Origin of the sequence: Streptomyces deccanensis (assembly GCF_022385335.1) — a bacterium.
GTDB classification, from domain to species: domain Bacteria; phylum Actinomycetota; class Actinomycetes; order Streptomycetales; family Streptomycetaceae; genus Streptomyces; species Streptomyces deccanensis.
This window is the reverse complement of the sequence record NZ_CP092431.1, coordinates 744409-799925: the sequence shown is the minus strand read 5'-3', so window position 1 is coordinate 799925 and position 55517 is coordinate 744409. Positions and strand designations below refer to the sequence as shown.

Annotated in this window: 58 protein-coding genes and 6 pseudogenes (2 of these 64 only partly in view); 35 read left to right on the top strand and 29 right to left on the bottom strand. The window is 69.0% G+C overall.

What is annotated here, in order from left to right; translation table 11 throughout:
- The 5 genes from L3078_RS03710 to L3078_RS03690 all read left to right on the top strand — a co-directional run.
- On the top strand, positions 1–1147 hold the 3' portion of the coding sequence (locus tag L3078_RS03710) for an MFS transporter (RefSeq protein WP_239750642.1). It extends 89 nt beyond the left edge of the window; only the last 1147 of its 1236 coding nucleotides appear in the window; its start codon lies off the left edge, out of view; the stop codon is at positions 1145–1147.
- A gap of 184 nt (positions 1148–1331) precedes the next feature.
- Positions 1332–2585, top strand: coding sequence for an ATP-grasp domain-containing protein (locus L3078_RS03705; protein ID WP_239750640.1), 1254 nt, complete (start codon positions 1332–1334; stop codon positions 2583–2585).
- Entirely contained in the window at positions 2582–3733 is a 1152-nt protein-coding gene (locus tag L3078_RS03700; RefSeq protein WP_239750638.1) for an MFS transporter, read from the top strand. Before L3078_RS03705 ends, L3078_RS03700 begins: the two co-directional genes overlap by 4 nt.
- On the top strand, positions 3730–4383 hold the full coding sequence (locus L3078_RS03695; RefSeq protein WP_239750637.1) for an HAD family hydrolase: 654 nt from the start codon (positions 3730–3732) through the stop codon (positions 4381–4383). Before L3078_RS03700 ends, L3078_RS03695 begins: the two co-directional genes overlap by 4 nt.
- Positions 4384–4431: 48 nt before the next feature.
- Entirely contained in the window at positions 4432–4671 is a 240-nt protein-coding gene (locus L3078_RS03690) for a hypothetical protein (RefSeq protein ID WP_239750636.1), read from the top strand.
- Here the strand turns inward: L3078_RS03690 and L3078_RS03685 are convergent.
- Complete coding sequence (locus tag L3078_RS03685; protein WP_420864036.1) at positions 4646–4753, bottom strand: SPDY domain-containing protein; 108 nt, start codon at positions 4751–4753, stop codon at positions 4646–4648. The genes L3078_RS03690 and L3078_RS03685 overlap by 26 nt on opposite strands.
- Here L3078_RS03685 and L3078_RS03680 point away from each other — a divergent pair.
- The 3 genes from L3078_RS03680 to L3078_RS03670 are packed head-to-tail and all read left to right on the top strand — an operon-like array spanning position 4726 to position 6249.
- Positions 4726–5292, top strand: coding sequence for an SPDY domain-containing protein (locus L3078_RS03680; protein ID WP_420864035.1), 567 nt, complete (start codon positions 4726–4728; stop codon positions 5290–5292). The genes L3078_RS03685 and L3078_RS03680 overlap by 28 nt on opposite strands.
- A 34-nt stretch (positions 5293–5326) precedes the next feature.
- Positions 5327–5815, top strand: a complete 489-nt coding sequence (locus L3078_RS03675; RefSeq protein WP_239750635.1) for a hypothetical protein — start codon at positions 5327–5329, stop codon at positions 5813–5815.
- On the top strand, positions 5812–6249 hold the full coding sequence (locus L3078_RS03670) for an Lrp/AsnC family transcriptional regulator (protein WP_239760193.1): 438 nt from the start codon (positions 5812–5814) through the stop codon (positions 6247–6249). The genes L3078_RS03675 and L3078_RS03670 overlap by 4 nt, the downstream gene beginning before the upstream one ends.
- 601 nt (positions 6250–6850) lie before the next feature.
- Here L3078_RS03670 and L3078_RS03665 read toward each other — a convergent pair.
- A complete protein-coding gene (locus L3078_RS03665; protein WP_239750634.1) occupies positions 6851–7537 on the bottom strand; it encodes a GAF and ANTAR domain-containing protein in 687 nt (228 codons plus the stop codon).
- 173 nt (positions 7538–7710) lie between these two features.
- Here L3078_RS03665 and L3078_RS03660 point away from each other — a divergent pair, with 173 nt between their 5' ends.
- Complete coding sequence (locus tag L3078_RS03660) at positions 7711–8187, top strand: nuclear transport factor 2 family protein (RefSeq protein ID WP_239750633.1); 477 nt, start codon at positions 7711–7713, stop codon at positions 8185–8187.
- 725 nt (positions 8188–8912) lie between these two features.
- On the opposite strand, the gene L3078_RS03655 is transcribed toward L3078_RS03660, so the two are convergent.
- The 3 genes and pseudogenes from L3078_RS03655 to L3078_RS03645 all read right to left on the bottom strand — a co-directional run bounded on the left by L3078_RS03655 (position 8913) and on the right by L3078_RS03645 (position 9916).
- Complete coding sequence (locus L3078_RS03655) at positions 8913–9446, bottom strand: WD40 repeat domain-containing protein (RefSeq protein ID WP_338059456.1); 534 nt, start codon at positions 9444–9446, stop codon at positions 8913–8915.
- Positions 9335–9586 (bottom strand): annotated as a pseudogene (locus tag L3078_RS03650) (flavodoxin domain-containing protein); the annotation flags it as partial. The gene L3078_RS03655 and the pseudogene L3078_RS03650, both read right to left, overlap by 112 nt.
- A 48-nt stretch (positions 9587–9634) precedes the next feature.
- Complete coding sequence (locus L3078_RS03645) at positions 9635–9916, bottom strand: nuclear transport factor 2 family protein (protein WP_239760751.1); 282 nt, start codon at positions 9914–9916, stop codon at positions 9635–9637.
- On the opposite strand from L3078_RS03645, the gene L3078_RS03640 reads away from it, so the two are divergent.
- Positions 9894–10262, top strand: coding sequence for an MDR/zinc-dependent alcohol dehydrogenase-like family protein (locus L3078_RS03640; protein WP_239760749.1), 369 nt, complete (start codon positions 9894–9896; stop codon positions 10260–10262). The two genes, L3078_RS03645 and L3078_RS03640, sit on opposite strands and share 23 nt — an antisense overlap.
- Positions 10263–10285: 23 nt before the next feature.
- Here the strand turns inward: L3078_RS03640 and L3078_RS44885 are convergent.
- Positions 10286–10441, bottom strand: a pseudogene (locus L3078_RS44885) (IS630 family transposase); the annotation flags it as partial.
- 260 nt (positions 10442–10701) lie between these two features.
- Here L3078_RS44885 and L3078_RS03630 point away from each other — a divergent pair.
- A complete protein-coding gene (locus L3078_RS03630) occupies positions 10702–11232 on the top strand; it encodes a hypothetical protein (protein ID WP_239750632.1) in 531 nt (176 codons plus the stop codon).
- Here L3078_RS03630 and L3078_RS03625 read toward each other — a convergent pair whose 3' ends face one another.
- A complete protein-coding gene (locus L3078_RS03625; protein ID WP_239750631.1) occupies positions 11233–11703 on the bottom strand; it encodes a hypothetical protein in 471 nt (156 codons plus the stop codon).
- 346 nt (positions 11704–12049) lie between these two features.
- Positions 12050–12703, bottom strand: coding sequence for a TnsA-like heteromeric transposase endonuclease subunit (locus L3078_RS44880; protein WP_420864159.1), 654 nt, complete (start codon positions 12701–12703; stop codon positions 12050–12052).
- Between the two features lie 715 nt (positions 12704–13418).
- On the opposite strand from L3078_RS44880, the gene L3078_RS03620 reads away from it, so the two are divergent.
- Both L3078_RS03620 and L3078_RS03615 read left to right on the top strand, forming a co-directional pair.
- Positions 13419–13709, top strand: coding sequence for a hypothetical protein (locus tag L3078_RS03620; protein WP_239750629.1), 291 nt, complete (start codon positions 13419–13421; stop codon positions 13707–13709).
- Between the two features lie 15 nt (positions 13710–13724).
- Positions 13725–14546: an SPDY domain-containing protein gene (locus tag L3078_RS03615; protein WP_239750628.1), complete on the top strand. Its 822-nt coding sequence runs from the start codon at positions 13725–13727 to the stop codon at positions 14544–14546.
- 993 nt (positions 14547–15539) lie between these two features.
- Here the strand turns inward: L3078_RS03615 and L3078_RS03605 are convergent.
- Positions 15540–16079 carry a hypothetical protein gene (locus L3078_RS03605; protein WP_239750627.1) on the bottom strand — a complete coding sequence of 180 codons (540 nt, stop codon included), beginning with the start codon at positions 16077–16079 and terminating at the stop codon, positions 15540–15542.
- Positions 16076–18847, bottom strand: a complete 2772-nt coding sequence (locus L3078_RS03600; RefSeq protein WP_239750626.1) for an ATP-binding protein — start codon at positions 18845–18847, stop codon at positions 16076–16078. The genes L3078_RS03605 and L3078_RS03600 overlap by 4 nt, the downstream gene beginning before the upstream one ends.
- A 545-nt stretch (positions 18848–19392) precedes the next feature.
- Here L3078_RS03600 and L3078_RS03595 point away from each other — a divergent pair.
- Entirely contained in the window at positions 19393–20232 is an 840-nt protein-coding gene (locus L3078_RS03595; protein ID WP_239750625.1) for an enoyl-CoA hydratase/isomerase family protein, read from the top strand.
- 48 nt (positions 20233–20280) lie between these two features.
- On the opposite strand, the gene L3078_RS44515 is transcribed toward L3078_RS03595, so the two are convergent.
- Complete coding sequence (locus L3078_RS44515) at positions 20281–20409, bottom strand: hypothetical protein (protein ID WP_275593120.1); 129 nt, start codon at positions 20407–20409, stop codon at positions 20281–20283.
- A 991-nt stretch (positions 20410–21400) separates the two neighbouring features.
- Here L3078_RS44515 and L3078_RS03590 point away from each other — a divergent pair.
- The 3 genes from L3078_RS03590 to L3078_RS03580 all read left to right on the top strand — a co-directional run bounded on the left by L3078_RS03590 (position 21401) and on the right by L3078_RS03580 (position 23569).
- Positions 21401–21568, top strand: a complete 168-nt coding sequence (locus L3078_RS03590; protein ID WP_239750624.1) for a hypothetical protein — start codon at positions 21401–21403, stop codon at positions 21566–21568.
- A gap of 294 nt (positions 21569–21862) precedes the next feature.
- Complete coding sequence (locus tag L3078_RS03585; RefSeq protein WP_239750623.1) at positions 21863–22729, top strand: alpha/beta fold hydrolase; 867 nt, start codon at positions 21863–21865, stop codon at positions 22727–22729.
- A 33-nt stretch (positions 22730–22762) separates the two neighbouring features.
- Positions 22763–23569 (top strand): strictosidine synthase, encoded by an 807-nt coding sequence (locus tag L3078_RS03580; RefSeq protein WP_239750621.1) that lies wholly within the window; start codon positions 22763–22765, stop codon positions 23567–23569.
- Positions 23570–23718: 149 nt separating this feature from the next.
- On the opposite strand, the pseudogene L3078_RS03575 reads toward L3078_RS03580, so the two are convergent.
- A pseudogene (locus L3078_RS03575) lies at positions 23719–23847 on the bottom strand (transposase); the annotation flags it as partial.
- 534 nt (positions 23848–24381) lie between these two features.
- Here L3078_RS03575 and L3078_RS03570 point away from each other — a divergent pair.
- Positions 24382–25212 carry an enoyl-CoA hydratase/isomerase family protein gene (locus L3078_RS03570; RefSeq protein ID WP_239750620.1) on the top strand — a complete coding sequence of 277 codons (831 nt, stop codon included), beginning with the start codon at positions 24382–24384 and terminating at the stop codon, positions 25210–25212.
- A 681-nt stretch (positions 25213–25893) separates the two neighbouring features.
- Here the strand turns inward: L3078_RS03570 and L3078_RS03565 are convergent.
- A pseudogene (locus tag L3078_RS03565) lies at positions 25894–25953 on the bottom strand (hypothetical protein); the annotation flags it as partial.
- 141 nt (positions 25954–26094) lie between these two features.
- Here L3078_RS03565 and L3078_RS03560 point away from each other — a divergent pair.
- On the top strand, positions 26095–26934 hold the full coding sequence (locus L3078_RS03560; RefSeq protein ID WP_239750619.1) for an alpha/beta fold hydrolase: 840 nt from the start codon (positions 26095–26097) through the stop codon (positions 26932–26934).
- Between the two features lie 196 nt (positions 26935–27130).
- Positions 27131–27859, top strand: a complete 729-nt coding sequence (locus L3078_RS03555) for an SDR family oxidoreductase (protein ID WP_239750618.1) — start codon at positions 27131–27133, stop codon at positions 27857–27859.
- A 263-nt stretch (positions 27860–28122) separates the two neighbouring features.
- On the opposite strand, the gene L3078_RS03550 is transcribed toward L3078_RS03555, so the two are convergent.
- Together L3078_RS03550 and L3078_RS03545 are read right to left on the bottom strand one after the other, a co-directional pair.
- Positions 28123–28416 (bottom strand): hypothetical protein, encoded by a 294-nt coding sequence (locus L3078_RS03550; RefSeq protein ID WP_239760747.1) that lies wholly within the window; start codon positions 28414–28416, stop codon positions 28123–28125.
- A gap of 63 nt (positions 28417–28479) precedes the next feature.
- On the bottom strand, positions 28480–29064 hold the full coding sequence (locus L3078_RS03545) for a GtrA domain-containing protein (RefSeq protein WP_420864034.1): 585 nt from the start codon (positions 29062–29064) through the stop codon (positions 28480–28482).
- A gap of 162 nt (positions 29065–29226) precedes the next feature.
- On the opposite strand from L3078_RS03545, the gene L3078_RS03540 reads away from it, so the two are divergent.
- The 5 genes from L3078_RS03540 (at position 29227) to L3078_RS03520 (ending at position 34683) form a co-directional block, all read left to right on the top strand.
- Positions 29227–29568: a hypothetical protein gene (locus L3078_RS03540; protein WP_239750617.1), complete on the top strand. Its 342-nt coding sequence runs from the start codon at positions 29227–29229 to the stop codon at positions 29566–29568.
- 158 nt (positions 29569–29726) lie between these two features.
- Positions 29727–31106, top strand: coding sequence for an enoyl-CoA hydratase-related protein (locus L3078_RS03535; protein WP_275593119.1), 1380 nt, complete (start codon positions 29727–29729; stop codon positions 31104–31106).
- A 653-nt stretch (positions 31107–31759) separates the two neighbouring features.
- Entirely contained in the window at positions 31760–32095 is a 336-nt protein-coding gene (locus L3078_RS03530; protein ID WP_239750615.1) for an MDR/zinc-dependent alcohol dehydrogenase-like family protein, read from the top strand.
- A 305-nt stretch (positions 32096–32400) separates the two neighbouring features.
- Positions 32401–33096, top strand: a complete 696-nt coding sequence (locus L3078_RS03525; protein ID WP_239750614.1) for an SDR family oxidoreductase — start codon at positions 32401–32403, stop codon at positions 33094–33096.
- A gap of 135 nt (positions 33097–33231) precedes the next feature.
- Positions 33232–34683, top strand: a complete 1452-nt coding sequence (locus tag L3078_RS03520) for a DHA2 family efflux MFS transporter permease subunit (RefSeq protein ID WP_239750613.1) — start codon at positions 33232–33234, stop codon at positions 34681–34683.
- Between the two features lie 174 nt (positions 34684–34857).
- Here L3078_RS03520 and L3078_RS03515 read toward each other — a convergent pair whose 3' ends face one another.
- The 4 genes from L3078_RS03515 to L3078_RS03500 all read right to left on the bottom strand — a co-directional run bounded on the left by L3078_RS03515 (position 34858) and on the right by L3078_RS03500 (position 37933).
- Positions 34858–35049 carry an alpha/beta fold hydrolase gene (locus L3078_RS03515; RefSeq protein ID WP_239750611.1) on the bottom strand — a complete coding sequence of 64 codons (192 nt, stop codon included), beginning with the start codon at positions 35047–35049 and terminating at the stop codon, positions 34858–34860.
- Positions 35050–35051: 2 nt separating this feature from the next.
- A complete protein-coding gene (locus tag L3078_RS03510) occupies positions 35052–35534 on the bottom strand; it encodes an alpha/beta fold hydrolase (RefSeq protein WP_239760191.1) in 483 nt (160 codons plus the stop codon).
- Between the two features lie 421 nt (positions 35535–35955).
- Positions 35956–36642 (bottom strand): hemerythrin domain-containing protein, encoded by a 687-nt coding sequence (locus tag L3078_RS03505; RefSeq protein WP_239750610.1) that lies wholly within the window; start codon positions 36640–36642, stop codon positions 35956–35958.
- A gap of 379 nt (positions 36643–37021) precedes the next feature.
- The gene (locus tag L3078_RS03500) at positions 37022–37933 is read right to left on the bottom strand and encodes an alpha/beta hydrolase (RefSeq protein ID WP_239750609.1); all 912 of its coding nucleotides are present in this window, start codon (positions 37931–37933) and stop codon (positions 37022–37024) included.
- Between the two features lie 457 nt (positions 37934–38390).
- On the opposite strand from L3078_RS03500, the pseudogene L3078_RS03495 reads away from it, so the two are divergent.
- The 7 genes and pseudogenes from L3078_RS03495 to L3078_RS03465 form a co-directional block, all read left to right on the top strand.
- A pseudogene (locus tag L3078_RS03495) lies at positions 38391–38925 on the top strand (ISAzo13-like element transposase-related protein); the annotation flags it as partial.
- Complete coding sequence (locus L3078_RS03490; protein ID WP_239760746.1) at positions 38900–39325, top strand: hypothetical protein; 426 nt, start codon at positions 38900–38902, stop codon at positions 39323–39325. The pseudogene L3078_RS03495 and the gene L3078_RS03490, both read left to right, overlap by 26 nt.
- Positions 39322–39906, top strand: coding sequence for a hypothetical protein (locus tag L3078_RS03485; RefSeq protein WP_239750607.1), 585 nt, complete (start codon positions 39322–39324; stop codon positions 39904–39906). The genes L3078_RS03490 and L3078_RS03485 overlap by 4 nt, the downstream gene beginning before the upstream one ends.
- 46 nt (positions 39907–39952) lie before the next feature.
- Positions 39953–40277: pseudogene (locus L3078_RS03480) on the top strand (ISAzo13-like element transposase-related protein); the annotation flags it as partial.
- 35 nt (positions 40278–40312) lie between these two features.
- Positions 40313–41128, top strand: coding sequence for an oxidoreductase (locus L3078_RS03475; RefSeq protein ID WP_239750606.1), 816 nt, complete (start codon positions 40313–40315; stop codon positions 41126–41128).
- 118 nt (positions 41129–41246) lie between these two features.
- A complete protein-coding gene (locus tag L3078_RS03470; protein ID WP_239750605.1) occupies positions 41247–42323 on the top strand; it encodes an SMP-30/gluconolactonase/LRE family protein in 1077 nt (358 codons plus the stop codon).
- A gap of 54 nt (positions 42324–42377) precedes the next feature.
- Entirely contained in the window at positions 42378–42962 is a 585-nt protein-coding gene (locus L3078_RS03465; RefSeq protein ID WP_239750604.1) for a TetR/AcrR family transcriptional regulator, read from the top strand.
- Between the two features lie 700 nt (positions 42963–43662).
- Here the strand turns inward: L3078_RS03465 and L3078_RS03460 are convergent.
- The 10 genes from L3078_RS03460 to L3078_RS03415 all read right to left on the bottom strand — a co-directional run bounded on the left by L3078_RS03460 (position 43663) and on the right by L3078_RS03415 (position 53506).
- Positions 43663–44103: a hypothetical protein gene (locus tag L3078_RS03460; protein ID WP_239750603.1), complete on the bottom strand. Its 441-nt coding sequence runs from the start codon at positions 44101–44103 to the stop codon at positions 43663–43665.
- Positions 44104–44270: 167 nt separating this feature from the next.
- Positions 44271–46157 carry a pentapeptide repeat-containing protein gene (locus L3078_RS03455; RefSeq protein WP_239750601.1) on the bottom strand — a complete coding sequence of 629 codons (1887 nt, stop codon included), beginning with the start codon at positions 46155–46157 and terminating at the stop codon, positions 44271–44273.
- 457 nt (positions 46158–46614) lie between these two features.
- On the bottom strand, positions 46615–48345 hold the full coding sequence (locus L3078_RS03450; RefSeq protein WP_239750598.1) for a relaxase/mobilization nuclease domain-containing protein: 1731 nt from the start codon (positions 48343–48345) through the stop codon (positions 46615–46617).
- Positions 48342–48968 (bottom strand): hypothetical protein, encoded by a 627-nt coding sequence (locus tag L3078_RS03445; protein ID WP_239750597.1) that lies wholly within the window; start codon positions 48966–48968, stop codon positions 48342–48344. Before L3078_RS03445 ends, L3078_RS03450 begins: the two co-directional genes overlap by 4 nt.
- Positions 48965–49201, bottom strand: coding sequence for a hypothetical protein (locus tag L3078_RS03440; RefSeq protein ID WP_239750595.1), 237 nt, complete (start codon positions 49199–49201; stop codon positions 48965–48967). The genes L3078_RS03445 and L3078_RS03440 overlap by 4 nt, the downstream gene beginning before the upstream one ends.
- Positions 49202–49288: 87 nt before the next feature.
- A complete protein-coding gene (locus tag L3078_RS03435) occupies positions 49289–49480 on the bottom strand; it encodes a hypothetical protein (protein WP_239750594.1) in 192 nt (63 codons plus the stop codon).
- Positions 49477–51117: a hypothetical protein gene (locus L3078_RS03430; RefSeq protein ID WP_239750593.1), complete on the bottom strand. Its 1641-nt coding sequence runs from the start codon at positions 51115–51117 to the stop codon at positions 49477–49479. Before L3078_RS03430 ends, L3078_RS03435 begins: the two co-directional genes overlap by 4 nt.
- Complete coding sequence (locus L3078_RS03425) at positions 51114–51758, bottom strand: WhiB family transcriptional regulator (RefSeq protein WP_239750592.1); 645 nt, start codon at positions 51756–51758, stop codon at positions 51114–51116. The genes L3078_RS03430 and L3078_RS03425 overlap by 4 nt, the downstream gene beginning before the upstream one ends.
- 159 nt (positions 51759–51917) lie before the next feature.
- Positions 51918–52616, bottom strand: a complete 699-nt coding sequence (locus tag L3078_RS03420; protein ID WP_239750591.1) for a zinc finger domain-containing protein — start codon at positions 52614–52616, stop codon at positions 51918–51920.
- Between the two features lie 2 nt (positions 52617–52618).
- Positions 52619–53506, bottom strand: coding sequence for a helix-turn-helix domain-containing protein (locus L3078_RS03415; RefSeq protein ID WP_239750590.1), 888 nt, complete (start codon positions 53504–53506; stop codon positions 52619–52621).
- 881 nt (positions 53507–54387) lie between these two features.
- Between L3078_RS03415 and L3078_RS03410 the strand changes: the two genes are divergently transcribed.
- From L3078_RS03410 to L3078_RS03400, 3 genes are all read left to right on the top strand, one after another.
- Positions 54388–54825, top strand: a complete 438-nt coding sequence (locus L3078_RS03410; RefSeq protein WP_045563629.1) for a helix-turn-helix domain-containing protein — start codon at positions 54388–54390, stop codon at positions 54823–54825.
- 131 nt (positions 54826–54956) lie between these two features.
- Complete coding sequence (locus L3078_RS03405; protein WP_239750589.1) at positions 54957–55385, top strand: secondary metabolite protein; 429 nt, start codon at positions 54957–54959, stop codon at positions 55383–55385.
- A protein-coding gene (locus L3078_RS03400) for an MAB_1171c family putative transporter (protein ID WP_239750587.1) crosses the window boundary here: on the top strand, positions 55382–55517 show its 5' end (the start). Its footprint extends 1061 nt past the window's final position; the window shows 136 of its 1197 coding nt (coding positions 1–136); the start codon lies at positions 55382–55384; its stop codon lies beyond the right edge, outside the window. Before L3078_RS03405 ends, L3078_RS03400 begins: the two co-directional genes overlap by 4 nt.

The following is a 55517-nucleotide window of genomic DNA, read 5'->3' as shown; positions in this document are numbered from 1 at the left end:
GTTCGCGATGTGCACCTACGGCATCCCGCTGCTGGTCCTGGCGACCACGCGCTCCGCAGTACTGACGGGAGCGGCGTTCGCTCTGGAGTGGATTCCGAGGCTGGCGGCGTTCGCGTGGGCCGGATCGGTCGTGGACCGGCGCGGGGCGGCCGTCGTCTTCCACCTCGCCTCCCTGGGACGCGCGCTGGTCCTCACCGCTGGCGCGGTCCTGCTCCACCTCCACCCGTCCGGCATCACGGCGAGCGTCACTGTGATGGCGCTCGCGGCGACGACCGGCGTGCTCACCGAGTTCAGCTACATCGCGGCCGAGACGGCGGGCGCCGCCGCCGGCCGCCGAGCAGCTGCGCGGGCCCACCGCGTGCAGGCCGTCCTGCTCGGCATCGACCAGACCGCGACCCTGGCCGGCCCAGCCCTCGCAGGAGTGCTCCTGCTCGCCGGACCACCGCCCATGCTCGCGGCGATCACGATGATCTCGCTTCTCGCCGCTGTGCTAGCCCTACGCACACCGCCCTCGTCCGACGCCCCGGCCCGCGTGCAGAAGGAGCGATCAGGCGCCGGACTCCTCACCGGTTGGCGCACAATTCGCTCACTTCCCGCGCTCGGTTGGCTCGTGACCGGGCTGACGTTGTCCAATCTGGCCACCGGGTTCCTTCAAGCGGCCGGTCCCGTGATCGTCGTCGAGCGCTTCGGGCAGTCCGTCACCGCCGTCGGCCTGGTCTGGTCCGCAGCCGCCGGAGCGACGCTCCTCAGCGTCGCACTCTGCCGGTTCGCGCTCGATCGCCTGGGCCTGTGGCCGGTCGGCGCCGCCTGTGCCGCCGTCGCCTCGCTAGCCTGTCTCGCCGCAGCCCAAGCCCCCGACTACCCGTCCTACCTGGTCCTGGTCGCGCTCCTCATGGCGGCCGAAGGCGGCATGACGGTCGTCCTGCGAACCTTGCGCTCCCGGCTGATTCCCCCGGAGAAGTTCGGTAGCGCCCTGTCGGCGACCATCCTCATCCTCCTGCTGCCCTTCCCTGCTGCCGGTGTGCTTACCGCGCTCACCCCGCCCGCTGCGCTGGACCACGTCATCACCGCCTGCGCTGCCTTGCAGGCTCTCGGGCTGTTCGGGACCTTCGCCCGCCTGCGCGTCGATCCCACGCTGCGCACCTGACCCTGGCGCGCCCCAATTCCCGTACGGCGTCGCCGGGCTGAACCACCGCTTCGCCGTCCTCTGCGCCCGCCCCGATCGACGATCACCTCATCGGGGCGCGAGTGTTCGAGCCGCGCCGCCCACGCGCCTGAGACACCCCTTCTCTCCCCACGTCCTGCCGCCTACCGACTCGGAGACCCCTCTCTTGCCCGCTCGCCCTCTCGTGCTCGTCGTCTCTCCGGGCGATGAGGCGGATCGCGGCTACTGCCTTGAGCAGGTGGCCGCCGCCTACGACGTCGTCCTGCTCACCGGCGCCGAACCGTCGTGGGAGAAGCCGTACATCCTCGACCATGCCGTCGTCGATCTGACCGACGCCGCTGCGCTTGTCGCCGCAGGGCGAGCGCTGGCGGAACGACACGACTTCGCCGGCGTGGTCACCTGGGACGAGTGGCAACTCGTCCCCACCGCTCGCCTGGCTCGCGCGCTCGGTCTGTCCTCGCCCTCCGTCGAGGTGATGCGCGGCTGCCGCAACAAGGCCACCGCCCGTACGCTGTTCGCCCGCCACGGGGTGCCGTCGCCAGCGTCGATGAAGGCGCGGACCCTGCTGGAGGCAGGACAGGCGACGAGGGCGCTGGGCTACCCGGCCGTCATCAAGCCTGCGGCAGCCGCTGGCAGCATCGGCGTGATCCGTGTCGACCGGCCCGAAGAGCTGTCCGGAGCCTTCGCGTTCGCTTCGGCCGGCGCGAGCCGCAGCCGCGAGGATACCGGCGTCCTGGTCGAGGAGTACCTCGACGGGCCGGAAGTCTCCGTCGAGTGCGTCACCTACCACGGCCAGACCACTGCGGTCGCTGTGACCCGCAAGCACCTGGGCCCCGCCCCGTACTTCGACGAGACCGGCCACACCGTCGATGCCGCCGATCCGCTCCTGGCCCAAGTCGCCCCGGCAGCCGCTGGTGCGGTCAAGGCCCTGGGGATCACCGACGGCGTGCAGCACGTCGAAATGCGCCTAGTGGACGGCCGGCCCCGGCTGATCGAGGTCAACGCCAGGATCGGCGGCGACATGATCGGCCACCTTGTCCGCCTCGCCACCGGCATCGACCTGGCCCGTGCCGCCGCCGACACGGCCTGCGGCCGTGCTCCGGACCTGACGCCCACCCGCGACCAGGCAGCGGCGATCCGCATCATCTACCCCGCCTACTCCGGCACCCTCACCGACTGCCGCGTCACTGCCCCCGCCCCGGGAGTGGAACGCGTGCGTTTCCAGCGGCATTCTGGAGACCAGGTCGTGCTGCCCCAGGACGGCGGCGACCTGTACACCGCCCGTATCGGCTTTCTGATCACCACCGGGCCGAGTGCCACCGTCGCCGAAGCCCGGGCCCAGGAGGCGTACCGCCACCTGAACATCAGGGTGTCCCCGGTCGCGAAGACGACTCCGGCCACGGGGGAGCGCGGCGCGTGAACCCGACCGCGACACCCGAACTGACGCGCAACCGCCGACTGCTGACCGGGTACTTCGCCGGCCTTGGTGTGGTGATGGCCGTCTGGGGCGCACGTATGCCAGCCGTCCAGAACACAGCCGATGTGAGCACCGGTGGGCTCGCCCTCGTCCTGCTGGCCGCCGCCCTCGGCATGGTCGCCGGGCTCCAGGCGGGCGGACGGCTCGCCCACCCGGCCCGCCTGCCCGCTTTGCTGACCGGCGGAGCCATCGCTCTCGCCGCCTGCCTCGCCGCACTCGGGGTCTGCCGCAGTCTGGAGAGCCTCCTCGCAGTGGCGTTCGTCTTCGGTGTCGCGCACGGCGTCCTCGATGTCGCCGCCAACGCCGCGGCGGTCCGCTGCCAGGACGCCCACGGCCGCCCGATCATGGCCCGGCTGCACGCGAGTTACAGCCTCGGCGCCCTCACCGGCGCCGCACTGGCCGCGGCAACTGCCCACACCGCGCACACCGTGTTGTTCACCGGCGTCGCGATCTGCGCGGCCGCAGCGGCAGGAGCCACGATGGCTCTCGCCGGCCCTGTACTTGAGCCCGTTCACCACCTCGCTGCACAGGGTCTGAGTGAACGCCAGGGGTTGCCCCGGTCCCGGTTGTGGCTGCTGGGCCTGCTGGCGGCGGCAACGCTGCTGGGCGAGGGAGCCGCGGCCGACTGGGCCGCCGTCCACCTGCACGACCTCGGCGCGACCGCCGCGACCGGGGCTGCCGCGTACGGCCTCTACAGCGCCGCCATGGCCGCAGGTCGCCTTGCCGGAGACCGGCTCACTGCCCGCTTCGGCGCTCCCACCGTCGTCCGCACGGGCGCGGTCCTGGCCGCACTCGGCCTCACCACCGGACTTGCGGGCTCCACCATCGCCTTCGCACTCGCCGGCTGGACGGCCTTCGGCCTCGGCCTGTCCGTCACCATCCCCAGCCTGATCACCGCCGCAGGCGTCGGCGGACCCCGCACGGTCGCCACCGTCGCGGTCACCGGCTACGTCGGCCTGCTCGCCGGCCCCGCCCTCATCGGTGCCCTCGCCACCGTCACCACCCTCCCGCACGCGCTGCTGCTGCCCGCCCTCCTCGCCGCAGCCGTCGCCACCCTCGCCCCCAAAGCCCTGGAGAAGCCCACCCCGTGACCCGCACTTCCGCCTCCCCGACCGGGGTGGACGCCGTGATCCTCGACTACAACGGGGTCCTCGGATTGCAGCCCGGTACTGCCATGTGGACCCGGCTCGCCGACCTTGCCGAATGGCCCGCTGGACAGCTCACCTCCTTCCAGGACGCCTTCTGGAGTGCCCGTGAGAGGTACGACGCGGGCGAACTGAGCGACCTCGCGTACTGGGCCAACGTGCTCGGACACCACCCTGGCCCGCGGTGGCTGCGCACCCTGCGCGATGCCGACGCCGCCATGTGGACCCGCACTGACCCACACGTCCTCGACCTCTTGTACCGCGCCCGCGCCGCCAGGCTGCCGATGGTGCTGCTCTCCAACGCGCCCGCCCACCTCAGCAACGTCCTGGACGCCACCGACTGGCGGCGCGACCTGATGACCGACGCCCTGTACTCGGCCCGTCTGAGCCTGTGCAAGCCGCATCCGGCCGCGTACGAACACGCCCTAACCGCCACCGGCGTCACCGACCCCGGCCGGGTGCTGTTCGTCGACGACCGCGAGGACAACTGCCTTGCCGCAGCCGAGCTGGGCCTACGCACCCTGCACTACACCGGCCGACCCGCGGCCCTGGCTGAGCAGTTGCGGCCCACCCTCGCCGAGCGCACCGGTTCCTGATCCCGCACCGCGCCGCTCACCGCCCAGCCCGACACCCTCTGGACTCTCGTGCCCGACTCCGAAGAGATCGACGGCGACGTCTACGTCTCCCCCCGCTACCTCGCCGACAGCACCGCAGTGGGAGACCCCGCGCTGGAGCCGCTGCTCACGCTCGGCTTCGACCTGCGCCATGACGACCTCGGTAGCGCCTACGTCACCGCTCCCGACCGCCGCGTGCGGCTCGGCTTCTTGCCCGAGGGAGACGACGACGGACTGTGGCGGATTAACGCCTACCGAGGGCGGTGGTGAAGGCGGTGACGAACTCGGTCGGGGTGGTGTCGTTGAAGGAGACGCCCCAGGCGGGTGGTCCGAATCGGTCGCGCCCAGGCATACGCCGCAGGCCCCGACGTCTACCTCGCCGAGCCCGACCTCAAGGACCCCGAACTCGGCGCCTTCGACGCCGTCGTCCCACTGATCAAGAACGGCTGGAAATTCCAACCCCCGCGCCGGGACGTCGTGGAGCTGCAGCCCCCGGACGGGATGGCAGCCTGCGCATACACCACCGGCCACCTCGATCCCGAGAAGGAACTCACCACCCTTCAGGCCCGATGGCACCTGTGGGGCGGACCGAAGAGCGGCTACGCCCGCTGGTACGCCACCGCCACCACCCACACCCCCATACCGTTGGTGAAGGCCATCACCGAGAGCGTGTGTGACCCGGCGCCCCTGCCACGCTGGAGGGATTCAATGCTCCCTGGACTACGCGAGGCCGCACAGCTGACCCTCGTCACGCCGCCCGCGCCCCCGGCCCCGACTCCGCTCGACGTACGGCGAGCCGTGGCCTCCCGCCGGACGGCAGTGCTCCCCGCCACCAGCGTGCCGCGCTGGAGCACAACGACCCGGCCTGCCTCGCCCGGCCCACGCCGATAGCTCAAGCATGGCCCCCTACCGGAGACCTCCCTTCGTGTCCCTCCAAGCCTCTGAGTTCTTCGCCGAACTGTGCCTCCCGTTCAGAGTCCACACCGTCGTGGGCAACACGTACTTCGCCACCCCGATCCCGGGTATGCCCCTGCGACTGCGGGTCGACTTCAGCGGCACCATCCACGCGGACACCTATGGCGGCCTGCGCCTGGCGGTCCTCCACCCGGACCGGGGCGAGATCGACGCGGTCACCCTCGGCTTCGTGGAGCACGGCACCTTCCACCGCCGTGACGAAGCGACCAATACGCGGCCCAACACCAAGCGGTACGGCACCTTCGACACGTACTGCCGCCCCGGGCGGCCCCCGTGGGAGGGAGCCGTCACCACCGGGTTGCGCGACGCCATCGAGCGGTACACCGCCGTCTGGTTCCCCGGCGCCGAGGTGACCTTCACGCCCAAGCGCACGGTCAGCCATGCCCCACGCACCACTCCCGCCCCGCTAGCCAACCCCACCGGGGCCCGGACCCGCTGAGCCAGGACCGACTCCTGCGTTCCGGTTTGCAAGAAGACGCCACACAGGCATACGCCGCGCTGGGCAAGACGGTAGGGCTCTCCGCTGGCGCCACCCATGAGCGGGTGCGCAAGCTGTGTGAGCCGGGGGTGATCCGCATCACGGCAGTCGAAGTGGACCCGGCTGCGGTCGGCAGCGGGGTCCTGGCCTTCGTCATGGTCGACTCGTCGGCCTGGACGGGCGACTCCGGCGAGCGCCTCGTCGCGATCCGGGAGCTACAGGAGGCGCGCATCATCGCGGGCAGCGCATCGGTCCTGGGCAAGGTCAGGACCAGGACGACCGAGCAACTCCGGGACATACTGCTCCGGTTGTACGAGATCAAGGGCGTCAGCGGCCCCCAGGCGACTGTGGCTGTGGAGACGTTGTTCGAGAGGCTGGCGTCGACAGGAGCCTGAGGCCCGGCCGTCCGGAGAGGCAGCCAGACCTCAGCAGCCAGGGCACTGTCACCGACATCGTCGACAACGACAACGAAGAGTAGGAGAGGGTGACGGCCACCCTGTTCGCAGACGCCTGGAAGCCGCGGTGCAAGGCGTTCATACGTCCGGCGCCCAAGAGCGCGGGTGCGCAGATGCTGCGCAACTGCCAGCGCACCGTCGAACGGTCCATGAACCACCAGCTGGAAAAGGCCCGCCCCGACCCGCGGCAAGGTTATCGACACCCGCACCTGCCTCGGCTACACCGCGCTGAGGCTCGCCGAGTTCCTCCGGCAGTTCGCCGAACAGCCCTCAGCCGCGGCGGCGGGTGGCGGAGGCGCTGACCGCGGCGTCCTGCGCGGCCCCGGCCTCCGAGGTCAAGGTCGTTGCCGACCAAGCATTTCGGTTTGCTGGCCCAACCTGGCAGCAGAGCAGGCTCAGACAAAATGGGGCGCCGGCATCGGCTCCGGCGTCCACATCACGCGCCATGGTTCCCATCGGGTCATCGACCGGCCGGGTGACTTGCCACGGCGGGGCCGGTTTTGCGTCAGGCCCGTGAGGAAACGCAGCTCACGGACGCGGGTCAGAGAGCGCCTCGTTCGCGGACGAGGCCGGCGACGTCGCGGAGTTTGATGTTGTTTTCCTGGGAGTACCGGCGCAGGACGTCGAAGGCTTGTTCTTCGGTGAGGTGGCGGGCACCCATGAGGATGCCCATGGCTTCGCCGATGGTGTGGCGGGTGGTGATGGCATGTTGCATCTGAGCGTGGGTGCGGGCGGCGGAGAAGGCGACCGCGGCGTGGGAGGCCAGCAGCAGCCCGGCCGTCTCGCTGACCGCGGTGAACGCGCCGGGGGTGCGGGAGTAGAGGTTCAGGGTGCCGAGGTCTTCGTCGTCGGTGTAGAGCAGGAAGCCCATCATGCTGCCGACCCCGAGATTGTGGGCCTGGGGGGCGTAGGTGGGCCAGCGCTGCTGTTCCGCGGTGAGGTCGTGGATCCGGAAGACCCGCTCGCCGTGGGAGCTGTGGGCGGCATCGAAGCAGGGACCCTCCCCCAACCAATCCTGAAGCCGGTCGCTGTCGATGACCAACTGGTCGCTGGGGGCGAGAGTTTCCAAGCGGCGGTCGTGCAGCACCAGGATGCCGGCCGCGTCGCAGCCCTCGACCAGCTCGGTCGCCGAGGCGGTGATCCGCTCCAGCGTGGTGGCCACCGAATCCTGCGCCAGCAGATCACGCGCCATCGATGCCATCTGCTGCGCGAACCGATCCCACTCCACTTTCCGCCTCCCTCGACTCATCCCGCCTCGCACCACCGCATACCCAGCCTTCCACTGAAGCGCGCCACGCCTCGGGAGGCGGTTCGGGCCAGGAAGCCATTCACGGAGCTGGCGACCGTTCGGACCAGGTAAAGGTGTCGTGGACGCGCAGGTAGGACTGGTAGGAAATGGAGATGACTACCGGTGATCTTGACCCGATGGAGCGTCTCCTCGCGGAACGAGCCTGTGAACGTTTGATCTTGGAACTGGTCCGTCGGCTCGACCTCGGTGAGCCGAGCACGGTCTCCGACCTCTTCACGCCCGACGGAGTATGGGAATGGCCGTATGACCAGCGGCGGATCGAAGGCAGGGAAGCTCTGCGCGAGTACTTCGGCTCTCGACCAGTGGACCGGTTGTCCCGGCGCATGTGCACGAACATCCTGGTCACGGTCGACTCGCCGGACACTGCCGCAGCGACCACCTACTTCGCGACCTACCGAGTCGACGGTTATACCGAGGGAGCACTGGTGGCGCCCCGGCTGCCGGCGAACATCGGTCACTACCAGGACACCTTCCGCAAGATCGACGGCTCTTGGCTCCTGGCGACACGGACCCTCGTCCTGCCTTTCGGCGGGCCGACGGAACGCCTGGACAGTCCCAGCCAGTCCTGATCGATAAGCCAGCCTCAGCCCGTGGCGGTCTCCCGCGTTCGGGCCGCCTTGTGCCGGCGAGCCCGTAGCGACCTGCTCGCCGACGAGCACGGGGCGGAGGTGGTGAACGGCCTCGCCGCCCAGTAGGCCAAGGCTGCAGACGCATCCATGGCCAGGACCGTCCGGAACGCGATGACCCGCGGCCGCTCCGCGACTGAAGCCGCGCCCCGTCCTCGATCCGCAACAGCACAGCTCGGTGGCTGTCGACTTTCGGCTCTCCGGCAAAGCCCGGCGGCAGATCGGGCCTGGGAACTGGCGGGGTCAGCATCGGCTCCGGCAGCGTCCATGTCACGTCCCATCCCTTCCACCTGGCCTGTCCGCTACCCGAGTGGCTCACTGCAGGCCATGACCTTCCCGCTCGGCACCCGTGTGTACGTGATGACCGTCGCGTTGCTGGTGTGCATGCTGAGTAGCGGGGGCTGCTTCGGCCTTGTCCTGGACGGTTGAATAGGCGCCGTGGTGGGCGCGACCGCCACTCGCGTGGGCGCGGGATTCGGCATGCTTGCCCGCCCCCGGCCTGCAGTGACCGTCGTCCAGGCCGTCAGCGGCGACGGCTATGCGGAAGAGATGTTCGACGGTCCTGTTGAGGATCGTGATGTGCGAGGCGGTCTGACAAGGAGAGGTAGTCATGCCAACTCCGAAGGCCGCTACCCCAGCACCAGGGACTGTCTTCAGTTGTGATCACACTAGTCGCACGCCCTTCTGTACGGCGCGTCCGGTACGTACGTGTCCCACTCGCTCCTCGTCAGGTTTTCGTTCCCGGCACGGGCGCAGACGTGGGCGATGGCGCGGGTGGGGTCGACGGGGTGGCGGTGAAGAGGGACGTGGCCGCCGCCGGCGTAGAGGGTGGTGTTGTCGGGGCTGAAGGCGAGGGAGTCGATGGGCTCGCCGGGGGTGGGGAGCGGGCCGCCGAGGGGCTGTTGGGTGGTGGTGTCCCAGAGCTGGATGGTGCCGGCGTCGCCGCCGACGGCGAGGGTGTGGCCGTCGGGGCTGAGGGCGAGGGCGCTGACCGCCTCCGGTGTGGCGCCGAGGGGGGCCGGGAAGACGTTGCGCAGGACACCGGCGCGGCGGCGCAGGTCGCCGTCCCACAGGGCGACCCATACTGGTTGAACCAGCGCTTGGAGCTGGCCTCGGCGAAGGCGTGGAAGACGGCGGAGGCGGTGCCCGTGTAGGTGGGCGAGCCGAAGATGATCGCGTCCGAGACGTCGAGCAGGGTCCACTGCTCCTCGGAGATCTCCTCGACGTTGATCAGGTGGGCGGTGGCGCCGGTGGTGGTCACCCCATCGCGGACGGCCTCGGCGAGGCCGGAGGTGCGGCCGAAGCCGGAGTGGTAGGCGATGGAAACGACGGGGGTGGTCACGTTACTTGCTCCTTCGGATTTGCATGTCCGACCGCGCGGGAGCCGCTCTCAGCCGGCGTTGAACGCCTCGGCGACGGTCAGGGTGTCCTCGTACAGGTGCATGCGAACGATCCGGCCGTACTCGACCGCCAGGTGCAAGGCCGTGAGTGTGCTGAACTCCGTGCCGTTGGCCGCGACGGTGTGCGTGAAGACCGCCAGCAGCACCACGTCACCGCCATCGACGATGACGCGCTCCGGCACGGCCTCGCTCTTGCCGGGCGCGAAGTTGCGACCGCATCGTGGTGAAGTACGGCGCAACCAGTTCTCGATGCTGGGCAGCAATCCGCCCACGGCCGGTCTGATCCTGAGCGAGTACGCCGACCTGAGGCCCGGGGACTGGATCGTGCAGAACGCCGCGAACTCCGGCGACGGACGTTCCCTGATCGCCCTGGCGAAGGCCTGCGGATTCCGGACGATCAACTTCGTCCGGGAGGAGTCCGTGTTCGCCGAACTGAGCGAGGCCGGCGCGGACATGGTCCGCCTCGACGGCGCGACGGCGGTCGAAGAGGTTCGCAAGGCGATCGGCGATGCCCGGGCCGGGCTCGCCGTCGACTCGGTGGGCGGCCACGCTCCCGCCCGCCTGAACTGCCGCAGTGGTCCGCAGTGGGCCTCGATTGGGGTTGCCCAGGATGCGTAGGTGGGCGTGAAGCACAGCTCGACCCGGTTCCTCCTGGGCCAGCGCCGGATCGTCTCGCCCTTGTGGGCGGACAGATTGTCCAAGATGGCGTAGATCGGCGCGCCGTCCGGGCGGGCCGCGCGGAGCGACCTCAGCGCGGCCAAGGCGTTCGCGGCGCCCGGACTTGCCCTCGACGACACGGTGCTCCTGCCGACACATCGACCGGGGGCACACCCACAACGTTTTCGCTCCAATGAGGTACAGCCGCGACCAGCGTGTCCTGTCGCATTGAGCCTGTCTGTGGATCTTGGAGCGGCGGGGTTGCCCGTCGAGTGAGAACGCTCGGCTCAGGATTCTCAGTGCATCTGGCTTCTGCGGAATCCGGGGGATGTGAGCCGAGTCCTCACAGGACCGTCAGGAGGAACCGGCCTGGTAGTGAAGCAACGTAGGCTCACGGGCTGTGAGTCAACTGGATGAGATCGGGAAGACGCGCTATCTGGTCCTTCATGACTATGGCATGGGAGGTCTGTGGTGGTGGGTGTGGGCGGGCTCTGCCGAGGAGATTGTCAGTGCCTGCGCCGAAGTTGAGGTGATCACGAACCCGGGCGCCGTGAGACGTGCCGAGACGTGGGACTTGGAGGAAGTCCACCTTGACGCTCCGGATCCAAATCCGCTGTCCAGCCTCCGCGCGCAGAGGGATGCCCAGCGTGGTCAGCCCGGATTCGCCGTCCTGGTGGGACGGGACCGGGTCTACTTGCGCTGGCCGGAGACCGAGGAGGGAGAGGTCTTCTTGATGGAGCTCGGGCCGGACGGGCGGCGGTTGCGCCAGGTTGAGATCGGTCCCGACGGGGGTGCGGTCAAGTCGAGTGTCGAGGACTGGCCGTTCAACCCGCCGTTCGATCTTCATGATCCGCAGTATTTGGCCATGGAGATCAGCCGTGATGACTTCGAGGCGGCATGGCAGCGAGCTCATCGCAAACCCGAAGGTTGATCAGTCGGGCGCCTGGGCTGCGCGAGGTCGGCAGAATCGTTGTAGAGCGGGTCCTGGGCACCAATGGTGGTGTAGATCCGGGCGAATCGTCGGCTCAACTCGGTCGTTGTGCCAGGTGAAGCTCTTTTGCTGGGCCTGCAACATGAGCCGCTTGCGGTCGCCCGTCACAAGGTCCGTCTGCCCGGCCAGTGCCTCGGTGACAGCCTTGACGACGCGCTCGTCCGTCCTCCCGGTGTCGGGGAGCCGGCGGCTTCCGGTACCGGTCGTCCACCAGTCCCCTAACCCCGCGGCCTCATAGCGCTGCAGCATCCGCAGAAAGGTCCGCTTGCTGATCTGCTGCCCGCCCGCGGCCAGCTCAGCGACCTTCGCAGCTTCCCGCTTCATCAGCGTCCGCCAAGTCGGGTCGTACTCGGTCGAGGAGCCGTGCCCTCCACCGCGTCCGGGGGGCAGCCCGGTGATGACTTCCACCACGTGCTGTTCTCAGAGCGGGCCTGCTCGACGGCCGACGGCGGCAACGCATCAACCAGCGCGAACGGGGGCAGGACTCTTTCCGGGACCGCCTCCGGTCCCCGGTCCAGCACCTCGAAGTCAGCGGCCGCCATCACGTAGCCAGCAGCCATGACGCTGGTCTCGCCCCTGTCGCCGAGCAGCCGCGAGGCCGTTCCCCCCAGCCCGATGACCTGCTGATTCCGGCCCTCGAACCGGATCCGGTCCCCGACCCGCAGAACCCCACGTGGTGCCGGCTCACCCATGACTCACCGCCGCGCAGCCGACCAAAGATCCGTCTCCCAGCGGCACCGCCAGGTCAAGACGCAGGTCACCGCGCCACAGCAGGTGGTAAAGCGTCGGCAGGACGGACAGGGGCCCCCACCGCCGCGGCCCCGTCCATGAGCAACCGCGCATCCCCGCAAGTGTCCATGAGCCGCTTCGGGACGTCACCGATCGGTTGCGCGGATGCCGATAGCCAGACAGCCAGGGGACGTTGGCCATCTCCACCGGATCGGGCTCGTGCACCAGCACGTAGGACCAGCAGCCCATCTCCTGGCACATCTCCTCGGTCACCGAAGCCTTGACCGAATCTTCCGGGCCGACCCGGTCCGGCCGGCCGGACATCGACGACCAGACCCGAACCGTCCTCCAGCCGCGCAAAGTAGTCCGGCGTATGCGAGACCTGGCGCGTCGTACCCTGCCACGTGACCCGGAACGGCTGCGAGGCCAGCCCAACCACCCGTCGGTCGTGGTCGAAGAGTATGGCCCGGTCCCGCTCCAGCCACGACTCGAACCCCACCAGCGACGCTGTCGTCGCGGCCCAGTAGCAGCCCGCGAAGTGCCGCTGCGCGCGTACGACGTGAACCTCCGCACCCGGGAGCACCGACCCGAGTGGAACCTGGGACACCGCCTCCAGTACGGACTTCCTCAGCCCGCCGCCTTCGCCATCAGCCCACTCGACATCGACCGGACTCAGATGCATCGCCACCCCCGGCTCCGCGTACCTGCCCAAGACGACCGTGACAGATACAACGAGAACCGGACCAGAGAAATGGGATCAAACCCGACTTAGATCCGATACCAGGAGTGAGATTCCGACACGGAATCTGAGATCCCACACGTCGTCAAGGACACGAGTTCGTCGGGGCAAGTTCGCCGCGGGCAGACAGGAAAGACTGGCCAAGGTGTGCGAGAGCATGTCAACGTGGACGACCTTGGAAGAAGTCCCAGGTCAGATAGGTAATGATCCGTAACGTCTGTAGGCCCTTGCTTCTCCACTACCGTCCTAGCCTCGCGACTGCGCGAGTGGCAGCTCGGCCTCGGCCGCCCGCTGCTGGTCATGGACAAGATCTTGCGGAGGACGTCCTTCTGATCGTCGATGAGCGTGCGGACTTGCACGTCAGCTTGAACGGCGGCAGGTTGTGCCTCGGCTGATCCCGCTCGGCCACGCCGGCGCGGACGGTGAGGGTTGGAAGATCGTCGTCACCGACACTGCCAACACACCGTGGCTGCCACCTCCTTTGACACCGAGACGCGGCCGCGATCCCCGCAGCCTAATGCGCGTGCTGGAGAACTTCCGAGCCTCTGACACGCGGACACCTACAGGAAGTGTCTGCCATCCGCTCGGCTGGCCGTGCCAAGCGCCGGCCCGTACCGCCGCTCCCCATTCTTTCCTCGCGCGCTACAGGAGGCTTTTCGTGACGTTCTCGGAGATGACCGTCGGCGATCTCATCGACTTGCTGTCCGGCTGCGACTGCAGGGCTCCGGTCCGCCAGGCCATGAACCCCTTCGCCCCGATGGCACACCGCTTGGCGCAGGTTCTGGAGTCGGTGGACGAGACCGGCCGGACCGTCGTCTACCTCGCCGAAGGCCCGGCCCCGGACGCACAGCTCGGCCATCTGCCGCCCGAGGTCGCCATCGCCCTGACGTGGCAGGGCCCGGTCCAGGCGCCCCCGATCCGCCCTCGCCGCCATGCCGGCGGCAGCTAGACCCGCACCGAGCCCTTGGAGGCGCCCCTGTATCCCGACCTTCCGCCCGACTCGTCCGCTTCTTACGGCGGACCACCCGCGTTCTGGGTCGGTCCCCGGTATCTGGCCGGTGACGACGGGCGCCTCTACGACACCGTCGCCGACACACTGGCCGGCCTGGGCTGGGCGGGCCTGACGATCGTCCGCGGACGGCAGGTGCCGGACGAGGCGCCGGAGGACCGGCAAGTCCTGCGCAGCACCGTTCTGCATGTCAGCCCTGACGCCCTGCGCTGGGCCCAGTGGTGCCTGGCGGACGAGCCGTTCCATCTGGGCGAGTTGCCGATCGCTTGGCAGATTTCCGCTCGCGGCGAGGCGGACAGTCCGCTCGCTCAGTGGTCGGCCTACTTCACCCGCGATGTTCCTGGCGAGGCGCTGGCGGAATTCCTGATCGCGCTCGACGCCCATGAGCAGCCTGCCGTGCCGCTCGGCGGATCCGAGCTGGTCCTCGACGCTGTCGCGGCCCATGGATGGTTTCGCGACGTCGACCAGCCCCAGACGGCGGCGACGGATCCGACGTTCACCTCGCACATCAGCCTCGGCGAGGTTCCGCCCCTCATTCAGGACGCCGACCCACACGCCTTGACGGCCGAGGCCGACGAAGCGGGACCGGCCGGGTGGCAGGCGTGGTCCGAGCCTGCGCTCGGTGCACCATGTCTGTGGGCGGCTTCCTTCGCCGCCAGCGTTCCGCACGATCTCGTCGCCGCCTTCGCCGCGTCCCTCAGCTCGACCGCCCCGGTTCTGCGGCGAGTGCTGCCCGCAGCCACCCGGGAACGCCTCCTGCGCGCACCGGCCAACTGACACCCGCCCGCACCACTTGGTGATCGCGGTCCGGCACCCTCCCACTCGGGGATGCCGGGCCTTCTTGTTTCTCCGGGCCGCTGGCCTTCGGTGCCGAGGCGGTTTGCCGTGAGGGAACGATGCAGGATTCGGCAATGCACCTCAGGTCCGGCGTGCTTATGACCTTCGCTTTCATCGGCGCCATGGCGATCGCGATTACGGTCCGTTCCCGCCGGTAGCGCATGGCTGCCTTCGCGGCACAATTGGAGGCATTCCAGCAGCACCGACGTTCCCGTCAGGGGCAGCTTCTTCAGGTCACGCGGGTCCACCAGCGTGTACGGCGTGTCAAAAGTCGTCGTGACCTGGTGCGACACCGGTCGGCTACAGGACGCCTTTAGAACTCCCGCAGTGTCAGCGGAATTCACGCACTGATGACCGGTAACAAGCCGCCCGGGGAGGAGAGTCCAGAGGCCTCTGTCCCAACAGTCGGTGAATGCGGCTGGATGACCGGCTGATCGAGCGTTGGTGGTCCGCGCTCAGGCCAAGGACTGCAACCGATCGGCGCGGGAAGTCCGTGGCAGCAGCTCACGAAACGACGTCTCGACTGGGCCCTCGAGGGTGAGGCCACCGATCGCCTTGGCATGATCCGGCAGGCAGGAGCGGCGGTGAGTATGTAGGCGATGTACGCGCATCGGCCCTTCCACTTGGCCTCCTCGGCATGTTGGCCGGGACACTGCAGCTCTCCCGGGCCCTGGCCGACCGGCGGCTCGCCGACGGACTCCTCGGACAGGGCATCCGCAACGCCCTGGCAATGCTGGATGCCGGGCAGAACTGATCGTCGCTTCAATCGGTGACCTGTTGCCCCTGTCAGGGAAGGCGTCATCGATGATCCAGCCCCCACCCGGGGGCCCTCTCCAGCGCGTCGCGGTCGACCACCGTGTGTTCGGTGAACCTCTCGACGGCTTTGCTGCGCGCGATCGCCAGGAAGTCCTCGCCCGGCTGCCGCTGGTCGGGTCAGTGTGCCGCGTGGGCGAGGAGAGCGGGGAAGTTGATCCTGGCGGTCTGCAGTTTCGCGTCGTGGGGCTCGGGGACCCCGCCGTCGGTGATGTACAGCCGGTCGCCGCGGACCGCGGTCGCGGAGGGAGAGGCCAGACCGTCCGCGCTGGTCAGAATGGCCTTGTAGTTGCCGTCCGGGTAGATCGCCACGACCCTGTCCGGACCGTTGTTCGAGGAGGAGCCGTTCTGCGCCGCGAACACCACATCGGAGAAGGGGGTCAGGAAGCTGAGGTCGTCGATGTTGGGCAGGCCGCCCGCGACCACCCGGATGGGACCGGCCGCGCCGGTGGGGGTGATCGGTACCCGCAGCAGTGTTCCCTTGTTGAAGTTGCTGATCCACAGGGCGCCGTTGTGGAACCTGAGCCCGTTGGCGCCGATCGGCAGGGCTTCGGTGGGTACCGGTGCGAGAGCGGCGTCGGTCAGCCACCGGGTGGCCTCTCCGCCCGAGACCGGAACGGACCAGATGGTGCCCTTCAGTCCCCGAAGGCGTCCGGTCAATTGATCAGACGCAGCCCGTCCCCGAAGTCGATGCGCGCGAGGTCGGCGCGCGCGACGATGCCGAGCTTGGGGAACACGTTGGCCAGGTGATGGGCCACCGTGCGGGGACTGATCAACAGCTGTGCCCCGATCTCCCGGTTGGTGAGCCCCATCGCGGCCAGCCGTGCGACTCTAGACTCCTGCGGGGTGAGGACGGCCGCGGTGTCCCGGGCCGGTGCCGAGTCGCGGCGCGGGTGCTGCCCGGCCAGTTCCTGTTCGGCCCGCGCGCGGGCGAGCAGGGGCGCGGCGTCCAGCCGCCGGAAGGCCTCCGCGGCTTCGGCCAGCTGGGTCCGGGCGTCGCTGCGGCGGCCGGCCCGGCGCAGCCACTCGCCGTACAGCAGGCGCGTGCGGGCGTAGTTGAAGGGCCGCGACCGGGCTCCGGGGACATCCAGCGCGAGCCGGAACTCCTTGTCCGCATCCGTTCCCGACGCCAGCAGGGCTTGGACCAGGTGCGTCGCGGAGATCGCCCACGCCGCGTCGGTCCGCCGGGCCCACGACTGCAGCAGCCGCGCCTGTTCCTCCGCCGTGGCCCGCTGTCCTGCCTGGAGGGCGGCCTCGGTGGTGTCCGGCGCGGCGAGCACCGCGAAGGTGGGGTGCGCCGCGTGGTGTCCGTCCTCGGTCAGGCGGACCAGGTAGTCCAAGGCCTCCTCGGCCCGGCCGGCGAACAGCGCCGACATGCCGAGGGTCCACTGCGCGGCGGCGCAGAGCACGCGCACACTGCGCGGGACGGAAGCCTCGAAGGCCCGGGCGGCGTGATCCGCGACGGCCTGCTCATCGCCCCGGGCGGCTGCAAGGTATCCGAGACAGTTGTGGCACCGCGACGCCAGGTCGTCGTCACCGATCTCCCTGGCCACCCGCAGCCCCTCCAGGGCGTCGGCCGCGGTCGAGGTCCAGGAGCCCTGCGCGGTGCCCAGCGCAGCCGTCTGGGCCAGCGAATGGGCCAGGGCGACCATCTCGTCCGTGGTCCGTAGCCGGTCGATCTCCCAGCGCAGAGTCTCCTCCAGGGCCGACTCGATCCCCCAGGCCAGCGCCAACGGGGCCGGCGGCTTCAGGAGCCAGGAACTGCCGCTGAGCCGGTTGAGGACCTCGGCGCCGGGCGTCACGGCCTGGTCGCGGTCATCGGCCGAGCCTCCCAGGTCCTGCGTCCACCATTGGCGCAGCAACGGCAGCAGGTCGGCATTCGGGAAGTTCCCCTGCGGAAGCCGCCGCACCAGTCGCTCCAGCGCCTCGCGCTGCAACTCGTCGTGCCCGGCCACCCACGCCGCCCGCAGCGCCATGCTGCCGAGGGTGAATGCCTGCCCCGCGTCGGCCACCCGCTCCATGTCCTGGATCAGGCGACGGCAGGCGACTGCCAGATCGCCGTGCGCGAACTCGATCAGACCGCGCAGCCCTTCGCTGAACTCCCCGACCACAGCTTCGGACGACAACCCTTCCGCACGTTCCAGCATGCCCCGCGCCACATCGACCTGTCCGGCCTCCCAGGCCGCCCTCGCTCCGCAGGACAGCCGCCGGGCCGCGTCGCCCGCCGCGGGTGACAGCCTCGCCGCACGCCGCAGGGCCCGGGCGGCCGTGACACAGGCGCCGCGCGCCCAGGATCGGCGGGCCGACTCCTCCAGCAGGCGGGCCACCTCCTCGTCGGTTCCGCCCGTGGCTTCCACCGCTGCGGCGAGATGCCAGGGGCGCAGCTCGTCGGCATGCTCACCGCTCAGCACGGAGGCGAGCGCGTGATGCACAGCCTGCCGGTCCACGGGCGGCGCCACGTCGTAGACGACCGCCCCCATGAGCGGGTGACGGAAGCGGATCCGCCCGCCCGATCCCGTGGTGAGCAGGCCCGAGTGCAGGGCCTCCTCCCACGCGGCCGCGCCGAGGCCCAGCACGCCGCCGGCCTGGCGCAGGGTGTCCCGGTCACTGCGGTCATCGGCGGCGGCGAGGAGAAGCGCGGTGCGGGCGGGCGCCGACAACCTCTCGATCCGGGCGTGGAAGGAACGACGCAGGCGGGGCCCCACAGCGAACTGGTCATCGCCGAGCGGGTACGCCGAGAGGTCGCCGGCCACTTCGGCCGTGGGCAGCTCGCGCAGTGCGAGCGGATTGCCGGCCGCCGCACGGACCGTGCGGCGGATCACCGCCTCGTCCGCGTGCGGAGCGGCGGCACGGGCCAGGAGAGTCGCGTTGCCCACGTCCAGCCCGCCCACCTCCATCGCCGCCAGTTTCTCCCAGGGGCCCTCGACGGGATCGTCATGACCGGTGAGAAGCATGACCACGGGTTGATCCCGCAACCGGCGTGCGACGAAGGCCAGGCACTGAGCTGACGGCTCGTCCAGCCACTGGGCGTCGTCGGCGACGATCAGGACCGGCCGCTTCTTGGCCAGTTCTCCCACGAGGGTCAGTACGGCCACGCCGATCAGGAACCGGTCCGCCGCGTCGTCGCTCAGCCCGAGCGCCCCGTTCAGGGCCTTGGCCTGTGGCCGCGGAAGCGTACCGATCCGCTCCGTCACCGGCCACAGCAGTTCGTGCAGCGCGGCGAAGGCGAGCCCGGACTCAAGGCGCGTACCGCGACATCGCAGGACGGTGAAGTCCGCGGCGGCTGACTGGGCCGCGTATTCGAGCAGCGCGGTCTTACCGATGCCGGGTTCACCCCACAACATCGTGGTGGCTCCGGATCCCTGACGGGCGCCGTCAAGGCTCCGGTCAAGGGCTGCCTGCTCAAGGCGCCGTCCGTACAAGTCCATTTGCTTGAAAGCTTAAAGGGCTGCGGTCGCCCGTAGCCACTTTGGGCCACCGCCTTCAACAACATCTGGCGATGTCTTGACGGACACGATGCCGGACACGATGGCGGATCCGCTTCCCCCACCTCCGGCCTACCGTCGGGCGTGATCATCACACCCGCGCCCCACCGCAGGAGAAAGCATGACGACGGCGCCCCGGAGCCGGAGAACGTCGGCAGGACAGTGGCTCAGCCCGCCGCGCCGAACACCACGAGTGCCGCGGGCGGCCACCAGCTCGAAACCGGGACCGCGCCGCACTGCCGTCCCGATCTCCTTCCGCGTCGGCACGTCGCCGCGCCCGCCCTCGACGAACAGCCCCGCGCACCCGGTCGGTCGGCGCCACGCCTACCCCGCTCGCCGTCGGGCCGATCGGGTGGAAGCAACAGCATGGAGCGGCACGACATGACCACGCGGGCCAGACCTGACTCCGGGCGCCGCCTCTGCCGGCTCAGGGGCCCCGGCAAATACGTCTTGCTGACAAACCATCACAGTCACCCTTGGAGCACACGATGACGCAACCCAGCACGATCGGTGTGGAGCGGCTGACACCGGCCATCCGCAGGATCACCTTCTCGAATCCACCGGTGAACCTCATCGTCGGGGAGACCGCGTCCCGACTGGTCGAGATCGTCACGGAGCTGAGCGAGGACCCGCAGGTTCACGTAGTCCTCTTCACCAGCAGCACGCCCGGCTACTTCTTCAACCACTTCGACCTCGGCCGGGTCACTGACTTCCTGCCGTCGCCGTCCGATCCGGAGGCCACGCCGGCGTGGACCGATGTCGTGCTACGGCTGGCCACGGCTCCGTTCATCAGCATCGCGTCCATCCGCGGCCGGACCAGGGGCGGCGGAAACGAACTGGCCCTGGCCTGCGACCTGCGCTACGCCAGCCGCGAGCACGCGGTGTTCGGCCACCCCGAGGTCGGCGGCGGGATCGTTCCCGGCGGCGGGGGTACGGAGCGCCTGCCCCGGCTCATAGGACGGGATCGGGCGCTTGAAGCCATCCTCAGCAGCGCCGACTACGACGCCGACACGGCGGAACGGTACGGATGGGTGACCCGCACCGTCGCCGACGCCGAACTGGACGGCTTCGTGGACGGCATCGCCAGCCGACTGGCGTCCTTCGACAAGACGGCGCTGGCGACCGCCAAGGCACAGGTCAACCGGGCGACGCTCCCGCCCGACGCCGACCTGCTGACGGCCTACTCCGAGTTCCTGGGCTCCCTGACCTGGCCAGGGGTCCAGGCGAGCGCGCCCCTGTTCGAGAAGATACTCGCCGAGAAAGGTGTCGAAGAGGTGGAGTCCCGTCTGGGCGAATACCTCGGCATCGCACGTCAGCAGAGCGACTGAGCAGCGCCCTGCGAGCACCCGTGCACGACCAGCGGACGACGCCTACGCCTAAGGGATCACCTCCAGCGCCACGATCACCACGGCCGCCCGCCGGTTCGACATCCACGACGGGCGGGCGGCCCCGGGCAGAAGCTCGTCGACCCGACCGTCCAGCCGCTCATCATGACCCGAAGCCACGTACGGACCGTGTCCGCCGGAAATGCGCGGGTACCTGGCGGCCTCGACGACGGGTGGAACGTCGAGGCGCAGGTCCGCACTCGCCGGCGCGCTGCGTGCCCGCGCCCCCAGCGCCCGAACGCGGCTCACCAGCCGCAACCGGCGCTCCAGCACAACACGCCCGCCCCACACACCGCCCGTGACCAGCGGTTTCCGGCTTCGGCCCGCGAACCCGCACGAGCACCCGGCAGAAGAACTCATACCGGGCCCCACAACGCCTCTCCGCGCAGGACACCGGAAGGAGTTGAACCATGAGAGGCACCGTCACCATCATCGAGAAGGGCGACGTGCGGGTGCACAGTTACATGGCTCCCGACGACAACATCAACGTCACCACCCAGCTGATCGAGACCCCGGGCCGGTTTGTCGCGGTGGACGGCCAGATCTCGACCGCGGGCGCCGACGAGGTCGTCGCATATGCCAAGGAGTTCGGCAAACCGCCGGACCGGCCCATCATCACCCATGAACACCCGGACCACTTCCAGGGCTCGGTCCGCTTCAGCGCACCCATTCACGCGCCGGCTGTCACACGTGATCAGATGGCGGCGCGCGGCGATCTCATGGACCCGACCGGCATCCCGGTCCCCGCGGCGGATGCGGCCCCACCGTCCTGGTCACCCCGGATACCGAGGTCATCGACAGCGTTCCGTTCGTCTTCGAAACCCTCCTGGGCGGTGAGACCTCCGACCAGCGGCAGAGGGCAGTTCGTGGGTGCTGTCCGTTTCTCGCCAGCGCTGAGGCAGAACCGCTGGTCGCGGGTTTCGCGGCGGCCACTGCTGCCTGGTGCAGTTGTCGGCGTCGACCCGGTGAGGACATCGAGTCTGACGATGCGTTTCAGCTTGGCCCGGGTGCCTTCGATGTTCTTCGGGGTATTTCGTGGTCGAGCGCTTCGCACACACCACGGGCCCGGAGGGGGGCCGGCGACCTCGTTGAAGACGGCGAGGATGCGGGGGTGGTCCGGGTACTCGGGCAGGCCGGGCGCGGCGGTCTGGGCCGGGAGACGGTCAGCAAGAGCAGTGACGGTCTTCCGGCTGATCCTCCGGTGTTCGTCATCGCCGACGCGGCGCGCTCCCCGCCGCACACGCTGCGCCCCGTTCTCCGCCGGGACGCGCGCGGCTGACGGCGTGCGCCGGTGCTGGACCGGTAGGCCGCCACACGATCCCACTCGCCTCGGAACGCTTGCGGTCTCTCGGCCACACCGATAACATTACGATCGTAAGTCAATTAGGGGTCGCCCTCCCGGTGATGGCGCTCGTGACGTGCGGGTCCCCGGCTCGGAAGGGGTAGTCGCACAGTCCCTCTCCCATGGTCCGTCCGCGGCAAAGCAGGACATCACCGGCAATTACTGATCCCGCCGCGACCGCGACGGACGGTCCAGACCGCACCGGCACAGAACAAGCAAGGAGAAACCACCATGAGCACCAAGGCCACCCCGAACGAACCCGTCATCACCTCCTACGCGAAGGCCCCGGCCCGCACCATCGCCACCGGCGGTGTCACCTACGCCTACCGTGAGCTGGGGCCCGAGGGCGGCATCCCCGTCGTCTTCTTCGTCCACCTCGCCGGGACCCTGGACAACTGGGACCCGCGCATCATCGACCCCATCGCCAGAGGCCGCCATGTCATCGCCTTCGACAACCGCGGTGTCGGAGCCTCCACCGGCCAGGTGCCGGACAGTGTCGAGGCGATGGCCGACGACGCCTACACCTTCGTCAAGGCCCTCGGGTACGACAAGATCGACGTCTTCTCCTTCTCCCTCGGCGGCATGGTCGCCCAGGCCCTGGCGGTGAAGCACCCCGAGCTCATCCGCAAGCTCGTCCTCACCGGCACCGGGCCCAAGGGCGGCAAGGACATCGACAAGGTCGTCGCCACCACTTACTGGGACACGCTGCGGGCCACCCTGACTCGTTCGGACCCCAAGGAGTTCCTGTTCTTCAACCGCAACGCCGCCGGCAAGACCGCCGCGCGCGCCTTCGTCAACCGGCTCAAGGAACGCACCGTCGACCGCGACGCGGACATCAAGTTCAAGGCCTTCCAGACGCAGCTGAAGGCGATCAAGAAGTGGGGGCTCTCCACCCCCGACGACCTGTCGAAGATCACCCAGCCCACGCTGATCGCCAACGGCGACAACGACCGCATGGTCCCCTCGGTCCTCTCCGGCGACCTGCACCGGCGCATCAAGGGCAGCGAGCTGATCATCTACCCCGACTCCGGTCACGGCGGCATCTTCCAGTACCACGAGGAGTTCGCCCCGGTCGCCGCCGAGTTCCTCGCCGGATGACCACCGCCTGACCAGGAAGAGAAGGGCAACACCGTGAGCGTGCAACCGGCCGCCGTGCAACTGGACGTGAAGAAGCACTTCACCTCCTCGATCCTGTTGTGGGTGCGCACCGACCAGCCCCGCCAGACTGGTATGGACCACTGGAAGGGCCCGCACTCAAGGATCATCTCCGCCACCCCCGGCCTGGAGGAGTACCGCCAGATCCACCTCGCCGAGCGCAACCCCGGCCGGTGGCCGGCGACCGGCGGAGTGGAGACCTCGATCCCCGTCGACCGGAAGATCGACGGCGTCGCGGAAGTCACCTTCCAGTCGCCGCTTGCGCCCTCACAGGGGCGCAAGCAGACGAAGCTGGCCTACGCCGACGAGATCAACGTCTTCCGGCGCACCCTGCTCTACACCGGCACGCCGAACTCCTCCCGTTGGTACGACGTCGCAGGCCCGGGCGAGAAGGTCGGGACCCGCGTCCTGGTCTACCTGCGCCGCAGAGACGAGGCCGGTGCGGCCGAGTTCCGGAAGTTGATCAAGAAGCAGCTCGTCCCCGTACTTGCCGGCACCGGAATGCTGAAGGAGCTGCGCACGCAGACGTTCCTGCCCTGGATCGAAAAGCTCTGGGACACCCCGAACGTCGCCCACGACAACCCCCACGACCAGCGCTTCCACGCCTCCCTCATCCTCGGGTTCACCGACACCGCAGCACGGGATGCCTTCTTCACCGGCAAGGTGATCCAGGACCTGTCCGACCAGCTGGCACCGCTGGTCTCCGCGATCCACGCCTACGACGTCACCGCCGCCCTCACCTACGTCAAGAACGGAAAGGTCCTCCCGCACTACCAGGAGTGAGCGGCAACGGCCGGGAGCCGAACCGCCGGACCTGCTCGGCAACCCGTCTCCCGTCCCACCGGCGTCCCGTCGCCGTCCGATTTCCTTCACGCATCCGGAGCCGGACCAGGAGCGAGCAAAGCGCCCTCCACTATGAGCGCACCTCACCCCAGCTCATGAATGACCTGGTCGGTCCCGTCGCCCCGCCAGGCCGCGAAGTAGTACGCGGTGATCACCGGCTCGATCAGCAACCACTGCTCGTCCGACAAGTCACTCGGATGCGGCTTGCGTTCACTCACCCGGTCACCTCACCAGATCACCAACCGCGGACCGGCAGAATTTCGCTCCTCCGCGCACCATCAGGCGGCAGCAGACCCGCTCAAGGACCCATGAACCACCCACTCGCGGAGACGGCCGAGTACCTGAAGGTTGCCGACGAGCTCCTCGGCGACGACGGCCAGGCCTACAAGCAGGCCATGGTCGAGTGCTTCCCCACCTGTGCGGCTCCTCTCGTGATCGACATCAGCAACTTCTATTCGGCACCCCGATCGTCATTCCGTCCGCCTGACCTTTCCCGCTCGTTCGTACGCTGCCGGACGGTCTCGACGGCTGCGGTTCGTCGGCCGGTGGGGAACGAGCGCCGGCTCGCCATGAGCTCGAACGAACGGAGCCCGCACCATGCCGCACAGGTGCAGGCGGGACTGGCACAGCCGATGCCGCTCCGACGGGCAAGTCGGCGACACCCGCACCCCACCAAGCCCAACAACTCCGTGGTCGCCGCACGCGATCACGGCCACGCAAGCCCAAGCCCCCTACGAAACGGAAACCACGCCATGAGCCAGCCCAGCACGATCCGCCTGGAGCGGACGACCCCGCGGACCGCGAGGATCACGTTCTCGAATCCTCCTGTGAACCTGGTGGTTCCCGAGTCCGTCGTAGCGCTGCACAAGATCGTTTCGGAGCTGGAGAACGATCCGGACATCCAGGTCGTCGTCTTCAGCAGTGAAGTCCCCGACTTCTTCATCAACCACTTCGACGCCGCCCAGGCCGGCGGCATCCCCGTGCCCGAGCACGAGGACGACAACCCGGTCTGGACCGACACGGTCCTGCGGCTGAGCAAGGCTCCGTTCGTCAGCATCGCGGCCATCCGGGGCCGTACCCGCGGCGGCGGAAACGAGCTGGCCCTGGCCTGCGACCTGCGCTACGCCAGCCGCGAGAAGGCGTTCTTCGGCCAGCCCGAGGTCGGCATCGGCCTCGTCCCCGGCGGAGGCGGCGGCGAGCGGCTGCCGCGCTTCATCGGCCGCGACCGCGCACTGGAGGCGATCCTGACCAGCGCCGACTACGACGCCGACCTGGCCGAGCGCTGGGGATGGGTCACCCGGACCCTGCCCGACGCCGAACTCGACGCTTTCGTCGACGCGACGGTCGCCCGTCTCGCCTCCTTCGACCGGCAGGCACTGGCGACCGCGAAGTCCCAGGTCAATCGGGCGACGCTGCCGCCGGACGCCCACCTGGTCGCGGCTTTCGGCGAATTCGCGGGCACGCTGACCCAGCCGGGATTCGCCGCGCGTGCGGTCGGGATCGGCGCACTGGCCGCCGAAAAGGGCCTCGACGTCGAGTACCAGCTGGGCGAGTACATCGGCCGGGTCAACGAAGCCCTCTGAGCTCCTCCCCCCGGCCACGCCCACGACCGACCCCAGCGCCCCACAGGGCGCCCGCGGGCACCGCGACACCCCAGGCGGGTTCCATCCCCGACCCACCGGGGTCCCCCTGGCGGCCGGACACGCCTCAACGGCAGCCCGGCCGTCGGCTCCCGGCCGGAGAGCCCCGCCACTCGCCTCGGTCGGCTGCGGGCAGGCTTTGGTCCTCCGAGCCGCTGGCTGGTCGCTGCTGCTGTGCGTCAGCGAGGCGAGAATCTCCTTGCGGCAGGCATCGAGGATTTCGTCCGCCAGCGGAGAATCGTCGGGGCATGCCCGCGACAGCAGGATCGCGCCGATCGAATGGGCGAGCATGTCGATCACCATGGCGCGGGTCGCGCGCTGATCCTGGTCCGCGTCCCCCGGTGTGTCGCTCGGGGCCTGAAGGGCCGTCACCAGGTTCTCGATCCCCGCTTCGAACTCGGTCTTGATGTCCGCCGGCTGACGGGCGGCGTCGCCGCCGAGGGCCGCGATGGTGCAGCCGTCGCCGCGCCCGTCGCGATGCTCCCGGGAGGCGTAGCTCTCGACGAACTCGGCGGGGCCCAGCCCTTCTGCCCGTGCCGCGGTCTGCGAGAGCCCGTTCGTAGACGCTTCGGCCATCAGGTCGGCCTTGGAGCGGAAGTGCTTGTAGAACCCGCCATGGGTGCGCCCGGCAGCCGCCATCAGCTCCGCCGCACCGACACCTTCATAACCGCGCTCACGGAACAGCCGGGCGGCCGTCGCGACGATGTGCGCACGGTTCTGCGATCGACAGCCAAGCAGATTTAGATGTCATTCGACATCTAAAAGCTTGACTTTTAGATTACGACCAGCATCCTATTATTCATCCCCTCCAGAAAGGCTCGGACCATGAGTGACACGCATGTGACCGCCCCGACCCAGTACGTCGAGGTCGACGGCGACCGATTCGCCTACCGCCGCTGGGGCAAGCCCTCCGGCGTGCCGATCTTCCTCGTCCAGCACTTCCTCGGGGGGATGGACCACTGGGACCCCCTGCTCACCGACGGCCTGGCCGAAGGCCGTGAGGTCATCCTGTTCAACGGGCGCGGCGTCGCCTCGTCGTCCGGCACGCCGCGCAACCGGATGGAGGACATGGCCGACGACATCGCCGCGGTCATCCGGGCGCTGGGGCTGGAGCAGGTCGACCTGCTCGGTTTCTCGATCGGCGGTCACCAGGCGCAGGAGGTCGCGCTGCGCCACCCGCAGCTGGTGCGCAAGCTCCTCCTGCTCGCCACCAGCCCGCGGGGCGGGGACCCGACGAGTGACCCCAAGGTGCCCGAGGTGGCAGCGAATCCGGTCCCCACCGTGGAGGACTTCGTCTTCCTGTTCTTCGGCCGCTCCGAGGCCGCGGTCGAAGCGGGCCGGGCCTTCTGGGAGCGACGCCACCAGCGGGTCGACCAGGACCCGCCGAGCTCGCCCGCAGTCGCACAGGCGCAGTTCGAAGCGGCCATCGCCTACGGGGAACCGCTGCCCGGCGAGAACCCCTACGCCTACCTGAACGCGATCACCCAGCCGACGCTGGTCCTCAACGGCGAGAACGACATAATGATCGCCTCGATCAACTCCTGGCACCTCGCCCAGAACATCCCCGACGCCCAGCTGTTGATCTACCCCGACGCCGGGCACGGATCGCAGTTCCAGTACCCCGAGCGGTTCCTGAAGCACGCCCTTCAGTTCCTCGACGAGTAAACAGCCGCGCGCGAAAGGCGAACGGCACGTCTCGGCCGACAGTTTCGCGGCCATCGACCGTCGGCGGCACGGAAGTCATGCGCCGGGGCAGCAGTCGCGCTCGTCGAGGCCGGCCTGACCAGCCCTCCCGGGGGCACGCCCCATTACCTGGGCGTGCCCCCACCCCCGAAGAACCATCTGAGGAGAAGAGGCAGACATGAAGATCGAAGGTTCGGTCGCTTTGGTGACCGGTGCCAATCGTGGCATCGGCAAGGCCTTCGCGGACGAGCTCCTCGCCCGCGGTGCGACCAAGGTGTACGCGGCTGTCCGTGATGTCGCCTCCATCACGGACCCGCGGCTCACGCCCGTCGCGCTGGACGTCACGGACCCGGCAGCCGTCGCCGCGGCCGCCGCCCAGTTCGCCGACGTCTCGATCGTCGTGAACAACGCCGGTGTCGCCAGCAGCAACTTCCCCCTCTCCGCGTCGCTCGACGTGGCGCGCAGCGAGCTCGAGGTGAACTACTTCGGGCTCATCTCCATGACGCAGGCCTTCGCGCCGGTCGTGGCCGCCAACGGCGGCGGTGCCTTCGTCAACATGCTCTCGGTCGCCTCGTGGGCGGCCTACCCCGTAGCCGCGACGTACGGCGCGTCGAAGGCAGCCGCGTGGAGCTACACCAACGCCGCCAGGCAGCAGCTCAAGACACAGGGGACCGAGGTCGTCGCCGTCCACGTCGGGCCCGTCGACACCGACATGCAGGCCGGCTTCGACGTCGCCAAGACACCTCCTGCCGACGTGGCCCGCAGTGCCCTGGACGCGCTTGAGGCAGGTCGGCCCGAAGCCATCGTCGATGAGCTCAGCCGCAACGTGAAGTCCACGCTGCACGACGACCAGGCCCTGCTGTACCCGGCCATCATGGCGCAGTTCACCGGGCAACTGGGCGACTGACCCACGGGAGTGCCGGCGGCAAAGCCGAGCCGCGGTACTCAGGTCGAGAGCAGCCGCGTGTCGGTATCGCGCCCGGCGAGATGTCGGCGCGGCCCGGCCCGGGCATGTAGCGGAGCAGGTTCATGCATTCTGCGTGGCGGATCGGGCGGGCTCGCCGTCCGCGTGCCGGGGCCCCGCAACAGTCGCCGCGGTGAGGTTCAGGCGGGTGTCCATGTGGAGGTTCACATCGCCGTAGGGCCGGACGAGTAACCAGAACAGCGGGGTCAGGCCGCGCCGGTCAACGCGGATAAGGAGGTCCGCCCACTCCGGTCGCCGAGGATGTCCTGGAGCATCGGGGTGTTCACGTTGCGCTGTTCCTCAAGGTGATGGCGGACAGGAGCGAGGTGGTCGGGGTTGGCGAGGGCCTCCTCGAGCTCGGTCAGGTGGCCGTTCAGCGCCCGGCGGCCGGCAGGCGTTAGGACCTGCTGGGCGCCGTCCTTGCCGGTGACCGGGAGGCGGACCTGCGGGCCGGACTCGTCGACATCGCTGCCGACCTCGGCGGCGATACAGAAGCCCACAAGCCCGGGCCGATGCCCGCCCGGAACCGCTCACCGCGTCAGCCCCGATGTTCGCCTATCCGCTCAGAGTGCAGGAAGCGGTGCGACCACGGACACCTGCGCGCCCGCTCGGCCAGCCGGCGAGGAGCCCATGGCCCGCGTTGTCGGGCGGGTCCCGCTGTCGGCGAAAACGAACAGGCGCAGCACCAGGAAACGGCCGATACCGGCGAGTCCGGCGGCGCCGAGGTAGACGGCTTGCTCGTAGAGAGTTGCGGCCGACGGTTGCATCAGGTGCAGGACGAACACCGCGGCGGAGGTCACCGCGTAGGCGGCCGTGGCCGACCCCGCCGACTGCCAGTGCTGGCGCCATCCGGCACGCCCTGTCCCGAAGGTGAAGCGTGCGTGGAGCTCCGTGCCGAGCGCAGTGGAGGCGACGGTGATCAGCGCGTTCGCCACAGCCCAGGGAATCAGTCCTGCGAGCACCGCCACGGCGGCGCTGGACGCGACCCCGACACCGCCGCCGAACAGAACGAACCGGGCAAAAGCGGCGAGTGGACCGGAGGCGCCCAAGCCATGTCGCACCGCAGCCGCATCGGCCTTCGCCTGCCCCGACTCCCGCGCTTCGTCCACCGTTGCCGGCGTCAGCTTCGATGCGACCAGCGACTTCACGGGAAGTCCCTTTCGGATGGGGAGGGCGAACCTCCTGGACCGGCGGGGCTCGCGCAACTCGGCTGCCCGACCGCTTCCGTTTCTTTGCCTTACGACCATACGACTACAGTTGACGAACGCTCGGCAAGAGTCTGGCCGGTTTTAAATTATGACCGTACTCACATGGGTGACGGCGGGCAGAGCAACCACCGCCTCCATCAGTGGGTGGAAGCAGACACGGCCGTCCGGGCGTGTGGTGAGCAGGCCCGAGTGCATCGCCTGGTCCCACCCGAGTGCGTCGAGGCCGAGCACAAGTGCGGCCTGGCGCAGGGGGTTGCGATCGCTGCGGCGACGACCGGCGGCGGCGAGAAGGAGCGCGGTGCGGGCAGGCGCGGACAACTTCTCGATCCGGGCGCGGAAGGCGCGGCGCAGGCGCGGCCCGACGGCGATCCGAACTTCGCCGTCTCCGTGACCGATCCGATGACCGATCCGATGACCGATCCGCTTGCGGCTCGCTGCCCGTAGCGTCGGGCCGGTCAGCGCACTCGCGCGCACCGCGGAGACGACATGGCGACCGCGATCATCGAAACCGGAAGCAAGGACAGGACGTTGGCGGATCTGGTGGTGCGGGGGGAGAGACAAAAGCACCGCTCTACAGCATCAGTATCTCCGCGACCGATCCGGTGCCTCGTACCATCGCCATCCACCAGGCGAAACATCTCGGTGCGAGCGTGGCCACGACCGCGAGCGCGACGAAGACCGACCTGGTGAAGAGCCTCGGCGCGGACGGCGTCAACGACTGTCAGAAGCAGGCGTTCGGGTCGGGGCCAGGCGACCACGACCTCGTCATCGACACGGTCGGAGACGAAACCCTCGACACGTCACTGCGGGTGCTCAAGCCGGGCGGGACCGTCATCAGTATCACCGGGCCACCCGACGGCACCTTCGCCCGGGAGACCGGCGCCAATCCCGTCGTCGGGCCGGCACGACCCGCCCCCTGCGCACAGAATGCGTCGCCGTCTCAGGTGGAGCGTGACCTGCGCGAGGGCCGGAAACCATCGACCACACCCCATTCACCGGAGGACTACATGGGCACGTCGAGAAGCAGTTCGCAGCCCGCAGGACACATTGCCGTCGAGGGCGACGCCGGGGTGCTTGTCGCTCGTTTCGACGGAGGCCCGCATGCGTTGTTCGATCCCGAGATCGCCAAGCAGCTGAAAGAGCTGGTGGATCGTGCAGACCGGGATCCGGGCATCCGCGCGGTCGTCTTCACCGGTACGCATCCTGACCGCTTCCTGAGTCATTCCGATGTGCGCTGGCTGCAAGAAGGTGGCACTGGATTCCCGCCAATCAACACGCGCATCGCCAAGCTCGTAGCGCGCACGGCGAGACTCATCAACAGAGTGCCGGTTGTCAGGACGCTCGCGGGGATGACCCGGCTCAAGACACTTCTGCAGCTCGACAGCTTCCATGCCACCTTTTTGAAGATGAATGCAAGCGGCACCATCTTCGTCGCGGCACTAAACGGTTCGGCACTTGCCGTCGGCTCGGAACTGGCATTTGCCTGTGATCTGCGCATCATGGCAGACGGGGAGTACGTCATCGGCCTGACGGAAGTCCTGCTCGCCCTGACACCGGGTGGCGGCGGCTCTCAGCGACTGCCTCGTTTGATCGGTAGACAGCAGACGCTGGTCGCCGTTCTCGAAGGCAGGCCGTTCACGCCTGCAGAGGCTCTCTCACTCGGCGCGGTCGACGAAGTGGTGCCAAAGGAAAAGGTCCTCGCACGGTCGATCGAGCGCGCAGAGTATCTGAGCCTGCGCTCGAAGGAATCTCTCGGAGCCATCAAGCGATCCATCTACTTCGGCAGCTCCCTGTCACTCGAGGACGGCTTGCAGCTCGAGCACGCCGAGTTCCTGGTCAGAGATCAATCGAAGGAAGCCCAGAGGCGGATGCTTGAATACATCGCCACCACGGACGCCACTGGCGAACTCCCTCTGTTGAATCGTGAGACGTACGCGCGAGCGCTCGCCGCCGGGCGACTCGGAAGTAGCCCACGCGAGTAGACCGGGTCGATGTGGTGACCTCGTCCTGGAACCGAGCGCCCCGTTCAGGGCCTTGGCCTGCGGCTCCGGGAACATGCTGATCCACTCCGCCACCGGCCACAGCAGTTCGTGCAGCGCGGCGAAGGCCGGCTCCGACTCAAGACGAGTACCACGACAGGCAGGTCGCCGAAGTTTGCCACGGCGGATCCGGCCACGCGTTGAGCAAAGCCTTTTTGCCGACGCCGGGCGGGTCTCCCCACAGCATCAGCGTCGCCCTGCCGCCCTGACGAGCGGCGTCAAGGATCCGGTCAAGGGCTGCCTGCTCCTGGCGCCGTCTGTACAGGTCCATTTCCTTGAAAGCTTCATGGCCGCTGCCGCCGGAGCGCTCGCGCTACCTGCGTTTGCGAACTTCGCTGTCTCCGTGACCGATCCGATGACCGATCCGTTGGCAGCTCGCTGTCCGTAGCGTCGGGATGGTCAGCGCACTCACGCGGACCGCGGAGACGACATGACGACCGCGATCATCGAAACCGGAAGCAGGGCAAGACATTGGCGGATCTGGTGGTGCGGGCTCCAAAGCGCCGCTCTTCAGCAGCACATATCTACGCGACCGGTCCAGGGCCTCCGTGAACGAGTAAACGTCGGCCAACAAGAACGGGCCGGTCTCCGAGGAGTTGGCCAAGGCGGCGCCGGACGGTATCGACGTCTTCTTCGACAACGTCGGCTGTGAGCACCTGGAGGCCGCCATTGGCGCGCTCAGGCTGCACGCACGGATCGTCCTGTGCGGGATGGTCTGCCAGTACAACGAGGAAAAGGCCGTCGGCCCGCGCAACCTGTGGAACTTGTCCGTGACGCGTTCGGCCATCCTGGCGTTCATGGTCGGCGAAGAGCTGGACTCCAGCCGGACTTCGTCCGCGAGGTCGGCGGCCGGCTCGCCGAGGGCAGGCTCCGCTATCGCGAAACCGTGTGGGACGGCCTGGAGGACACCCTGGACGCCTTCCTCGCCATGATGCGGGGCGAGAGCATCGGAAAGATGATCGTCAAGCTCTGTGTCCGCCTCCGTCACGCCCTGACCAGGGGCCTGCCGTGCACGCGGCGTGGCCCCTCGCGCGTCGGTCGCATCGCCAGCCCGCAACCCTCTGGTGTCGCACAGGTCCCGACCTCCCGACGGCATCACAGAAGCATGGATCGGTTGCGATCACTGGCTCATCCCGCTTAGCCTTACGATCATACGACAATGAACTGGCCCTCCCGGTCACGCCTTTGGCGCTCTGATCTTCACCTCCCCTCCACTTCACTTCACCAGGAACTCTCCATGGACCTCTCCACCAGCACTGCCCTTGTCACCGGAGCCAACCGGGGCTTCGGCCGGGCCCTCGCCGCCGAACTGCTGAGCCGCGGCGCCACCGTCTATGCCGGCGCCCGCAACCCCGCCCAGGTCGACCTGCCCGGCGCCAAGCCGATCGCGATCGACATCACCGACCCCGCCTCCGTCGCGGCCGCCGCCAAAGCCACCGGTGACGTGACCGTCCTGGTCAACAACGCGGGCTCCTCCACCGGCGCCGACCTGCTCACCGCCGACCTGGACGACATCCGTCTGGAGATGGACACCCACTTCCTCGGCACCCTGACGGTGACCCGCGCCTTCGCACCCCAGATCGCGGCGGGCGGCGGGGCGATCCTGAACGTCCTGTCCGGCCTGTCCTGGGTCAGCTTCCCGGAGTTCGGCGCCTACTGCGCCGCCAAGTCCGCGGAGTGGTCGCTCACCAACACGCTGCGCCTGCAACTCGCCGACCAGAACATACGGGTGGCCGGACTGCACGTCGGCTACATGGACACCGACATGGTCCGCACCGTCGACGCGGCCAAGTCCGACCCGGCCGACATCGCCCGCATCGCCGTGGACGGCATCGCCGCCGGCGCCTACGAGATCCTCGCCGACGACGGCTCCCGCCAGGCACAGGCAGCCCTTTCGGGGGGCGTCTCGGTGCTCTACCCGCAGCTCCCCTGAGAGCCGACACCCGGGCATCGGCACCGAGCGGGCTCGGTGCCGATGCCCGCTGTCGCACCCGATGCCGTCGCCCGCCGGCGTCCACGTCCATTGCTCCGTCGCCAAGTACGTCTGCCAGGGAACGCGGGGAACGCCATGAAACAGCACCGCAAGCAACGGGTTCGGGGCGGCAGCGCCTTCTGGGCCGTGGCCATCACCAGCATGGCCGGGTTCATCACCGCGCTCGACAACCTGATCGTCGTCACCTCTCTCCCCTCCATCCGCGAGGACCTCGGCGGCGGCCTCGAGGACCTCGAATGGACAGTGAGCGCCTACACCCTCACCTTCGCGGTGCTGCTCATGTTCGGTGCTTCCCTCGGTGACCGCTTCGGCCGCCGCAGACTGTTCGCCCTCGGGCTCGCGATCTTCACCACGGCCTCGGCCGCCGCCGCCCTCGCACCGGGGATGGGTGAACTGATCGCCGCGCGTGCGGCGCAGGGTGTCGGCTCCGCGATCGTGACGCCGCTGACGCTCACCCTGCTGTCGGCCGCCGTCCCCGCCGAACGGCGCGGCACGGCCCTGGGTATCTGGGGCGCGGCCAGCGGCATCGCCGTCGCCACCGGACCGCTCATCGGCGGCGCACTCACCGAGAACCTGTCCTGGCAGTGGATCTTCTGGGTGAACGTGCCCCTCGGTCTGGCGCTGATCCCGCTCGCCCTGCTGCGGCTGAACGAGAGCCACGGCCCGAACCCGACCCTCGATCTGGTGGGCACCGTTTTGGCCAGCGGCGGTCTGTTCGGCATCGTCTACGCCCTCGTGCGCGGCAACGCCGAAGGCTGGACCAGCACCCTCGTGCTGGTCGGCTTCTTCGCCGGTACCGCCATGCTCACCGGCTTCGTCCTCTACGAACTGCGCGCCGAGCACCCGATGCTGCCGATGCGCCTGTTCCGCCACCGCTCCTTCAGCGCCATCAACGCCGCCAGCCTTCTGATGCTGCTGGGCATGTTCGGGTCGATCTTCCTGCTCAGCCAGTACCTGCAGACCGTCGGCGGCTACTCACCGATGCAGGCCGGCGTACGGATGCTGCCCTGGACCGCCATGCCCATGATCGCCGGACCGCTGGCCGGAGCACTGGCCGACCGCATCGGCGGCGCACCCGTCGTCACCGCGGGAATGGCCCTGAACGCCGTCGGCCTCGGGCTCTGGGCCATCACCGTCGGCCCCCACGTCGCCTACACCCACCTGCTGCCCGCGCTGATCGTCTGCGGCGTCGGCCTGGGCATGTTCTTCGCCCCCAGCGCCAACCTCGTCATGAGCACCGTCCGCCCGGAAGAACAGGGCATCGCCTCCGGTGCCAACAACGCGATCCGCGAGGTCGGCGGCGCCATCGGCGTCGCAGCGCTGGCCGCGGTCTTCTCCGCCCAGGGCGGCTACGGATCGGCCTCACTGTTCGTGGACGGGCTGATCCCCGCGCTCTGGTTCGGGGCCGGTGCCGTCGCCCTGGCAGCGGCTGTGGCGCTGCTCATGCCCAGGCAGCGCAAGGCCGACGGCCCGGCTGCTGGCCTCGCCACGGGAGGTGCTCCGGCCGGCGCCCCGGTCGCGACCTGAAGCCCGGACCGCGGGGCGGCCCCGCCGGTTACGGCGAGGCCGCCCCGCGGCTGCCCTGCCCAGGTTCGTTCGCCGTGCGGGGTCATCACACCGTGGTCGAGGCCCCTCGGACAGCGCGCCCTTCGGGTCGGCTCTCGACCGGCTGAGGGGCAGCGCTTCCCTCACCGTGGAGGCTCAGCGGTTCGTCGTGCCGGCCCGGAAAGGCCGCAGATGTGCCAGCAGGGCCTCCGGCTGCTCCTCCGGGATGAAGTGACCGCACTCCGGGATCTCGGCACCGGTGACGTCGTCCGCACAGGCTCGCCAGATCTCCAGCGTCGGCAGGCGGGCAGGCAGCCCCGCGAAACCCCACAGTGCCAGCAACGGCATGGTCAGGCGGCGGTCTTCGGCGGCGTCGATGTCGTCGAGAGCGGTGTCCTCCTCCAGGGCGCGGTAGTCGTCCAGGCCCGCGCGCAGGGCACCCGGACGGGAGAACGCGCGGACGTAACCGTCGACCCACGGGTGTCGCGTCCCACGAGGCGTTCGAGCAGATCGGGCTGCATGTGGAACAGCCGGTGCCAGTAACCGGAGGCGAGGGAGGCGTCCAGGCGGCGGACCATCTCCCGGGTGGGCACGATGTCGAGCACGGCCAGCCGCTCCACCTGCTCCGGGCGGTCCAGCGCCCAGCGGTGCCCCACACGGGCGCCGCGGTCGTGGCCCCCGACGGCGGCTTTCTCGAAGCCGAGCGCGTCGACCAGGCCCGCGATGCCGACGGCCATCCGCCGCTTGTCGTATCCCGTGGTTGGCTTGTCGCTCAGGCCGTATCCGCGCAGGTCCGGCGCAAGGGCAGTGTGGTCGGCGGCGAGATCCGCCAGTACCGGCCGCCAGCAGTCAGAGGTCTGCGGCCAGCCGTGGAGCAGGACAAGCGGAGGTCCCGCCCCGGCTCGGACGTGGTGCAGGCGAACCCCCGTCCACCTGCGTCACTCCGGTCGTCACCGTCGGTCTGAAATACGCCCGCACTGTTCGCAAGCTCGTGGGCGACATCCCCCCTCGCCGTCACAGGCGGATTCCGTACCCGTGATGCCATGCAGCGAGCCGTGCGGGCTGGCGAATGCGACGTGGTGGGCATCGGCCGGCCGACGACCACCACCCCGGACGCGGCCCGGCTCATCCTCGAAGGGCAGGCCGAGGCACTCACGGCACACCAGGCGCGCCACGGCATGAGAGCCCGGCTGGGCAAGATCACCGACCTCAATGTCCTGGAGGCATACGACGTTGCGCATGGCCGGGTGATCGTCAGGCGTCGAAAACGCGGGCCTGGTAGCGACGCCAGGCGGGGCGGGCGGTGAGGCGCAGCAGCAGACGGACAGGCGCAGGCGCCTTGACGAGTTGCTGCGCGATGATCTCCGGGTCACCAACCTCCATGAACAGACCGAAGACCATGGGGGCCTTGGAGGGCGGCAGGCTTTTGAGGTTGCGTTCGGCGACCGCGTCCCACTCGGGCTGGGTGACGGTGCGTGCGGCGACCGGCAGGAGATGCTTCTCCTCGTCGCGCAGATGCTCCTCCAGCAGGACGAGGAGGTGCTCGACGCGGTCGGCCAACCGGCTGCGGGCCGCGCTGGTGGGGTTGACTCGCCAAGGCGGGATCAGGGCGGTGACCTCGTCGAGCATCCCGTGCACCGCTTCGTGCTGGGACTGCATCAGGCGCACCAGGGGAGCCAGTTCCTCGGGCACACGCTCCAGCAGCATGGGCCACAGCAACACGTCCTCGCCCTCGTGATGGTGGACCAGCAGGCCGAGCATCAGCTCCAGGTGGCCGGCGACCACACCGGCCCGCTTACGGTCACCCTCGTTGACCGCACTCACCAGAGACGCACTGGAGCGCAGGGCACGACGGAACGCGTCATGTGCCATGACCATGTCGCGAACGTCGGTCAGGCCGGGGCCGTGCAGGGCGTCACCTGGCGTGGCATTCTTGGTCATCAGTCGTCTCCTTCGCCGGGTTGTGCTGCTCAGGACGTCCTTCCGCAGCAACGCTGCGGACGTGCCCGATTGGGGGGGGGTGGGCGCCACCGGCATGTGGTCGGCCGTGCCCGATTCGGCTGCCTGCCCGGGCGCTGCTCAACGTGTGCGAAGCGGACCGAGCCGGTTCACGCTTCCTCGTGCGGGTCCGCGTCGGCAGGCGGACGCGGACCCGGCGGTCGGGGAGGGCGTCCGGGTCCGCCTGCCGACGACGATGCGGAAGGACTCGGAACGGACCGTTAGGCACGGCTGACCGTGCTCGGGAGTCGGGACTGGTCCGGGCGCAGAAGCCGGTGGTCCGCCGTGCGGAGGGCCACGACGATTGCGAGGGTTCTTCTGTTCAGGCGCCGAGGTGCTTGCGGAGCCACTGCCCCATCTGCTGGATCGCCTGGTCAACCTCGGGTACGCGTCCGGCGCCCAGGACGAAGGAGTGCTGTCCCTCGGGCATCGGGTGGACTTCGGAGGTGACCTTGAAGTCCGCGAGGCGGCGTCCGAGTTGGGCGCCGTCGTCGGCGAGGGTCTCGTACTCGCCGTAGTGGAGGGTCGTGGGCGGCAGACCGGTCAGATCGGCGTTCACGAGGCTGATCGCGGGGTCGGTGAAGTCCACGGCGGGGTCCTGCAGCCAGGCTCCGCGGAAGAGCTCCAGGGTGGCCCGGCTGAGCATCTTGTCGTTGTCCTCGTTCGCGTCCACCGACGCGTTCTGGATGGTGAGGTCGGTCCACGGCGAGACGCTGACGATCGCGCCGGGGGTCGCCTCGCCCTTGGAGAGCAGACGGAGCGGCAGCATCACCGCGAGCGTGCCGCCGATAGAGTGGCCCGTGCTGCCGATGTTCCGCGGCTCGTAGCCCTGGGAGAGCAGCCACCGGTAGGCCGTCTCGGCGTCGTCGAGCTGGGCAGGGTAGGGATGTTCGGGCGCCAGACGGAAGTCCACCACGAGGGAGCGGGCGCCGGCCGCCTTCGCGATGTGACCGGCGGCCTTGCGGTCCGAGTACATCGAGGCGGCGACCGATCCGCCGAAGTGGAAGTGCAGCAGCGCCTTGTCGGGATCGGCGCCCTCCGGGATGGCCCACAGAGCGGGGACGCCGCCCGCGTCCACATCGGCGTAGGTGACGCCCTCCGGCTCGGTCGACGCCTTGTGGTTCGAGTCGACGATGTCGCGGACGACGGCCAGGTCGAGGCCGGGTATGGCCGCTCTGGCGTTCGTGCTCGCGAGGAAATCCGCGAACTGCTGTGCTTCTGCACTGATTGCCATGGTGATATTCCTTTCAGGCCACTGTTGCGTCCGCTTGTCGCGCGCAGTCAGGTCGATGTGCTGGTAGCGACGTCAGCTGGTCGTCCGGGGATCCGGCTGGTCTTGCGGACATGCTCACGGGCGCAGGCGGTGCCAGGCGTCTCGACGGACCGTTATGTCCGACGAGGCTCATGGACGACAGGGACGTCCGGCCCTGGCGGGCCCTGTCAGCTGCCTGCATCCCCGACGTTAGGGATGAAGGGATGGAAGCGGATCCGTCACCGTATCCGTCATGGTGCTGCCATGCTTCGAGCTGTCTGCGTCGAGGTCCCCGTGCAGTCCGACTCGATCCCAACGCCCATGTGTGGACTTGGTCTGCCTCCACTTTTGGTCGGCCACAGTGTGGGCTTGATCCAAGGCCGGGTAGTCAGGGCCTGCGGAGAAACACGTCGTTGTTTCCGTGGGTGCTCGTCTTGTTGTGGTAGCTGGGGCGGCTCTGGCCGCGAAGTCCCAGGCGCTGTTCCCGCACTTGGACGAGCGTCAGCGCCGGTTGCCATAGGGACGGAGGCCCGGTCGCTGGGGCATGGCGGGATCCGGGCGGGGCTCGTGCGGCCGGGGTGCGTGAGGGCACCGTGTCGCGCGGAGTGGCTGAACTGGAGTCCAGCGCGGCCCCGTTGGGCAGGGTTCGCCAGGAAGGCGGCGGCCGCAAGCGGCGTAATGGATCTTGGCCCGGAGCTGCGGCCGGCTCTGCCGCCTCTTGTCGAGCCGGACGTGCGGAGTGATCCGATGTCGCCGCTGCGCTGAACGACGAAGTCACCCGTCATCTGGTCTCCGAGCTGGCCGGCCAGGGCCACCGCGACTCGGCGGAGACTGTGGCCGACCTGCTGCGTGAGGAGGGCTTCAGCCTGCAGGGGAACGCAAAGACCATCGAGGGCCGCCAGCATCCGGACCGGGATGGTCAGTTCCGCGACATCAACGAGCGGGCCAATGACCACCAGGCTGCCGGGGACCCGTGGGGCGCTCTGGCGCGGGATGCGGCTGGCCGCGGTGGACGGGTTCGTGCTGGACGGGCCGGACAGCGAGGCGAACCAGGCGTTCTCCGGCGGGCCGACCGATGCCCGCAAGGCTGAAGCGGAGTTCCCCCAGGTGCGGGTGGTGACGCTGACGGAGACAGGCGCGCACGCCTCGATCGACGCCCGGATCGACGGCTTCAACGGGGGCGAGCGGGAACTGGCGGTGCAGATGACCGGTTCGGCAGCCGGGATGCTGGTCATCATGGACCGGAGCTTCTCCGGAGTGGAGCTGTGGAAGGCATATACGGGTGCCGGAGCGCACCTGCTGCTGCGAGCCCGGTCGACGGTCGCGTCCAGGCCGACGAAGATGCTGCCGAACACTGCTATCTGGGGCGCATGAGCCTGGCCGTCAACGCCTCACATCCCGGCGGGGTGACGGTGCGGGTGATCGAGTACCGGGTCGCCGGCGGCGAAGTGATCCGACTGCTGACCGACCTGACGCACATCGAGGCTTACCCTGCGGCGGAGCTGGCGGCCCTGTACTACGAGCGGTGGGAGGCCGAGTCGGCCCACCGCCAGGTCAAAACGTTCCAGCGTGGCTCGGCACAGGTGCTTCCCTCGACGGCTCCGGCCCTGGCCTGTAAGGAGGTCTGGGCGCACCTGGAGGTGCACCACTGCCTGAACAGGATCATCGTCAGAGTGGCCGGCGGCGAGCGGATCGATCCCGACCGGATCTCCTTCGTGAAGGTCCTCAAGCACGTCCGGCGCAGCGTGGTCAACCAGGCCAAGGACGCGATGTCGACCCTCGGCTCGTTCTTGGCGATGCTGGAGGCGAAGGTCCGCCGCAAGCTCGGCAGCGGTCCCCGCCGTCACCGCGCTGCGCCACGGGTCCTCAAGCGCCCGGACTCTAAATACTCGCCCGCGATCAAGAAACGGCAGCACGACCCACCCGCCGCGTCCCGGCCAACGTCATCACCCTGACCCCCATAATTCTTGACTAGCTCAAACAACGGCATTGGCCAGGGCTTCAAAGTGGAACAGAATCGAGCATCGGCTGTTCTCCCACATCACCATGAACTGGCGAGGCAGGCCCCTGAGCAGCCATGGAGTCATCGCCCATCGCGGCGACGACCACCCGCACCGGGCTGACGGTGCACGCAGAGCTCGACACTGCCGCCTACGGGACCGGCATCCCGATCGGCTGGGTCATGCAGCAGGGACCGAGACAGCCGGTCCTCGCGGGGCTCGTGGTCTTTCCCGTACCGCGCCCCACGTTTCCCCGACTTTCTGGGATCGCCAGAGCTGACCACTTGTCATCGACCGGCAACCGGCATATGGTCGTACGAGCGTAAGGCATACGTTCATAATTCAATCTGGGGAGTACGTGATGGCGGCAACTCGACCGGTGGCACTCGTGACGGGTGCCACGTCAGGGATCGGCAAGGAGGCGGCCCGCGCCTTCGTCGCGGCGGGTTTCGAGGTGATCGGAACCGGCCGCAAGACCTCCGGGCTCACCCCGCCCGCCGGCGTGATGTACCTCGATCTCGACGTGGCCAGTGACGACTCGGCCACCGCCGTGGTCGCCGAGGTGATCGACCGGTTCGGGCGCATCGACGTCCTGGTCAACAACGCGGGCATCGGCTCGGCGGGCGCCGTCGAGGAGAACTCCGTCGCCCAGGCCCAGAACGTCTTCAACATCAACGTCTTCGGTGTCATGCGTATGACGAAGGCGGTTCTGCCGCACATGCGCGCCCGGGGCGGCGGACGCGTCATCAACATCTCGTCAGTCCTCGGGGTCGCCCCCCAGCCGTTCATGGCCCTCTACGTCGCCGCGAAGCACGCCATCGAGGGCTACTCCGAGTCCCTGGACCACGAGGTCCGCGAGCACGGCGTCCGGGTCCTGATTGTCCAGCCCGCCTACACCAAGACCGGCTTCGACACCAACGCAGCGCAGCCCGACACCCCGCTGCCCCTGTACGCGGAGCGACGGCGCATCTTCGACGAGGTGATCGCGGCGGCGATGAAGGTCGGCGACGACCCCGCCGTCGTCGCCAAGACGATCGTCACCGCGGCCACCGACAAGAAGCCGAAGCTGCGCTACACCGCCGGCCCGCTGGCCTCACGCGTCACGACGGCGCGCCGCCTCGTCCCCGCTGGAACGTTCGACAAGCAGATCCGCAAGAACAACCGGCTGCCCGGCTGACACGCCCGGTCCGGCTTCAAAGGCGCCGATTGCGCCCGAATGTCTCGGCTGTACCCGACATCTCTGATGTCGGCGGCAGTCCGTTGATCAGTCACTCGTTGATTTGCCAAGGAGAGTCATGCAGAAGCAACGCCGGAACACGGCCCGGCACAGTGCATCCGGCGGAAGGCGTTTTCTGAAGAAGAAGGTCGAGATCGCTGTGGCGGTCACCGCAGCGGCGGCCGTCCTGGGGTCGGCGCCGTCCGCGTCCGCATGGACGGGGCACTCGTACAGCGGAGCGGCCGTCACCGACGTACGGACTGCGGCGACGTTCGACTTCGCCGCCGGCGAGATCCCCGAGAACATCACCGCCAACCCCGACGGCTCCGTGACCCTGTCCATGCTCGGCAGTTGCGCGGTGTGCGAGCGCACGCATGGGCCGGAGTTGATGCGCATAGACGCGTCCGGACAGCGCACGGTCCTGGCCACCGGGCAGGTGGGTGAGGCGATCAGCGGCAACGCCCGTGGCAGTGACGGCACCGTCTACTACGCGTTGTGGGCGCCGGGCAACGCGGCCAGGAACGGTGTGTACAAGCTGCTTGCGGACGGCACCCCTCAGCGCGTCGCCGCTCTGCCCGCCGACTCGGGCCCCAACGGGCTCGCCGTCGCCGGACGCACCCTCTACATCGCGGACAGCCTGAAGGGCACCATCTGGTCCGTTCCGGTCTCGGGCGGAGAGGCCACCCGGTGGCTGACCGACGCCGCTCTCGCACCGGTACCCACCGAAGCCCTGCCGATCGGCGCCAACGGGCTCAGGTTCCACAACGGCGCCCTGTGGATCAGCAACTTCAACAAGGGAACACTGCTGCGGGTACCGATCACCCCCACCGGCGCGGCCGGTCCCATCCGGGTGGTCGCGGGCGGCCTGCCCAACATCGACGACCTCAGCTTCCTGACCCCCTTCTCCGATGTGGTGTTCGCGGCGCAGAACGGCTCCTCCTCGAACAACGGTCCGGACAGGGTCGTGGCGATCTACCCGGACGGCAACTACAAGGCCATTCTGACCAGCGCGGACGGTCTGGCCTCTCCCTCCGCGACCGCGGTCCGCGGCGACCGGCTGTACATCACCGACGGCGGGGTCCCCGAGCCCCACGACGCGAAACTGCAGACCGCCAGGATCAACTTCCCCGCTCTGCTCGCCCACGCGGCACACTGACCCGACCAGCGGCAGCCGGGGCGCAAGCCCCGGCTGCGACGGAGGAACGCACCCGTGCGGTACCCGAAAGAACACAAGCAGCAGACACGGCAGCGGATCATCACGACGGCCGGCCGCCGTCTCAAGCGCGACGGCATCGACGGCTCCGGAGTCGCGACCCTCATGAAGGACGCCGGCCTGACAGGCGGCACCTTCTACGCCTACTTCGCGTCCAAGGACGACCTCGTCGCCATGGCGGTCGCCGACCAGATGCGTGCACAGCACGAGAACATCGTCGCGCAGGCGGCGCCCGGCCGCGCCGGACTTGAGCAGATGATCCGCTGGTACTTCTCCACCGAGCAGCGCGACAGTATCGAGGACGGCTGCCCCAACGCCGCCCTGCTCGATGAGATCGGACGCTCCACACATCCCACCAGGCAGGCATACACCGACGGCGCGCTGGTCCTCATCGACGGCTTCGCCGCCCGACTGGCACCCCACGATCCGCGATCGGCGCGCCTGAAGGCACTTGGCCTCCTCGGCATGATGGCCGGGACACTGCAGCTCTCCCGGGCCCTGGCCGACCGGCGGCTCGCCGACGGACTCCTCGAACAGGGCATCCGCAACGCCCTGGCAATGCTGGATGCCGGGCAGAACTGATCGTCGCTTTACTCGGTGACCTGTTGCCCTTTCGGGGGCTTGCAAGAGATCTCCGATCCAGATCATCGAGACGCGGAGTTCGAGGCCGGTGAGGCAGCCAATTGATCACCACATCACACAGGCCCTAGTGCCGCTCAACGCGTCGGCCGGTAACGCGCTGCTGCCTCCGACCCTCGTTGGGTCGGAGGCAGCAGCGCGTTGGGCGGGCAGTTCAGCTCGTTGCCGTGGCCTCGATCAGGGCCTTGGCGAGGTGGTGGTCGACGAGGGCCGGTAAGCCGGAGAGGATCAGTAGCCGACTGCCTTCGCGTCCGCCGTGGCCTTGTGCGGGAAGGCGAGCCTGCCGCCGGTCGCAGCGTCGCCGCCAGCTCGCTCAGGACCGGGCAGCCGAGGACGGCGACGTCGTCGTGCCGGGCCGGACGCTCCGGCTTGGGCAGGTAGCCGCTGCCGAGGTCTCCCCGGTCGAGCAGGCGCGACTGGAGTGGCCGAGGAGAGCGGGGCCCGCTTCTGGTGGACGCCGACTTTCCCGTTGGGGCGGAGTAGCAGGCCTGGTGCTCGATCCCGCTTGTTATCGGAGGAACAGGCGGGCAGGCAGTGGGCGGTGATGGCGACGCGAACGCGCGTGACGGAACTGACCCCTTGGTGCTTGGCGACGGGTGGTCAGTACGGGTCCAAGGGACCGGTGGGGTCGTAGGCGTGGTGGTCAGTGTCCGAGGTGGCGCAGGCAGTCCTCGAAGGTGGCGTACGTGGCGTCCGCCGGTCCGCTGTTGCGGTTGTACCACGCGGTGTCGAGGCGGGTCTCCACCCGCTGGTGGCCTGCCCGGCACCGTAGCCAGATCGCGCCGCAGGTCGAGAGGATCAACCAGTCCCGGTACGCGCCGCACTCGGCACAGACAGCCATCTCACCGTCGAGGACAAGCGGCTGCTTCCACGGCATGATCTTGCCTTCGACCTGGTCGTGGCTCGGCACGCGCAGTTCCGGCGGAAGGAAGTCGTCCACCATGGCGGCGGGCTCGGCATGCTCCGGCTCGATCGCCGGGGCTCCGAAGCCGTGCGGGACCTGATCCTGCAGCCGAGCGTGCAGCTCGGTGAACTCCCTCTGATCTTCTCGCTCCCTGGCCCGGCGGCGTATCCGGTGAAACACCTGGACGTTCTCCTCTACTTCGTCACCTCGTGCTGCGCCTCAAGATCGTGCCCCACGTCGTTCGGCGGTTTCAATTCACAAAGTCCACAGTCACCTTCCGCTGGGCCATCGGGGCGGTCCGGGTTCTCGGCTGCCCAGATGACGAGTTGGCGGCAATGACGAAGAGGTCAGCGTTTGACGCGGTTTCGGACGGCGAGGACGGCAAAGCCCAACAGGACGGGTTCGGTCAGGCGGGAGGTCATCTCGATGTAGGTGCCGGTGGTGGTCAGGTCCTGGCCGGAGGAGCGGAACACCACCGAGTTGAGGGTGACGTTCAGTGCTTTCTCGAAGCGTTCGCCAGTGAACCGGTTGCCGGTAGGGTTCTGGGGATCGTCCTTGTCGATCTCGAAGGTGACCTTGCCGGCGCTGGCCGGGACGGTGCCGGTCGCGGTCTGTTTGGGGGTGTCCTGGGCGAGGCCGAAGGCCATCAGCAGGACGATGGTGACGAGCATGGCGATGCCGAGCCAGGCCAGGGCCCGAGAGGCGCGCAGGCCGTAGCCGGACAGCGCCCAGTAGGCGGTCAGCAGCCCTCGTTCGCTGCGAGGGATGTCGTCGGCGTGGCGGCGCATCTCCATCTCCCCGTAGTAGAAGTCCGCCGCTCCCGGCTCGTGCTTGCCGTCCTCGAAGGCCTTGCGCAGAGCCCGGTACACCGGGGCCAGTTGCAACGGCCCGGCTTGCCCGGTACCGAGGACCGCCACGTTCCAGCCCGGCACCGCCCCTTGCTGGCCAGCGCGCCAGTGGTGTTCCTCAGCCAGGACGCGGCGCTCGGTGAAGCGCACCGGTGGCCAGCGCCGCCAGTGCATGGCGGGCGGGGCTGTGTCGAAGGTGCAGGCCCCCTCCAGGCGGAGTTGGTCCAGGTGGACCGTGCCGGCGAACAGACATCTCGACAGATCGAGGTCTGCAAGGACCAGATGGGCCGCGTCCACCCCACGCAGCGAGGCCACCCGCACCCCTGAGTCGGGCGCGCCCGAACATGGATCGTCCACCAGTTGCCCGCCGTTGGCGCGTAAGAACGGATCGGCTTCTGCGGCGATCGTGAGCGGGTACTCGAACACCGCATGAGAGAAGTCCACCGTGGCGTAGCGCAGGCGGATCTCCGCTGTCGATGACCAGCGAGTGCGACGGCACTCCAGACGCCGCGTAGCGAATGAAAGGGTCACCGGGCCGCCGAATTTCGCGCCGGAAAGCACAACCCGTCCAGCACACACAAAAGGCCCGACCCTTTCAGCCTCCACGAAGGTCACGGACTCGAACACGGCGTCACTCTCGAAGGTCGCAGCCTCGAACCCGGCGCTCTTCTCGAAGATCGCGTACTCGAACCAGGCATGGCCCTTGAAGGTCGTCGAATCGAACCAGGCATAGCCCTTGAAGCTCGCCGACCAAAACCGGGTGCCCCTCTCGAAGGTCGCCGCTTCGAACCCGACGTAGCTCTCGAAGGTCGCTGCCTGGAACACTGCGTTGCCGTTGAAGGTTGCCGACCGGAAGACGGCGTTGTCGAAGGTTGCCGACCTGAATCCGGCGTAGCTCCTGAAGGTCGCCGAGCCGAACCAGGCGTCACGCTCGAAGGTCGCCGCCTCGAACACTGCGTTGCCCTTGAAGGTCACTGCCTCGAAACCAGCGTTGCCCTTGAAGGCTGCCGACCCGAACCTGGCGTTGCCCTTGAAGGTCGCTGCCTCGAAATCGGCGTTGCCGTTGAAGGTTGCCGACCGGAATACGGCGCTGTCGAAGGTCGCAGACCGGAACACGGCGTGGCCGAAGCGGGGGTGACCGGTCGCGGGGTCACGGAGGGCGTTAAGTAGGGCGTTGAGGAGGGATTCGGTGAAGGTGGTGCCCCGGTGGTCGACGTCGGCGCCAGGAGTCAGGCCAGCCAGGTAGACGTCGCGGTCGGCGTCGGCCAGGTGGGCGAGACATGCGGTGTGACCAGGGACATGGATGCCGCGGCAGCCGACAGGGTCGTCAGCAGGGTCTGCGCCGTGTGCGCAGTGCGGCCAGGCTGGCGGTTCGGATGTGCTCATGGCGCGGCGGCTCCAATTGTGTCAGGTGCTCGTAGGACGCCCCTGGGGACGGGAGCGGTTCAGGCCCGAAGGTGACGGGCCACGCCTCCGTCAAATGATGCCGACCAGCTCGGTAAACAGTTGCCGATCAACAGCAGGGGAGGCCTCGGGGAAGGTGCGGCTGCGCTTCTGACTGTCGGCGCGCGATGGCATCCCATGTGGTTCGGTCCGTGCGAGTCGGGGGATCGGCTCTCCCATTGCGAACGCGCCGTACGTGCGCAACAATCCGTAGATTTTTGCCAGGTACGCCGCACTGAGGGACTCATGCGTCACATGCCTGTCGCCCACTTAACCCCCGAGATAGACCGGTCGTCACCCAGGTTGGGCGTGGCGTACGGACATGCTGTGGATTGCGGGCGGAATGGTGGTGTCCCCCTCCTGCTGGTGAGTTGCGGCCGCGCAGCGGTACCCGGCGGGCCTACCGGATCTGACGCGATGCATCCTCCCCACTGCGGGCCCTACCGGGTGCGGAGGGCCTGGACGTCGAACGGCGCGGTGCGGTCCGGCTCCCGGCGGTGCTGGTCTCAGGCAGGTGGGAAGCGTCGGCTGGGAGGTGGGCTGTTCGCCGCATCCGCCACACGAGCACGTCGCTGACGGAGTCCGCGGTGCCGAGTTCGCGGCGTTCCGCGGCCTCGGACAGGATGGCGACCGGGTCGTGGCCGGACGCTTCGGCTTCCCTGATGGTCGCGGCGAGGGCGTACCAGCCAGGTTCGGCGAGGATCTGCTCGGCCAGCTCCGGCAGAGCCTCGCGCAGCAGTACCGTCTGCCGCTGGAGCATCGGTCGGCTCAGCCGCCGACCGCGCTGGTGGAGCACGCCGAGGGGCGGGGCGGAGGCGGTTTTGTAGGCGCTCCGCAGGTGCTCGGCGGCCCGGGTGGCGGCGGCGGCCTGCTGGGCGTGGCCCTTCTTCGCGTGCCAGTGGATGGCGGCGGCGATGAGGAAGAACAGCATGTCGATGGCCATCGCGGTGGTGGCGCCGTCCTCGCCGCGGCCGAGTGCGGGGCCGCTGTGGACGAGGTCGCGGGCGGCCTGCCGTAGTGCCCGGTCGTGCCCGCGCTCGGCTCGGACGTGGGAGCGGGAGGCCCGCTCGAACGCCCAAGCTGCTTCTCGTAGTTCGCGGCGGGTGTGGGCGGCGGAGGTCTTTGCCAGCGCGTCCAGGACTTCTCCGGTCGCCGCGATGTACGCGGCGGCTACCGCGTCGTCGCCATGTTCGACGACGAGAACCGCCTTCCACGCGGCCGAGGCCGTACGCCGGCGCGCGGCGGCCGGGCCTCCCGAAACCGCCTCACTGAGCGCGGTGTCCGAGGCGTGACTGCTGGCGGACCAGCGCTCCCGGATCCGGGGAAGAGACAGGTCCGGCGCGAGTCGAGCTCCGGGGTAGAAAACCGGCTCGCCGTCCCTATTGAGGTCGTCGGGCAGGGCGACCTTGTATCCGAGGAGGTCGCCGGAGGGTGCGGCGCGCTGACGGATGAGGAGACCGGCGGCGGCGAGCCGTTCGAAGAACTCTTCTTCGCTGTCCGCACCGGCCACTGCTCGCCGAACCGTCTCCCGCAGTTCCTCTCGGGCGGTGCGATCTCGGGCCTGGCGCTCGGCCTTGTGGCGCTCGGCGCTGGTGGGCCGCTGGGCTGCAGTGCCGTCGCCGGGCGCGACCTGGCGGAGGCCGAGTTCCTTCTCGATGATCCGGGCTTCGGCCTGGGCGCGGGCGCCCGAGCGGTAGTCGTCGGGGCGATGGCCGTCCTCGGTCACGAGTGTGGCGACGATGTGGATGTGGTCGTCCGCGTGACGTACGGCGGCCCAGCGGCATCCTGGCTGCCCGCCGCCAGGGTCGATGCCGGTCGCGGCGACGATACGCCGGGCAATCTCGCCCCACTCCTCGTCGGACAGGATCCGGTCGCCGGGGTCGGCGCGTACGGAGGTGTGCCAGACGTGTTTGGCCGGGCGGCCGTGCTTGGCGAGCGCCATCACGGGCTGGTCCAGGAGCTGGGCAAGGTCCTGGAGAGTGGCGTTCGGGTCGCGGCCGGGGTCGGGGGACATGCCGTCGAAGGAGGCCACGAGGTGGGGGTCGGTGTGATCGTCGTACTGGCCGGTGGCATAGAGGTAGTTGAGGAGGCCGATGGTCCGTGATCCGGAGTTGTTGACGCTGGGGATCACGAGCCGTGGTGCTCGATCAGCCGTGCGGCGGCTTCGTGTGCGGCGTCGGCAGCGCGCCGTACAGCGGCGACGGCTGCTTCGAGCTGCGGGGCGTCCGCACCGGAGTTGAGTGCCTTGACGGCCTGGTTGAGGTTGCTGCCGGCCCAGCCGAGCCGACGGCGGCTGTCGAACAGGGCTGTGATCACTTCGCGTTCGTCGGCGATCTCGGCACTGGTGCGGTCGAGATCACGTGCCGCGGCGAGAGCGGAGCGGGCGAGGAAACCGGCGACGGTCAGACTGCACCGGGCGGCGGCGGACTTGATCAGGGCGAACTCGTCCTCATTGAGGCGGGTGTTGGGCTGGTGCAGGCGCTTCTTCTCGAGCGGCTGACGCGGACGCTGACGGGCACGAGGAGCGCGCTGTCGGCGCGTACGCGGCTCGCTCGGCTTCTCCTCCTGCCCAGGCTTCGATCCGCCCTCGGTCGAAGTCTCCAGGACCTGCGCCCCCTGGTGCAGGTCCTCTCCCGCCCCCTCAGGGGCGGGTTCGGCGAAAGCTACGCTTCCGCCCCAACTTGCTCGCACCGAGACCGAGTTGGATTCGGGAGCGGATTCCGGGGTGTTGCCGTTTCGGGCGGGGTGCGTCATCGGGATTCGGGCCTCGTGATGCGGGTGTGGTGCTGGATGGTCGCGGCCAGTGCGAGGACGTCGGCCGGTCCCCTCAGGAGGCGGACGACTCCGTTGTGTTGGTCCTGGACGAGCCACTGGCCGGTCGGCGTACGGACGGCGGCGTGCAGGAGCCGCCGACGGACCAGGACGTCCGCCCAGGCGTCGGCCTCGGCGGCTGTGGGCTGCGGTGAGCGAGGGGAACACGGTTTCATGGCGTACTTCCTTGAACGAGGACGGTGGCTCGGCACAGAGCCGGGCCACCTTGCGCGGGTGGGAGTGATGAGCTGGGGCATGCCGGTTCAGCCGCATTCGGGGCAGCGCCCGACGTGGGTGCTGAGCACCCGGGCCATTCGCTGCTTCGTCGCGGCAGCCTGCTTTGCGCTGGACTTCGCCGCTGGCCTGCCCTCGTGCCGCTGGGAGTGGGCGACCATGAAGCCGATCTCCCGCTCGTACTCCGCGCGGACGGTGTCGAATTGGTGGCAGGTCTTCATCGGCTGGTGCTCCTTGTGTTCGTGGTGTCGTCGTGCCGCAGTTCTTGGAGGACGAGGCTCAGCCGGTCGTTTCGGCCGCCCGTCAGGCCTTCGCGGCGGAGGATCTCCCGCAGCTGGACCCGGGTGACGGCTGCGTTGCCGTCCCGGGCGAGCAGGGCGGGGACGTGGGGGCGGACCTGTTGGACGAGCTGGTCCACCGACTGTTCTGGCTCGCGTGCCGAGCGCCGTGGCTGCGCTGTGCGGGACCGGCCGCGCTTCCCCTTGTTCTTGGCCCTGGACTTCCTGGGGACCGTTCGCTGGAGGGGGACCTGGTGTCCCCGGTCTCCGGTGGTGTCGGTCCCGGTGTTGGTGTCGGTCGGTCCCTGGTCTCCGGTGGTGTCGGTCCCGGTGTTGGTGTCGGTCGGTCCCCGGTCTCCGGTGGTGTCGGTCCCCGTGTCGGTGTCCGTCGGTCCCCGATGCGACTCGGGGCCCTGAGCAGGCACTTCTCGCATCAGACGCTCGGTCCCCACTCCCCGGATGTCCCCCTCCTCAGCATCCGGATCGGCGGGACCGGTCCCCGGGACCGCAGCTGCTTGGGGGGCCTCGGTCCCCACCCTGGTCCCCGAGTTCTCGCCTTCGGTCCCCGCGCTGACCGGTGCTTTGCCGCCCGCGTTTTCGGGGACCGGTCCCCTCGAAGCGTTCGGTCCCCGGTCCCCGTCCAACTCGTCGGGGCCGTGGGGACCGACTGCGGGGACCGGCTCCTTCAAGGCTGACGGGGACGGGATCGTGGCTGGTGTGGTGCTGCTGTGCACCGGGGACCAGGGCGAGGGCAGCGGGACCGTGGCGAGGCCGAGTGCGTGACGACGGGCGGCCAGCTCGTCGAGGAGTCGCGCGCGTTGGAGAGGGTCGGTGCCGACCGAGGCCATGGCGACGGCCTTCGACAGGCGCCGTGTGAGGCGTCGGCCGCGTCGGTTCCGCTGCTGCTCGGGTGTCCGCTCGGCCAGGCGGGCGGCGAGGGCGACCGCGCGGGTGGTGGCCCGGTCCCGGGTGATCTGCGCGGCGTCGCGGTCTCGTGTGGCGATGCCTAGGCGGGACAGGAGACGCTCGCGTGCCTCTCGGCCCAGGACGGCCATCAGACCGCGCGAGGTGGCGTCCGGGGCGCGCAGGCGCAGCTCGATCCCCATCGCCAGGTGCCACAGCATCGCCGCCATGACCGGTCCGACGAAGGCCCTGACCGTGCCGCCGATCGGGCCGCTCTCGGCATAGGCGGGGATCACCTGGACCCCGGTGATCACCCAGACCAGCGTGCCCGGCAGACCGGGAGCACCCTGGGTGGCCAGGTTCTGGCGGGCCATCAGCGCGGTCGCGAAGAGCGCCAGTTCAGCGGCGGCGAACATGGCGGCGCGCTCGACCGTGCCGGCCATGTCGAGGTAGTCGGCGGCGAACCGCCAGCTCGTGTCCGCGCTGTAGGCGGTGCAACCGAGGGCGGCAAGGGCGGCGACCTTGACCGCCGGAGCGCCGAGACGTTTCTGCGACTGCGGTTTCCGGCGTCGGACCGTCCAGGCGACCACCACCAGCATCAGGGCGACGGGCACTCCGGCGGTGAGAAGGAGAGGGAGCTCTGGAGCGGAGCCGAGGGCCAGGACGGGGTGGGTCATGCGGCCTTTCCGAGAGGGGAGGGCACCGGTGCCGGCGCCGACGGGCGGGCTGCCGACGGCTGGGTGCCGGGGGCGGCGGGCGCGAGGGTGGCTGCAGTCGGGGTGGTCTTCTTCTTCCGCTTCTTCTTGGGGCGCGGCACGCCGTAGGTGCGGTCGCGGTCGAAGACCTTGTTGGCGGCCTGCCGCAGCAGGTCACGAGCGTGGTTGTGGCTGATCTGCAGGGCCGTGGCGAGCCGGTCGGGCCGCCAGCCGCGTACGTAGGCGTGGTCGATGACGACTTTCCGTTCCGCCTCGGTCAGGTGCACGTCGCGTCCCTGGAAGAAGGCCGTCACACGCTGATAGTCGAGGCGTTTGTGTAGCCCGTCGTGCCAGGGACGTCGCTCGGCTTCGGTGAGGCCGCCCCAGATGCCCTCCTTGAGGACGTTCTCCAGGGCGTAGTTCAGGCAGTCACGGCGCACCGGGCACCAGCCGCACAGCTCCTTCGCCTCCGCGATGTCCTCGTGGTCCCGGGGACCGGGGAAGAACACGGCGTCGGCGTCCTCGACATCCATGCCGTGGCACGCTCCGCGGGTGTGCCAGTTGGTGTCTGAGATGCCGCGCAGGCCGGTGGCCGGTGCGTCGTGGGTGGTGATGTGGCGCAAGGGATTCTCCGATGTGCTGCCGTGTCGGGCGGCGGGGCGGGACGCGGCGGCGCAGCGTCGGGTGCCTGCTGCGGCATGGGGGCGGGCACCGCGGCCGGGGCGGGACGATGGGGTTGGGTGGCTGTGCATGGGGCGGGATGCATGCGCCGGATACGCCGGTCAGGCCATGGCGGTCTGCTGGGCTTGCTGGGCGGTGGCGCGGTCGAGGCGGCCGGGATGCGGGGTGGAGCGTGGTGCGGTTGAGAGCACTCCGTCGTCGGGGCCGATCCGGCGTCGGCGACACGGCTCACCGGGCTGGGCCTTGCACCACTCGCACCCGACGTTCAGCGCGTCCGGCTGCCCCAGCGCCACGGCCCTTTCGCGGGCTGCTCGGGCGGGCCGGTAGGGCGCGAGGGCGGCTCGTGCGGCGGGCGGTATGCAGGAGCCGATTTCCCGCAGACGTGCCTCCAGCCTCTGGTCGATCCCGTCGCGCCCCCTGGTGATCGCCCGAGCCTGCGAAGGTTGTGCGGTGCCGACGGCGACGGCCCGGCGGGTGCCGACCAGCTCGGCGGTCCAGGCGGCCTGGTCGTCCGGATCGGCGGTCGGCGTCGGGTCGGAGTGCCGGGCCAGACGATCCCGCCGATAGCTCTCCCAGGGACGGACGATGTCTGCGGGCAGGATCTGATACGGCGAGATGCGGATGTGCTGGCGGGCGGCGACGCGGGCGTCCCAGCCGTGCGGGGTGGCCATCGGAACGTCGCCGAGCAGCTCGTGCCACTGGGCCAGCTGGTCGCGGGCTTCGCCCTGGTCGGTGCGGATGGCGCGCGGGTCGAGTCGGCCGATGTAGGCCAGTAGGGCGGCGATTTCGCGGCGGTCCACGGTCAGCCCTCCGTTCCGGTCGGCTCTTCCAAGGCGGCGAGAAGGGCGGCGGTGTGCGCCTCGACCCGCGTCATGCCGCCCGCTGTGGCTGGGCTCTTACCGGGGGCTGTGTGGGGGTTCGGGCGGTGTGGGGCGTGCTCTCGGGCGACCCAGGAGCGCCAGTCGGCAGTCCAGGCATCCACTGTCCTCGGTTCGAAGTCGGCCCGGTGGGCACGCCACTTCGCGTCGGCCGCCTGCAGGCCCTGCCCGCCGAGGCGGTCGAGGTGCCCTTCCTGGCGAAGCCAAGTGTGGGTGGCGGGGTCGACCTGCCACTCGGCAGCCGAGAGGACGGCGGTACCACCACTGCTGTACCTACGGTTCAAATCCGGTTCACTACGGTTCTGTATGCCGGTTTCCGGTACATCGCTATGCCGGTTTCCGGCACGTCGGGGTGCTGGTTTCCGTCGCGGCCTGCCGGTTTCCGGTACTGCCGGTTTCCGGGCCCTTGAGGGAGATTCCGGTACCTCGCGTGGGCGGATCCCGCATCGCCGCAAGGCCGAGACCTTGATTGCAGGAGTGGCCTCGTACTCTTCCGCCGGCCCCTGGGCGCCGTCCACGTTTTCTACGGTCTGCGCCGCTGCCTCGGCGGCGAGAGGGAGGCGGTAAACGGTGCTGCGCTGCGGGCCGGTGAGGTCGTCGAGCTGTTCCAGCTCACCGGAGCGGACCAGCCGGTCGATGGCCGCACGCACTGTGGAGACGGAGGCGCGCGTGCGCTTTGCCAGGCTGGAGAGCGAGGCCCAGGAGACGCACTGCTCGTCGGCCACCCGATCGGCGATCGACAGCAGGACCAGACGCGCGGTCCCCCTGCTGGAGCTGTGCTCCCACACCCATTCGCGAGCTTCCCTGCTCATCGGCCGCTCCCTGTGAGCGGGCGGAGCCAGTGGTCCGCGAGGGCTCGGATGGTGTGCTCCGACTGGGAGCGCTGATGCGCCGAGGCGGAGGTGGCTGCCGCGCAGGCCAGGCTAAAGGGCCCTTTGCGCAGGGCAGGAGGCATGCGATACTCCCCTTTGCAGTGTTGCCACGCTGGCGCGCCCCTGGAAGGACTCAGCGTGGTGATGATGGGCAGTCGCCGCCCTTGCCGGGGCGGCTACGCCGCTTAGCGTTCGGCGTCCGCGAGTTCCCGCTCGCGGGCGCCGTCGCTGTTACAGGACCTTCTCGGTCCGTTCAGTACTTGCTCCTTGCGTCTGTCGTCGCGGGCGGGGTGCCCGAGCGACGACGAACATACGCACGCCCCCGCGTCAAGATCCAGAGTTGGTTCTCAAACTCTGTACTGGTTGCAGACCGTGACGTGACCACTGAATCCCGTGATCGCCGCCTGGTGCGGAGCTGTAGCCACCGAAGCCCTCGAACTGCCGTTGCCGCAGCTGCTCGTAATGCTTGGAATCTGGCAGCATCCGCGTCCTGACTGGAAGCGCGAAGTGACATCGAGTGCGGCAGATTCCGAATCTCAAGTAATCCTCGAAACTGCTCGAACTTGAGCTTTATCAGAGCTTTCGCACGCGGCGTGACTCGTCTGTGAAAGGACGGTGAAGTCTGCCGCGGCTGTGTCTCTCGTCACTCTATTGAACTTATTGCGCATGTGAATACGTGTCCCATGGGAACGAGCTTTCAATACGAACAGGAGGATGCCGACGGTGGAGAACTTTTCATACCGGGGGAGCCCCAGTCAACACCAGTCAACGATGGCGTACGGTGGTGGTGTCGCAAGGGTCGGATATAGGGGAAGTTGATCATGAGTGACATCACGGGGCGATCGTCCGGAGATGAAGGGGTCGTGTTCCGCGAACGGCTGAACTGGCTGTTCGAGCACGTCCACCCACCCCGGCGGGGGGTCTACAGCAACAAAGAAGTGGCCGCGCGGATCGCGGGCTTCGGAGGCTCGCTCTCCGACTCGTACATCTCGCTGCTGCGCACCGGGAAGCGCGCCAACCCGTCCCCGGAGACCAAGGCGTGGCTGGCCAGGGCATTTGGATTCCCGCCCGTCTTCTTCGATGACGACGACGTCGCGACCGAAGCAATCCGTCAGTTTGCTGCAGTCAAGTCAAAGCAGGCAGGCATCGAGCACGTCTTCTATCGGATGATCGGTCTTTCCGAAGACGGTTTTGCCCAAGTGCTCAAGGAAGTTGACAGGGTGAGAGAACTCGAAGGGCTCCCTCCAGAGCCAGAGTGACACCCTGTCAAATGGACTCAGAAGAACGAGAAACAGAGAGAAGCATGTGGTCGTCTCCTCGCCAACAACCGAGCCTCTTGGCGGATTTGAAACTCCCTCAGGTCGCAAGCGTCCGTGACCTCCGGCACGAAGTGACTCGCCGGACAGGGCGCACGGTGCACATCGAGGCGGCGGAAACCGTTCCAGGCCGGCGCTGCGGCGTCACGTACGTCACCCGGAGCGCCTTCCACATCTTCTTCGACCCGCGGACCAGCCGCGCCCACCAGGACCACGTCATCGGCCACGAGCTGGCCCACCTGTTTCTCGGCCACCACGAACGCGGCCCGTCGCCCGAGGTGGAAGCGAAGGACATCGCGCCGCTGCTCGACCCGGACATGGTCGAGATGATGCTCGGGCGCAGCAGCTACGAGGAGACCGAGGAGCACGACGCCGAACTCCTCGCCTCTTACCTCTCCGGCCGCGTCATCGAACACCGTCTGCGCACCGCGTCTCCGACGGGTGACGACATACAGGAGCGGGTGGCCCATACCCTTCTCAGCCGCAGAGGGGCCGACCGGTGAAGGACCTCCTGCATCCGATCAGCCTGACCATGGCGCTGGTCGGCCTCGCCTTCCTGCTCAGAGACCTCCCCGCCCGGCGCAGGGACACCGCATGGGCGGCGCTGACTGCCGTCTACCTGCTCTCGGCGCTGA

Coding starts and splice junctions, on each gene's coding strand:
- L3078_RS03505 (WP_239750610.1), bottom strand. CDS start 36,642: ATGACCAAGAATGCCACGCCAGGTGACGCCCTGCACGGCCCCGGCCTG.
- L3078_RS03470 (WP_239750605.1), top strand. CDS start 41,247: ATGCAGAAGCAACGCCGGAACACGGCCCGGCACAGTGCATCCGGCGGA.
- L3078_RS03410 (WP_045563629.1), top strand. CDS start 54,388: ATGAGTGACATCACGGGGCGATCGTCCGGAGATGAAGGGGTCGTGTTC.
- L3078_RS03455 (WP_239750601.1), bottom strand. CDS start 46,157: ATGAGCACATCCGAACCGCCAGCCTGGCCGCACTGCGCACACGGCGCA.
- L3078_RS03520 (WP_239750613.1), top strand. CDS start 33,232: ATGAAACAGCACCGCAAGCAACGGGTTCGGGGCGGCAGCGCCTTCTGG.
- L3078_RS03490 (WP_239760746.1), top strand. CDS start 38,900: ATGACCACCAGGCTGCCGGGGACCCGTGGGGCGCTCTGGCGCGGGATG.
- L3078_RS03640 (WP_239760749.1), top strand. CDS start 9,894: ATGCTGGGCAGCAATCCGCCCACGGCCGGTCTGATCCTGAGCGAGTAC.
- L3078_RS03475 (WP_239750606.1), top strand. CDS start 40,313: ATGGCGGCAACTCGACCGGTGGCACTCGTGACGGGTGCCACGTCAGGG.
- L3078_RS03430 (WP_239750593.1), bottom strand. CDS start 51,117: ATGACCCACCCCGTCCTGGCCCTCGGCTCCGCTCCAGAGCTCCCTCTC.
- L3078_RS03435 (WP_239750594.1), bottom strand. CDS start 49,480: ATGAAGACCTGCCACCAATTCGACACCGTCCGCGCGGAGTACGAGCGG.
- L3078_RS03415 (WP_239750590.1), bottom strand. CDS start 53,506: ATGAGCAGGGAAGCTCGCGAATGGGTGTGGGAGCACAGCTCCAGCAGG.
- L3078_RS03440 (WP_239750595.1), bottom strand. CDS start 49,201: ATGAAACCGTGTTCCCCTCGCTCACCGCAGCCCACAGCCGCCGAGGCC.
- L3078_RS03570 (WP_239750620.1), top strand. CDS start 24,382: ATGAGCCAGCCCAGCACGATCCGCCTGGAGCGGACGACCCCGCGGACC.
- L3078_RS03560 (WP_239750619.1), top strand. CDS start 26,095: ATGAGTGACACGCATGTGACCGCCCCGACCCAGTACGTCGAGGTCGAC.
- L3078_RS03500 (WP_239750609.1), bottom strand. CDS start 37,933: ATGGCAATCAGTGCAGAAGCACAGCAGTTCGCGGATTTCCTCGCGAGC.
- L3078_RS03540 (WP_239750617.1), top strand. CDS start 29,227: ATGGGTGACGGCGGGCAGAGCAACCACCGCCTCCATCAGTGGGTGGAA.
- L3078_RS03445 (WP_239750597.1), bottom strand. CDS start 48,968: ATGACGCACCCCGCCCGAAACGGCAACACCCCGGAATCCGCTCCCGAA.
- L3078_RS03595 (WP_239750625.1), top strand. CDS start 19,393: ATGACGCAACCCAGCACGATCGGTGTGGAGCGGCTGACACCGGCCATC.
- L3078_RS03515 (WP_239750611.1), bottom strand. CDS start 35,049: ATGCCGTTGCTGGCACTGTGGGGTTTCGCGGGGCTGCCTGCCCGCCTG.
- L3078_RS03685 (WP_420864036.1), bottom strand. CDS start 4,753: ATGCCTGGGCGCGACCGATTCGGACCACCCGCCTGGGGCGTCTCCTTC.
- L3078_RS03555 (WP_239750618.1), top strand. CDS start 27,131: ATGAAGATCGAAGGTTCGGTCGCTTTGGTGACCGGTGCCAATCGTGGC.
- L3078_RS03600 (WP_239750626.1), bottom strand. CDS start 18,847: ATGGACTTGTACGGACGGCGCCTTGAGCAGGCAGCCCTTGACCGGAGC.
- L3078_RS03485 (WP_239750607.1), top strand. CDS start 39,322: ATGAGCCTGGCCGTCAACGCCTCACATCCCGGCGGGGTGACGGTGCGG.
- L3078_RS03660 (WP_239750633.1), top strand. CDS start 7,711: ATGACTACCGGTGATCTTGACCCGATGGAGCGTCTCCTCGCGGAACGA.
- L3078_RS03525 (WP_239750614.1), top strand. CDS start 32,401: ATGGACCTCTCCACCAGCACTGCCCTTGTCACCGGAGCCAACCGGGGC.
- L3078_RS44880 (WP_420864159.1), bottom strand. CDS start 12,703: ATGCATCTGAGTCCGGTCGATGTCGAGTGGGCTGATGGCGAAGGCGGC.
- L3078_RS03585 (WP_239750623.1), top strand. CDS start 21,863: ATGAGCACCAAGGCCACCCCGAACGAACCCGTCATCACCTCCTACGCG.